Here is a 57,278-nt window from a genome sequence, read left to right on the forward strand (position 1 = left end):
CGCCGGACACCCGTGCATCGCCGGACACCAGTGCATTGCCGGACACCTGTGCATTGCCGTACACCCGTGCATCGCCGGACACCCGTGCATCGCCGGACACCCGTGCATCGCCGGACACCCATGCATCGCCGGACTGTTCAATGTTTCCCTCTTTTTCGATGAACCCTCCTAGTTCTCCTTCATTAGCATACTTGAAGGACTTGACGCATTTAATGCGGAATAACTTTACTCCGAATGTGTTGACTACAAACTCGTCTGTCAGAATGAATTTCTTTTCCATTATTATATGTTTATATGGGCTATTTCTTAATAGAAAAGCCGACCTATCCTCACGGACGGGACGGCTTACACGTAACATGCTTGTCCACGTTCTTAGTTAAACAATTAAATAACTAACCTATAAATCTTGAAACAAAAGCTCCCCCGCAACCTGCAACGGTTTCAAGCCCGAATCATGGACGGGCGGGGGATTGTATATATAAGGTGAGTGCCGCTCAGCTAAGAGGTGTTCACAGCGGGCATACCGCCACTCATGACCTGATACAAGTGTTTGTTTTTCTACGTGCGATTCGCTGCGTGCCTCTTGGCGGCTTCCCTTGACGCAACTCTTTTCGCACACGACCTTTAAGCTACTCCGTCGTTCCGTTTCGCATCGGGGAAAAGGTTAACCCCATTTATATAGCCCTTATTGCTTCGGGCTTCCCAGCATGTCAAAGGTCTCTTATTGGTGGTCACCGCATCAGGAATCGAACCTGAATATGAAGTTTAGGAAACTTCCGCTCTGTCCGTTGAGCTATGCGGCGTAATGCGGATTGTCACACGACATGCGTGCACTCGCGGCTCTCCACGTACCTGTCTATGCTGTCCACATCGTACAGGAAGGTCTTGTCCGTAAGCCTGAACGCCCGTATCAGGTTGTTGTCCTTGAGGTTCCTTATGAACTTCTCCCCGCATCCCAGGTAGTTCATCGCCTCCTGTATGTTCAGGTATTTCTTCCTTATAGGCTCCACTTTCAATGTCTGTCTTGTGCGTCCCATCGTTATCTGTAGTTTTTCTTGTAATACTTGGCTATGTCGTATTCGGAAGCCCCTTCACCGAGCGTGTCCTTAATCTCATCGTATGCGCTCTGCGGCATGTGCAGGATTACGGCGTCCGTGTAGTCTACGCGTCCGGCTATCCCATAGAGGAGAACCACCGCTATGATGGCTATCGCCGTCAATGCTTTCCTTTGTCTCTTTGTCAGTTTCATATCATTCAGTTTTTAATTGTTTCCATTCGTTCCAATCAGTCTCCGCAATAGCGTCCGTTCCCGTAGCCAACCGCTTCCGACATCCGTGCGATGTAGTCGCTGTAGCTTACGCCTTCCTTTCTTGCTTCGGCTTCCCGTTCCATCCGTTCCGCCTTGGCGTATGCTTCGGACATGATTTGTCCGGCTTTGATTCTTGCAAGGGCTACCACGTTTTCTGCTGCCGCCTTTTCGCGGCGTTCGCGTTCAGCCTGCTCGCGTTCCTGCCTTTCGGCTTCCAGCTTCGCTCTTTCCTCGGGCTTCTTGCGTTCTTGTAGAGCTTGTGCGCGTTCGTCATTATCTTGCTCAAATCGTACCGTTTCATAATCTCTTCGTTTTTTAATCGTTTGACCTTCTGTTGTTGTTTGACGATGCAAATGTAAAACTATATTTTTACTTATCAAAAGAAAAGTATCTTTTTATTTTTACTTTAACCTTTATTAGTACATATATAAATTTACTTTCCTCTATTTTACCTATCTTTGCAAAAAAGAAAAAAGAATATGAAACTCAGAATAAAGGAAGTAATCAAGGAGCAGGGTCTTACGGTTCAGGAAGTGGCTACTCGTATAGGGAAATCCAAGCAATCTTTGCACGGCATCATTGAAAAGGGAAATCCGACCATAGGAACTCTTTCAGATATTGCCAAAGCCATTAATGTGCCTATTTATAGATTATACGAAGATGACAACGATTTGTCAGATTCTCCAGTCATAATTTGTCCTAATTGTCAGACCCAAATTCCAATAGAAACATCTATTAAAATTAAATCTTATAATCATGATTAATTATGATGATTTGTAGAAACCGACAGAACCTAAATAGCTATGAAATTAAGATTGAAAGAAATACTTTCCGAACAAGGGAAAACAGCCGTATGGCTTTCAAAGGAGATAGGTGTTACAGACGTTAACACAAGGAATATTGTAAACGGTGTAATTAAGCCTAAACTTGACACCCTTGAAAAGATAGCATCAGCCCTTGAAGTCCCGATGTGGCAGCTTTTCGCGTCGCCGGAAGAGGTGAAAAACTCAAGCCTGACCGTCAAGTGCCCCAAGTGCCAGCATGAGTTCGAGGTCGAATTAAAAACCAAGCAGTAAACCTATGGAAAAAGATACAATAAACAGATACCTTATTAATTTCAGGAGGCTTTTCAGTCCTTTCCTGAAAAAGGATGTGTCTATGAATATATCCGCATATCCTTATGCCAATGGTGCAATAATGGTAATTGAACTTGATTATAATTCCTCGAATAATACAATCTTCGTGGAAGATTCAAAGACAATGGCGGAAGCCATGGAAAAGACAAACCTTTTCGATTCTCCTGGACAGGCTTCTCCAATCAGCACGACAAAGATTATCATCCAGCGCAACAAGTTGGTTGTCATTAAGGGGGACGAAGAATCACTTTGGAATGACAAATCCGCCAAGAACGATGTAGACAATATCCTTTCATCATTAACCGAAAGAAAAAATGGCTGACGATAAGATAAAGATTAAAGACATTGAGGGGGCACAAAAGGAAGTAATAGACTTCTTCAAGAACTCAGGTCTCGATATTGGCGACTACATCAACTCTGCACGCAAGATAAAGATACCGTTGTGGTCGATAGCGACCGTATCAGTATTGTTCTTTATTGTGATATGCGTGGTTGCTGTCATGGGGGATTCCTGCCCCAAAATAAAAACCATTCTGATACTGCTTTCCGTTGCCCTCGCATTCCTGAACATCTGCCTTGTGTATATGTGCTGGAAAAACAATACCCTCACCGGAATAATAGCTCTGGCTGAGGTTATATTGTTTTCCTTATCCTTGTACATCTATACTCCAAAGGAGATTATCAAGAAGATAGAGGATAAGGTCAACAAGATTTGAAATCACAAATTGTGATGACATCACATTCGAAGCAAAGTCACAATCAAAACCCAATAGCTTGTTTTCTTAACCAAAAACACTATATTTGCATTATGTGGAAAGAAAAACTTGGAGGATACCTTATAGATGTATCCAAGTATGTACTAACCGGTGTTGTAATCGCCTCGTTCTTCAAGGATTTTCAAGACAGCAAACCGACCGTTTACGGAGTTGGAGTACTGTTTTCCGTATTGGTCTTGATTGCGGGGCTTATATTGTCTAACAAAAAGAAGGAGGACTGAACTATGGGAGCTTATATGGTTTTCGCCGTGGTTGGAATACCTTGCGCAGTATTCCTATTGTGGTGCCTCACGCCGAGCGGAAAACGCTGGCTTAAAGCTAACCACATGATTTAAAAAACCATTTTCAACTTATTAAACCTTCCTATTCGGTAGGTTTAATAATGTAATCTTCGCCCAATTTCGCAACAACAATATGTCAAAGGCTAATACGAAATTGCCTGAAGGATAAGTCTGAGATTATCCAAGTATTAACTTAATAATCAAATCTTATGGCGAAGATTACCGTTAGGGTCAGAACTACTGTAAGGACTACCGTTCGTACCACCGTTCGTGTCCGCAGAGGTTAACGACCCGCCGGAGTTGCAATCATGCTTCTCCGGCTTTTCATTGTTTCTCTCATCATATCACTGCTGACAGCAGCAGGAGTTCCGCAATGCTTATGGAAACTGCTGCGTAAAGTGATTTCCTCAGCTTTCTGTTCTTGACTTCGAGACGTTCAATCGTTTCGAGATATGATTTTTCTTTCATAAGGTCTCGCAACCACATATCGATTATTTTCCTGTCATTTTCGTGGTCGGTAAGCCTTATACCGCTTTCGCCGTTCTCGTTAAATTCTTCTATCATACCTATATAATATTACATTATTATCAAACAACAACAAAATGCCAAAGGACGCTTTTAATTACGCTCCCGAAGGCTAATTCGATTCAGCCGCTCACGCTTGGCTCCGGGATTTTTCTTAACTTTGTGTCGTAACCAAAAAATTAAGAAATTCTGATGTTAACTAAAGAACAAGCTGATGAAGCACAAATGGATTTGAGTTTGACGACCAACCGTTTGATATGATTTCCGTCAGTGATTTAGCGGAAGTTATTCAGTCAAACAGTACCACGGTTCCCACCCTTCCCGTTCTTGCCGGATTCTGTAAGGTTTGCGGCTACACAATCAGTTTCAATATCCATAAACTGATTCATCGTCCTTAATTCCCCAAAGCGGGAATTCCCTTCTTTTGTCCCGGTGGATTCAGTTTCTCCATCGGGATTATTTTCTTCATTCTTGTTCTTGTATATCTTTTCACCCCATTCCCTTATAGTTCTATGCACGAATCTTGCATGTTCATCATCTGGCAAAAAATCCAATAATATTGTAGGGTCTTCCTTTCCGGAAGATATATTGACAATCATATTCGCCATAAAAGCGTATCCCTGCCTGTATCGAATAAGCTCATTGCTTAATTCACATATTGATTTCACATCCGTTTTTGTGAATCTGCTTTTATCCCTTCGTTTCATGCCTTTTTTTTCTAAAAATCTGTCCCATTCCTCTTCGCTTGGCTCATCTTTGCCGATCACGGCATATGGCTCTCTTGTTATTGAGCTTGTGTATCTTAACTTTGTCATAAGTAGTTAGGCAATTCCTTTCCTTCCAACATGCACTCTTTTATAGTTTTTAAATTATCATAATTCGATTTCACGACTTCTGATATTAAGTCTAATGACTGTTTAAGCTTAATTCGATGCGTTCCACCATAGAGGTTTATTGCTTCTTCAAGCATTGATTCGACTGCCCTTAATCTTGAAAATGCAAAACAAGCATCTTCGTATTTTTGCATACTTTTTCTTACATTGTCGTTTGCTATAAGCAATAGTCTATTTATTTCTTCCATATCATATCCTCCTTATTTTACTATTGAATCATTTTCAATTGCTTGCTTTATGTCTTGAATCATTTTCTCTATTTCTATTTGTTTATATGAGATATAATCCAAATCAGAATCAATTGAAGCGATATTCATTAAAATAATAAGTGGTGACAGAAAAATTACCGCCATGAATGCAAACCCTGTGCAGCCAATATTTTTTTTATCTTCATTTTCCATATCTCCCCCTTAATCCAGCCTTTCAACCAACCATTCATCAACCATGCCCTTTTCTGAAATCCTTAGTATGATGCCTTCCTTTTCCAAGGCTCTCTTGGCAGCCTGACCGGAGCACATCTTGAAGTCCTTGTTTTTGACCACCATTGAATCTCCTTTTTTCAACCTTCTCAAAGTTTCTGTTAGGTTTTTTTTGCATACAAATTCTTGCATATCTAACTACAATTAAATATATTTACTCTTTGAATTAAAATCTATTATAACCTAATAGGGTTTATTTCTATTAGATGATGCAAATATAGATATATTATTTATAGAATAATGCGAAATAGCCTAAAAGTTTAGGCAGTATTGCATATTTAGAATCATTCTAAATATAAGATATATGAAAACTACTATAACTCAAAGAATTAAAGAACTTATAGACTTTAAAGAAATGTCTATAAATTCTTTTAGCAAAAAGATTAATATTGTGCAAACGACATTGAATAGGCAAATCAATGGCGATACATCTTCTATTCCAGTAGGCACTATTGAGGCAATATTGCATTATTTCCCAGAAATAAGTGCCGAATGGTTGTTACGTGGCGAGGGCGAAATGATTAAAGGGAAAAATTATATGCCCAAGTCATTCGATGCGAAAATTGAGATAGATAATGAAGGATGTCTGAAAATCAAAATCAAATAAAAATGGAGATTGCTCTTTACTTATTTAATAAGATAAAGGATTTTATGACAAATAAGGGAATTGAAGATTCATCCAAATTAATTGTTTTATTTTCGGCATTCTTTATTGGATTTTTATTAAATGATTGCATTGGGATTACCAGATACATAACTAATGATTTAGAATTTGACCAAATTGAAAGAATTGTTAATTTAAAAAAGGAATATGAAGAATCTGATGAGATGCATAAATTTTTAGAATATAAAGAGAACTCAATAACACGACATACTCCATTGGCGACATCATTTATTAGGAATGTTTATAAAATTTATGTTGCCTTGGAAATAGATACATTCCCAAGCGCATTATATGTAATTGCGATAATCACTCCATTCCTATTAATTGCGGTGTTCTTCATTATTTCAATTATTGTTATTCTATTTTATGACAAATCAGATATATTGACAAAACTTGCAAGTTGCGTTATTGGTTGTATAGTCATTGTGGCAGATTTCTTTTTATGGAGAGGTTTTAAAAATATGTGTGACTCTGTAAATATGAATATTTATTTTAAATCTATAATTATATTAATTCTTGAAATATCAATATTTATAGCAGTAAATCGACATTTTAAGCGTAATCGCAAGAAGTTAAATGAAAACCGAACACAACAATAACCAACAACCTTAACGAAAAGAATATGGAACGAGAAGCGGAAGAAATAGCGGAAGGCATATTGAAAAGCGCAATAAATAACGGAGGTGAAATCTTGTTCGGAAATTACTTTAAAGAAATACCCGGTTGCATTAAAAGCGTAAACCTTATCCTTTCGATGTACGGTACTATACACAGTAAGATGATGAACGACACTTGGACGTATTTTAAAATCTCACAAGCTGGGATAGAGTTTATAGAAAGCGGAGGTTTCGCAGGCAAAAAAGAGCGCGAAGACTACAAACGTGAAATGGAAAGCCTCAATAGGGAATTAGCCAGACTTAACATGGAAAGCCTGGAATACAAGAAGAAGATAAGGCATCAAGAAAGTATTATCAGGATGCACAAATATATACAAACCTTGTCTTGGTTCGTATCAATAGTTTTGGCTGTCCTACTGTTTTTCCTCAAAAAGTAGCAGCTCGCTATTATTGTCGCATCCAATTACAGCATTGTTTGATGACATGATGTTGAACAGGCTGGCGCATATATGGCGTGCAATTTCCTCGGGAGACATACTTCTTCCTATGGAATCTGAAACGGCAATCTGAATCACTGACCGTGGATTCGGCATGTTTCGTCCGGAAACATTGTTGAAAGGTATTGTTGGTTCTTTCATATAGAATTACTTTATTTGCAAATATAATTAATTTTAAAACAAAGATTTAAGTCATGAGAAAAGTTTTTTTGATTTTGGCGGCTCTGGTTCCGCTGTTGTGCCTTAATTCGTGCTCGGATGATGAGTCTGAATATTATATAAGCTCTTCATCGAATGTTATTGAGGCAGGATATGAAGAAGGCATTTATTATATAGACATACAGTCTAATTGTGAATGGGTTGCAACATCAGATGAGGGATGGATTGAATTGTCATCTCAGTCCGGCAAAGGTAATATGAGGCTTTCATTAAATATAAATGAAAACAAAGAATACGAAGAAAGAAATGCGGATATTACTATTAGCAGCATTGACCATTCAGCTTCTTTCTCTGTTCAGGTCAAGCAATCCGAAAGGAGCGGCATAGCCCAAGGTGATACATCAAAGTCAATAGGCATACCAGCACAAGGAGGTGATTTTGAAATTGACATATTGGCAAATACTGAAAGTCGTATAACAAAAAAACCGGATTGGATTAGCTTGTCAGATTCCCGGTCAATGACTGGATATGTATGGAGATTCCATGCCGAAGAAAATTCTACTGGACAATCAAGAAACGGATACATAACAATCAGCGGAGGCGAAGATGAAATAAATTACAGCATCTATCAGAAATCAATAGACATACTTGCCGAAAAAATAGAATTCCAAGAAGGGGAAAGCATATTGATAAACTCTAATGACCCAGTCTCTTTAACCCCTGTTTTTTATCCTGAAAATTGCAACAAGAAAGAAATCTCATACAAATCTTCAGATGAAAGCATTCTTAAAGTGGATAATTATGGGGAAATAACTCCTATACGAAATGGAGCATGTATCGTTTCTCTTATAGACGAGCCTTCGGGGAAATCAGCTTCAATAAATGTGACGGTAAAAATAAAAGCTGAAAAAATAATACCCATAAGTGATGAAGGATATTATATGTATCAGTCAAATTTCGGGCTCAATAGTAAAACGAAATTGAACTTATACATAGAGCCTGAAAATGCTTATACGGAAGATATACGATATGTTTCCGATAATCCTTCGGTAATTTATGCGGATAATGGATATCTTATAACAAATGACAATATAGGTAAAGCGCATATAGATATTATAGACGATTACAGTGGATGCACGTCATTTTTAGACGCAGATATTAACAGGGCTTTTTTTGTCGCAGGTTATGATTGGATGTCAGAAATGGTATACGGTTATGTATTTGTTTTAAAAGGATGGATAAAAGGAGGTCCTAATGACACTTACGAAGTTTTGAAGGCCAATGTTGTCGATGAGAATGGCATCCTTATATCATCCTCTGAGATTATATCTCCACCTTCCTATGAAGTAAGTTTTACAACGGGAGAATTAAATTTCACGGAATTGTTTGGTCTTACATCCATAAATGGGAATAATTTGCCAAAACTTCGATTCCTGGTTACATACAAATGGAATGATAGCAAGGAATTATATTACGAATATGTGGATATTGATTTCTCATCAGCGGTAAAGTAAGAATTGCCATGAGAACGGTGCTGGTTACGACCACCACCAAGATAACGGGGAAAGGGCAGGTTTACTTCGTGAATAAATTCCTTGGCGAGGCGGCAGGAGTACAACAATATAAAAGCCGGAGGCTACTTCTCCGGCTTCAGTTACATATTCCCGTTCACAAAGTCAATAACCTTCCTGTTCGCCGCGTCCACCTTCTTTCGGTCAAACTTAATGTATATCGATGTCACCTCAGAACCGATGCTGTGCCCCAACGCCTCCGATATGGTTTCCTTGGGTATTTCAAGCCCGGCGGCAAGCGTCGCCCACGTGTGGCGGCTCCAGTACGATGAGAGTTCGGGGAACAGCGGCTCGCGCACCTTCTTCCCTCCCCTTCCCGTACGCTCCATGCCGCCTATCTGCTTCAAGGCTATCCCCATGCGGTGCAGGAAGTTCCTGTAATCGGAGAATGTGTCCATGATGTCAAGAAGGTACTTTTTCCCCTTGTACCGGTTTATGATTTCCCATGCCTCCGGCTCGACCAGCACGGAATACAGCTTCCCGGTCTTCGCCCTCTTGTATTCCAGCCTCCCGTTCACGACATCGCTGCCCCTGGCGTTGAACAGGTCGGCGGCGTTAATCCCTATGAGGTAGAACATGAGCATGAACATGTCCCTGTACTTCTCCTGCCATTCCTCACAGGGGTAATCACGCAGGGCGCGCAACTGCTCCACGGTCAGTGACCTCTTCCTTGTCTCCTCCTTCCCGATGCTGAACTTCCGGAAAGGGTACATGGCGGTATACCCTTCGTCTATGGCATAATTGAACACGGTGCGGATGTTCCTCAGGTGGATCGCGTATGCGTTCACCTTCATCCCCTGCCCCGCCATCCATTTCTCGAAGCGCACGAGCCATGACCTGTCCATCGAACTGAACGTGCATCCAGGGTCGAAGGAAAGTATCTTGTTCCTCGTTGTCGTATATACGGTAATTGTGCCCTTGTTCGTCTTTGTCCCGACAAATTCGTCAAGGCATCCGATGAACGTACGCTCCTCCTCTTTCTTCCCTTCCATTTCAGAAGTTACGGCATCCTTCAGTTCCTTGTCGCTCATCTTCAGCAGCAGGCCTTCCTCGTCCAGCGAGAAGATCTTTTTCTCGATCCTGTTCATAAGGTCGCGCAGAGCCACGTTCTTCGCCTGCCAGTTGCTTTCCTTCCTGTTGTACGAGCCGGAGCCCCATGTCCCGGGAGCCGCCTCGAACCCTGTTGATATAAGGAATTTCCCACGGTGCTGCACGCGGATTTTCAATGGGTACTTACCGTTTGCCTTCATCCTCCTCGTGTCAAGGTAGTAATTCGCTGTTGCCATATCTATCGGTTTGCGGTGCAAGATTTGCACCAGATTTGCACCGCAAATGTACTAATATTGCCGTAAAATGCCGCAAAATGCCGCATTAAATAAACAAAACTGCATAAAAAAAGCAGCTACTTTACATCGTAACTGCTTGATTTTCAGTGGGAGCGGTAAGCGGGACTCGAACCCGTGACCCTCAGCTTGGGAAGCTGATGCTCTACCAACTGAGCTACTACCGCATTACCTTTATTTCGGGTGCAAAAATAGAATTTTATTGTGAAATAGCCAAACGAAATCACATCAAATATTTATTTTTTGATCAAAAGGCAGAGTTTTTTAATCAAAATATGCAATATACGCAATTACCCCCAATAACAGGCACTTTCCAAATGAAGATATCTTACTTTGCCGTTCCAATTATCTTCGTAAGCTGTCGCAATTAACTGGAATGGCTTATGAAGTATATCATCTTTTTGAAAGCATATTAATTAAACGGAGCGGACATTCACATTTAGAGCCTGTCGTTTAAATTTTCCAATAAAGTAAGAAGCTGTTTTGAATTTATCGTGCGATGATTTGGGATGAGTTTTTGAGGCATTTTCGCTTCTGTGATGAGGAAGATAGCGGGCTATCTGACGAAGAACAGGAGCGAAAAGAACCAAAAAATCGCCCAAAGCACACACGAAAACGGATACATCAAGCCAAGAAAAACTTTTTGGAGAAATTCAAAACAGCTTCTAATATTCTATCAGGTTCTTTTGCGTTTGTTTCCGGTCTGTTTCCCCGATTTTATTCGTCAGATAGCCCGCTATCCTCCTTATAAAATCAGAAAAACATCCTCGAAAACAATTCGCAAAATTAACCTGAGCAAAATTTAAACGACAGGCTCTTACCTCCAATATACAAAAAATGCTCTAATCATCCGACATTTCACCACATATAAACCATCCAAACAAAATAATACCTTGCCCTATCAATATCACCAAAACAGCAATGGAGATATAGCTAGTTCAAGGTATTATTCCAATAAAATGGCAAACCAGTTCTTCCTTCAACCTGTTTCCCTACAAGAGGAAGATTATTCCTGCATACTTACACGATAGATAACAAAAGTCTGTGCACCTACTTCAGACTGCAAAGTCTTACCATCAACAGTAACTTTACTTTCTTTCGGAGTAATCAGATTGGGATTATCCAACGAATTTTCTTCATCCGGATTATCCGAGTGGAACAGGATACAATCGGCTTGCGTAGCAAGTTTTTTCTTTTTCAAGCCATCAAATTCTACCGTTACAGATTGAGCCTTATCGGATACGTTGACAATCTTAACGATATAGCTTTTTGTAGGTTCATCCCACACAGCGCTGGCAAACAAACCATTTTGATCTGGCTGACCGCTTACAGCCTTGCCATCCATCAACAAAGGCACAACCTGTGTACCTTTATTGTGTCCATAAAGGTATTGCACATACCAGCTGCATGAACGTACACTACGCAAATTGTCAAACCAAATCAAGTCCGGACGCCATTGCCAGCCTTTCACATGCGCCAATAAAGGAGCATAAGTAGCCATATACACTACATCAGCATTACGTTCCACTCCTGTCAGGAAAGCAGCTTCAAGCAATGATGCATAAAAATGATTCCATTTCTTTCCTTTTCCGTGGCAAGCATATTCTCCTGCAAACACCTTCGGTCCTTTACGGTCATAATTATCATAACGATTGCCCGACTTCAAGAACCAATCTTCGGGGCGATAAAAATGTTCGTCGACCAAATCCACTTTCAACTTTTTCATCTCAGGCCACAAATAATCAAAGTCCTTACCCTCCGAATTCGGACCAGATGAACCGATAATCTGAATATCGGGATAAGCTTTGCGGATAGCATCGACAAAATATTTCAGACGTTCGGGATACTCCGGTCCCCACTGTTCGTTTCCTACTCCAATAAATTTCATATTAAAAGGAGCGGGATGTCCCATTTCGGCACGAAGTTTACCCCACTTTGTTGTTTCATCACCATTGGCAAACTCAATAAGGTCAAGTGCGTCCTGAATATAGCTTTGCAGGCTGTCCACTGGGACATGCGCTTTAGGATCATCGTTTTGATACTGGCATGCCAGACCTACATTAACAATCGGAAGAGGCTCAGCGCCCATATCTTCAGCCAACAAGAAAAGTTCGTAAAATCCCATACCATATGTCTGGTGATAATCAGGATAATAACGATGAGGGAAAGTATATTCCCATCGGTTCGAGTTCAACGGACGGTTCTCTACAGGACCTACTGAGTTTTTCCATTGATAACGGTCATTGATATGTGTACCTTCTACGATACATCCACCAGGGAAACGGAATACACCTGGTTTGGTATCAACCAAGGCCTGTACAAGATCTTTACGCAAACCATTTTCACGCCCTTTCCATGTATCGACGGGGAAAAGTGAAATATGCTCCAAGTCAACATTGCCTGCAGAAGCCAGGAAGATACGCAGCTGTGCCGCATCAATGGTTTGTGGAGCAGTAAGCACCAATTCATATTTTTTCCAATCAGCCGAGTTCAAGGCTACGTCTCCCGAAGTCAACACCTGAGTTTCCCCCATCGAATACGGATCAATGAGTTCCACCCGGATCTTCTGCCCGTTTCCTCTGGCCCACACAGTAAAGCGGTATTGAGCATTTTCTTTCAATCCAATGCCGAAAAAGCCTTCATTGACTACCCCTGTACGCTTATGCGGATGTCCCGGATCTGCAAGACGAATGTAATGTGGATTACGGTCAAAAGGTCCATCCTCCAAGACCGTAACATTACCGAATGTTTTCCAGCCTTGCAGACGATTGGGAAATTCAAATGAACGGTTCATGACCAATTCGGCATACAATCCTCCATCTGCACCATAATTAATATCCTCAAAAAAATGTCCATACATGGTGGGTTGGATTTCGGCACCTGGCTTGTTTGCCTTTACCACCATGTGGTTGACTTCCTGTGCCGCCAGCCCCGTACAGCAACAAGTCGCCAAGGCCAAACTGAAAATTGTTGATTTATTCATAAATTATCATTTGATTTCGAGTGTAACAATAGACATAGCAGGCAATTTTACCAACAAACCGCCCTTTTGCAACTTAACATCCTTGAAATCCTTCACAGTAACGGCATCCGGATTTTCAAACGTATTATACGTATCAATCTTATCTGCAGCCAGGATACGTCCCGTAACCTGTTTCCCCTCGAAACCTTCCAGGTTAACGGTTACCTCAGCCGATTCTTCAAGGTCGATATTAGACAACGACAAGTGAATACGTCCTTCCTTGTCACGCGAAGCACTTGTACTAATCATAGGTACCACACGATTATCACGCACATTCTTATAGGTACATTGCAGGTCTGATGGCAAGAACGTAGCATCTTGATGTACATTATACATTTCGAATACATGATAAGTCGGCGTCAGGACCATTTTGTCCTCTTTCGTCAAAATCATCGATTGCAGCACATTAGCGATCTGGGCTATGTTGGTCATCTTCACACGGTCGGTATATTTATGGAAGATATCCAATGTAAGTGAAGCTACAAACGCATCACGCATCGTGTTCTGCTGATACAGATGGCCGGGAATTGTACCGGGTTCTTCATCCCACCAAGTACCCCATTCATCGACGATAAGAGCAATTTGTTTCTTCGGATCATATTTATCCATAATAGCCATGTGACGCTTCAACACATCCTCAATTTCACGGCATTTACCCATCGTCCAATAGTAATCATCGGTTGTAAACTTAGTAGCAGAACCTTTACTTCCAGTCCATCCAGGTACTGTATAATAATGCAAAGATACACCATCCATACGATGACCGACATTCTGCATCAACACTTCTGTCCAATTATAATCGTAATCGCTGGCACCGCTGGCAATCTTAAACAATTTATTTCCATTGTAGTTACGACAATATGTAGAATAACGACGATACAAATCGGCATAATATTCCGGACGCATACTGCCTCCACAACCCCAACTTTCATTACCTACACCAAAGTATTTTACTTTCCAAGGTTTTTCACGTCCATTCTGCAAACGCAACTTTGCCATGGGGCTTCCCTGCTCAGATGTCATATATTCCACCCACTTTGCCATTTCTTCTACTGTTCCGCTTCCCACATTGCCGCTGATATAAGGCTCGCAACCCAAAAGCTCGCACAAGTTAAGAAATTCGTGAGTACCAAAACTATTATCTTCTACAGTCCCTCCCCAGTTATTGTTCACCATTTTCGGGCGGTTTTCTTTGGGTCCAATGCCATCCATCCAATGATATTCATCGGCAAAGCATCCGCCTGGCCAACGCAATACAGGTACTTTCAATTTTTTCAATGCTTCAAGTACATCATTACGGTATCCGTTTGTATTAGGAATAGGAGAATCCTCGCCTACCCACAAGCCCCCATAAATACAGGTACCCAAATGCTCGGCGAATTGTCCGTATATTTCTTTCGGAATGATTTGTTCAGCCTTTTCTGTGTGAACGGTTACAGTCGCGTGTTGTTGTGCGGATACAGCAAGGCTGACGCCCAGCATCAAGCCACTAAGAATCAGTTTGTTTTTCATTTTTTCTTCTTTAATTAATCATTAATCGGCTCATTCACTAACCTTATATTTTACAGCTGCTTCTTCGATAGGTAAACCAGCTTTATAAGTTTCAATGTATGCATTGAATCCTGCTACATCTTTCAGGTCCGGTTTAATTTCCACACCTGTGTTCCCAGCAAATACTTGTTCATCAAGGAAATCGGCAAGCGACAATTTTTGTGGATTGTTCACCAAATAAGACCCTAACAAAGCAATACCCCAGGCACCGCCTTCACCGGCCGTTTCCATAACAGATATAGGCGAATTGAGTGCTGCCGCCAAAATGCGCTGTCCTACCCCTTTTGTCTTGAACAATCCTCCGTGACCTGTAATACGGTCTACTTTGATTTTCTCTTCGTTGAACAAAATATCATTACCTATTTTCAGTACAGCCACAGATGCATACAGGTTGGCACGCATAAAGTTGGCAAGGTTGAATTTATCATTGGCAGAACGTACAACCAAAGGTCTTCCTTCAGCAAGTCTGGTTACCGGTTCACCCGAAATGTAATTGTAAGAAATCAGTCCACCACAATCAGCATCTCCTTCAAGAGCATGATTATACAGTTTTCCGAAAACCTCATTCATATCTACGGGTACCCCCAGTAGTTCTTGATATTCTTTAAACAAATTAACCCAGGCATTAAGGTCGGAAGTACAATTATTACAATGTACCATGGCAACCAGGCTGCCGTCAGGCGTAGTCACCATATCAATCATTTCATACGGTTTCGACAAGTCTTTCTCCAGTACAATCATAGAAAACGAAGAAGTACCTGCCGATACATTACCTGTACGCTGCTTCACAGCATTGGTAGCCACCATACCTGTTCCTGCATCTCCTTCGGGAGGACACAAAGGTATGCCTGCTTTCAAACGGCCGGACCCATCAAGTTTTTTAGCACCCTCAGGTGTCAGGAAACCTGCATTCTCACCGGCTTGCAACACCTTAGGCAAAATATCGGTCAATTTCCAAGAAAAGCCTTTCGGTGCAACCATTTTATCGAATTTCTCCACCATCTCTGCCGAATAATTCTTTGTAGCAGGGTCAATGGGAAGCACACCCGAAGCATCGCCGATGCCCAATACCTTTTTCCCACTCAACTGCCAGTGCACATATCCAGCCAAAGTTGTCAGATAAGCAATATCTTTTACATGTGATTCACCGTTCAGAATAGCCTGATACAAATGAGAGATGCTCCAGCGCAACGGAATATTGTAAACAAATGCTTCCGAAAGAGCTGCTGCAGCTATGCCTGTATTGGTATTGCGCCACGTACGGAACGGAACGAGAATCTCCTCTTTATCATTGAAAGCCATATAACCGTGCATCATGGCACTAACGCCAATAGCCGCCAAAGTTTCTATATCCGTATCGTACTGTTTCTTTACATCAGCACATAGATCGGCATAACAATCCCGAAGTCCGTTCCAAATGGCATCAATGCTATAAGTCCACAGTCCATCTACCAATTGGTTTTCCCAAACATGACTTCCCTGAGCTATAGGTTTGTTTTCGGGGTCGATCAATACTGCTTTAATACGAGTCGAACCCAATTCGATACCCAAAATAGCCTTTCCTGATTCGATAATTGATTTTGTGTCTGTATTCATGATATGATTATATGATTATAATAAATAATAAAAATAAAACACAGAGACACAAAGGCACAGAGAATCTATTTACGAATAAAACCTCAGTGCTCCGTGTCTCTGTGTTCCGATCAACTATTAGCAAAGAGCTTTATTCAGCATATAATAAACTTCGTTCATACGGAGTTCTTTCTTGAAGTCGCTAATGGTGGTATCTTTGTTGATATGTACCATTTCGATGCCTGCGATTTCAGCATAATCTTCCCAATATTCTGCAGTCAAATCGTACGAGAAGCAAGAATGGTGAGTTCCACCAGCCAAAATCCATGCACCTGCACCTACTTCAAAATTAGGCTGCGGAATCCACAATGCAGAAGCTACCGGCAATTTAGGCAGCGGTTTCGGTTCAATACATTCTACATCGTTTACAATCAAACGGAAACGATTACCCATATCCACCACTGTTGCTGTACATCCAGTACCCGTCTTTGAAGTGAATACCAAACGGGCAGTCTGGCTCTTACGGACACCGATACCCAGGAAATGTACTTCCAGACGTGGCTTTTGAGCTGCAATCAACGGACAAACTTCCAACATGTGTGCCTGCAGGATAGCACTTCTTTCACCATTGAAGTTCAACGTATAGTCTTCCAAGAACGAACATCCGTTGGGCAGACCTTGATTCATCACCCATACCGTACGGTACAAGGCTGCTGATTTCCAGTCACCTTCAGCACCGAAGCCATAACCTTCTGCCATCAGACGTTGAGATGCAAGTCCCGGAATCTGGTCGAAATGACTTCCGTCTGTCTGACCCAAATCATCAAAGTTAGTAGTGAAGCCTTTCGCACCTTTTGCCTTCAAAATAGCACGCAAGGCAAGTTCCGCTTTAGCCGAATTCCATACCTTTCCATAGGCTTCGGTTCGTTGATCTTCCAGTTCTTTATCATGGTCATACAGCTGGAAATACTCATCCACCAATGCTTTTACATCCTCGTCTTTCACCTGGCTGTGATATTCCATCAGTTCACTTACCGGACAATAGTCTACATGGTATCCCATCCGAACTTCAGCTTCTACCTTATCGCCATCCGTTACGGCTACATTATTCATCTGGTCGCCAAAACGAATAATCAACATGTCCTGTGCATCTGCCCAAGCTGCACATACACGCATCCAAACGGAAATCTTACGTTGGGTTTCCGCATCTTTCCAATAACCAACTACTACTTTACGACGGATACGCATACGGCTGCAAATATGTCCGAACTCGCGGTCACCGTGTGCCGACTGGTTCAGATTCATAAAGTCCATATCCATGGTATCCCAAGGAATTTCTTCATTAAACTGAGTATGCAGGTGAAGCAACGGTTTCTTCAATTGTTGCAAGCCATGTATCCACATCTTTGCAGGCGAGAATGTATGCATCCACGTGATAACACCGATACACTTCTCATCGTTATTGGCTGCTTTCATTACTGCTTCCACTTCTTTTGAAGAGTTAGCCGTACCTTTATATACTACTTTAACCGGAAGATTTCCACTGTTATTCAATCCAGCTACCATTTCATTACTGTGTGCGTCTACTGCGATAACAGCATCGCCTCCGTACAGAAGCTGAGCTCCTGTTACGAACCATACTTCAAATTGATCAAATGTGCTCATAGTTCTATGTATTTTAAAAAGTTAGTATGTTATTTCTTCTGTCCGTAGTAAGCATTCGGACCATGCTTGCGGCTGAAATGTTTCTCTACCAGCAGGGGGTTCATCGTCAGATGCGGATTGACGACATATGCAATGCTTGCCATTTTTGCCACCTGCTCCATCACTACAGCATTATGAACTGCATCGTGAGCATCCTTACCCCACGCAAAAGGTCCGTGATTTTTCACTAATACACCCGGAGTATGAACCGGATTCATTCCTTCGAAACGTTTTACAATCACGTTTCCGGTTTCCAATTCATAATCGCCTTTCACCTCTTCTTCGGTCATATCCGCCGTGCAAGGGATGGCTTCGTGAAAATAATCGGCATGTGTAGTCCCTATATTCGGAATGTCGCATCCGGCCTGTGCCCATGCAGTAGCATACGTAGAATGCGTATGCACCACCCCACCTATTTCCTTGAATGCCTTATAAAGAACCAGATGAGTCGGCGTATCGCTGGAAGGACGTAAATCACCTTCCACTACATTGCCATCCAAATCTACCACCACCATATCCGATGCTTTCATTACATCGTAAGCTACGCCACTGGGCTTAATCACTACCAGCCCTTTTTCGCGGTCGATAGCAGATACATTACCCCATGTAAAAATCACCAATCCATGTTTCACCAAATCAAGGTTTGCCTGAAACACTTTTTCTTTCAAATCTTCTAACATAAGTCTTATAGTTTGAATTTCGGGTCCCGCTGATAAGCCTTATCATTGAACTTGTACAGATAAGCCCCTCTTTTAGAACCTGTTTTATCTATTTTATCTGTTTTCTCGATATAACCCATATCCGCAATTCGCTTCCGGAAATTGCGTTTATCCATTGGTTCGCCATAAATAGCTTCATACAAGCTTTGCAATTGCGTAAGTGTAAAAAGCTCTGGAAGCAAATTGAAACCAATGGGAGCGGTAGAAGCCTTTTCCTTCATGGCCGTCCGGGCTTTTTCTACCATTTGGTTATGGTCGAAAATCAAATCAGGTATCTCATCAATATTTACCCAATACGCATTATGCCGTTGCACCAGCTCCCGGTCGTATTTATTCGTATTGATGAGTGCATAATAAGCAAGCGAGATAACCCGTTCACCCGGGTCTCTGTTTATCTCGCCAAAAGCTCCGATGTGTTCCATATAAACATCCTTCAATCCGGTCAGTTCGTACAGCACACGCTTTGCCGCATCATCCGCGCTTTCATTTTCCTGGACAAAACCGCCCATTAAAGACCACTGACCCTTTGCCGGCTCAAAATTACGCTGAAGCAACAACAAGCTCAATTGTTCTTTCTCAAAACCGAATATGATGCAATCAATACCGACGAAAAATTTCGGATTATTCTTGTAATATGTAGACACATCGTTCATAAAATCATTTTTCTATACCGAACTGGAATATACAATGGCTCTGATAAGTTTCACCCGGTTCCAGGATAACCGAAGGCCATTGCGGCTTATTAGGACTATCCGGATAATGTTGAGTCTCCAAACATACAGAAGCCCGTTGCGGATAAGCAATGCCTTTCTTACCTTTCACGGTTCCATCCAAGAAATTTCCTGTGTAAACCTGGATACCAGGCTCGTCGGTGTATACGGTCAGACTGATACCCGAAGTCGGGCTGGTCAGCTTGGCTGCTACCTGGCTGATATCGCCTTTAGTCTTCAGTACCCAGTTATGGTCGAATCCATTACCGAACTTCACTTGTTCGTTTTCAAAATCGGTTACAGACGGAGCGATAGGCTTCGGCGTATTGAAATCGAATGGAGTATCCTTTACAGCCATCATCTCGCCATTGGTCATATACGTGCTGTCGACAGGAGTAATGCTGTCTGCCGCAACATACAGAATCTGGTCGGTTCCAGGCTTGGAGGGGTCGCCATTCAGGTTAAAGTATGAATGGTTGGTCATATTGATTACCGTGGTCTTGTCGGTAGTAGCATCATACTTGATATCGATGGCATTATTGGCTGTCAATGCGTAAGTCACATGTGCAGTCACATTACCCGGGAAATTATTATCGCCATCTGCCGAGTTCATCGTCAAGACCAAAGTACTGTCGTTGGTCTGATTTGCTTCATACACCTGATATTGCCAACCGGTAGGTCCACCGTGCAGACAATGTCCGAAATTGTTTGTCGGCAATTGAATCAAAGTGCCGTCCACTTTCATCTGCCCCTTATTAATACGATTAGCATAACGCCCGATGGCTGCTCCGAAATCGCTCGGGATATTCTGGTAATCGGCAATGCTGTCGAAGCCCAGCACCACATCTGTCATCGTGCCATTTTTGTCCGGCACCATCAGCGAGACAATACGTCCACCAAAGTTTGTAATGCAGACTTCCATTCCGTTATGATTTGTCAACGTATAAAGTTTAACCGCTTTTGTCCCGTCTACAGTCGTTTCAAAATTGGCAGGATCCAATCCCGAAAGGGTCAATGCAGGTTTCTGTTCCTGCGTAGTGCAAGATGCCATCAAGGCAAGTGCCGCACTCATTCCTAAAAATGAATTCCGAATGTTTTTCATCGCTTATTATTTTTTATTTAAAACATCATTCATCTACTCTTTACCAAAAATACCAGTAGAAAGCTGCACAGCAGGCAACAACACCCAATGTGGCGATGACATCCCATTTATTCCAGCTCTCACGGATAGCCTTCTTGTAATCTTTGGTGAAGGTAATCGCTTCCACCTGTTCTTTGGACGGAGCGGGTGTAAAACAAGACACAACAACCATCAGAATGATAATGAATACAAGCAACCATACTTCAAACACCAGCCAGTTGGTCTGCCAGAACCAAGACGTGTATTCCCAGAAAGCTCCTTCCATCACCTTGGTGCCCGATTCGGTAACTACATTGGTGAACAAGCGCACCATACCAATCAAAAAGCCACCGATAAGTCCCCATTCGCCGGCTTTGGGAGTAATCTTCTTTGAGAAGATACCCAGCGAGAACACCGCCACCATTGCCGGAGCAATCAGTGACTGAATGTCTTGCAAGTAAGAGTACAGGTTACCCATGTTCATCATAATCGGCATCCAAGCCAATCCCAGAAGCACAACAACTACCGTTGCAAGACGGCCTACAAACACATAATGGCTCTCGCTCATGCCTTTCTTCATCGGCTTATAAAAGTCTTCGGTAAACAATGTCGCACAGCTATTGAAGAATGCTGCCAACGATGCAACGAGGGCACATACAAAACCAATGGTCACAATACCTTTGACCCCTGCCGGCAAGATATTTTTCACCATCATGGCAAATGCACCGTCAGTATCATGTGTGTTAGTGATATCCATCTCAATACCGCTTCCCGCCTTCATCGAGAGTGCGTATGCCACCATACCCGGAATCAAGAACATGAAGATAGGCAACAACTTGAAATAACCGGCTGCAATCGTACCGCGACGGGCACGTGCCATTACTACTGAATTGTCTTCGCCCTTAGTCTGCCCCAACACACGTTGTACAATGTGCTGGTCGGTACACCAATACCAGAAACCAATGATAGACGCACCGAGGAACACTACATAACCCGGGAATTTGGGATACATCGGATCTGCCGGATCTGTGTGAAACATGTGCGTAGTACCAAAGCCGTCGTGGGCAGCATTACATACAGCCATCATCTGCGACCAGCCTTCGGCAATGCTTCCATCTCCCAACAGATGCAGTCCTAAAAACAAGACAAGGAAAGAACCAATGATGAGGATAGGAGTCTGGATAGCCGACAAGGTCATCACACCTTTCATTCCACCGAAAACAGTAAATACTGCTGTAATAGCAATCAGCCCGATAGCACCGTACCAGAACGGGATATTCAATAAGTATTCGAAGAAAATACCTCCGGTGAATGCGGTTACAGAAACTTTTGTCAGCACGTATGCAATCAAAGTAATGATGGAAAGCCACGAACCGGTACGCTTCGTATAACGGAACTTCAGGAAGTCAGGCATCGTAATAATCTTGCCCAACTTATTGTTCAATAATTGATAGAAGGGGACGAACAGCCATCCGAGGATAAGAATCATCCAACCCTGCATCTCCCAGTGTGCCATACCAACGCCGTCCTTGGCTCCTGTACCTGCCAGTCCGACCAGGTGTTCCGACCCGATATTGGCGGCAAAGATAGCCGCACCGATAATGTACCACGGCTCTCCTTTTCCGAAGAGGTAATCTTCACTGTTAGCCCCTTGTTGTTGCTTTTTGTCTTTTTGGATTGCACGGTACACCGCCCACGCAATCAGAATGACCCCGATGACGAGAACCGCCCAGTCGAGCCAAACAAATTCACTTGAATTCCAATTCATAATCACGTTTGTTTTTTTAATTTATGTTTCATGTTAATTAGATGTCCAAAAGGTCACGCAAGTTACAAGAACCGGCCATTATCAGTAAAGTGTATCATTTACACTAATTCGACTGCAATATTACAAATTCCTTACGAGTTATGTTCATAAATTTGTGTGTTACACAACATATTTGGACAAATTTCTGCCAAAACCTGTTCTATTGTCCACTTCCCGGCAACCGATACCTATTCTGTACACCTTATTATATATCCAACACCCGTTGGCGGAAGTAATTTTGCACATATATGATTCCACCGATAAAGGCATTCAGACATGACAGGTGCTGCCTCAAAAAGACCGGACTGCATTTCTTATCCTCGTAGGCTTGCAATTGCGATATTCCGGTTTTTACCTCTGCTTTTGACTCATATTTAGTTGTTGTTATTATCTTCTTCCCCCAGTGCAGATAACTTCGTCTGGTGTAAGATTAATAATCTTCCGCTTGTAAGATTAATAATCTTGCAGCCTGAAGATTAATAATCTTACAGCGAATGGACCTATATGCGTTTGCCGGCGCACCTATATCCGCGGGTTTCCGCAACCGGCTGCATCCTGCAAAGATAGTCCGCGCTATCCTCCTCGTTACAGAAGCGGAAATACCTTAAAAATTCAATCCAAATCAGCACACGATAAATTCAAAACTGTTTCTAAGGATTTGTCCTGTATCTCACTTTTTTGTATTATCTTTGCATGGACACTTTTCATCAACCTTTAAAAAAAGAACAAGACTCATAATGATTACTGCAGAAAACATTCTACTCATCGGCTCTATCCTGATATTCATCAGTATTCTCATCAGCAAGACCGGATATAAGTTCGGCATCCCCACCCTCTTGCTCTTCCTCCTGGTAGGAATGCTTTTCGGAAGCGACGGACTGGGCATCCAGTTCAACAGCGCGAAAGATGCCCAGTTCGTAGGAATGATAGCGCTGAGCATCATCTTGTTCACGGGAGGGATGGACACACGGTTCCGCGAAATCAAGCCCATACTGCCTCAAGGGATACTTCTGTCTACTGCAGGCGTGCTGGTCACTACCCTCTTGACGGGGCTGTTCATTTATTTTTTATCCGACCATACAAAAGCAGACATTCAGCTGACCCTACTCGCCTCTTTATTACTTGCCGCCACAATGTCATCCACCGACTCGGCTTCGGTATTCAACCTGCTCCGCTCACAACGGATGAACCTGAAAGAAAACTTGCGCCCGATGCTGGAACTGGAAAGCGGAAGCAACGACCCCATGGCATATATGCTTACCATCGTGCTGATACAAGTCATTGGAAGCGGAACAGATTTGCATGCCGGAATCATCGCACGCGACCTGCTTGTACAATTCTTTTTCGGTGGAATAATCGGCTATGCAGCAGGCAAGTTCGCCGTATGGCTCATCAACAAAATCGAGTTACCTAATACCTCTCTTTACCCCATCCTCCTGCTGAGTATTGTATTTATTACCTTTACTACCACCGACCTGGTACACGGAAACGGTTATCTGGCGGTCTACATAGCCGGAGTCATCGTAGGCAATGCCAAACTGGCATCACGGAAAGAGACACAAACTTTTATGGACGGGCTGACATGGCTTTTCCAAATCATCATGTTCCTCGCCCTCGGACTGCTGGTAAACCCACATGAGATGATAGGTATCGCAGGCATCGGCTTGCTTATCGGTGCATTCATGATTGTAGTGGCACGTCCAGTAAGCGTGTTCCTCTGCCTGCTTCCTTTCCGGAACATTTCCCTACGTGCACGGCTCTTCGTATCATGGGTAGGGCTGCGTGGAGCTGTTCCCATCATTTTCGCTACCTACCCCGTCATAGCTGAAATCCCAGGGTCAAACCAATTGTTCAACATTGTATTTTTCATCACCCTTCTCTCGCTTGTCATTCAAGGGATGAGCATCTCACAGATGGCACGCTGGCTCAAGCTCGACATGCCCCAAGCCAAAGAAGGAAACGCATTCGGCGTAGAGCTTCCCGATGAAATAGATACCCGACTGGACGACCTGACCCTCACCGCCGAAATGCTGGAAGAAGGAAACAGATTGGCAGACATGAACCTGCCTCAAGGCACACTGGTGATGCTGGTAAAACGCGGAAACGAATTCATCATTCCCAACGGACAAATAGAACTTCATGAAGGTGACAAACTCCTGCTCATTTCTGAAAATAAACAGAAAAAGCGACAAAATCTGTAAATCAGGAAACAAACCGAAGAGATTTTTTCCTTACCTTTGAGAAAATTACAAGAACAGACAATACGCATCACCCGGCGACCACACAGCCCACAGGAAAAACCTCTGTATGTCTTTGTGCCCAAGGTAAAACTTGTCTGCAAGACCGACACACCATTCAAAATCATAACATTATGGAAAACTATCTCTTCTGGATTGCTCCAGCCGCCTCGTTCCTGGCACTTGCCTTGGCGGCTTTCTTCTATAAACAGATGAAAGGAGAAAGCGAAGGAACACCCGAGATGCAGAAAATCGCCGAACATGTACGCCGTGGGGCGATGTCGTACCTCAAGCAACAATATAAAGTGGTGACACTCGTGTTTATCGGACTTGCTCTCCTGTTTGCCATCATGGCATACGGCTTCAACCTCCAGAACCACTGGGTACCCGTCGCATTCCTGACAGGAGGGTTCTTCTCCGGCTTGTCCGGCTACCTCGGAATGAAAACCGCCACATACGCCTCAGCACGTACTGCCAACGCCGCCCGTACCTCACTCGACAAAGGCCTGCGCATCGCTTTCCGAAGCGGAGCAGTCATGGGACTGGTGGTAGTAGGACTGGGCTTGTTCGACATCTCCTTCTGGTATCTCTTACTGGAACGATGCATCCCCGACAATGCACTGAACCCTACCTCAAAGCTCTGCGTCATAACCACTACAATGCTCACCTTCGGAATGGGAGCTTCCACACAGGCTCTCTTCGCCCGCGTAGGCGGAGGCATCTACACGAAAGCCGCCGATGTAGGAGCCGACCTGGTAGGCAAAGTTGAAGCCGGAATACCTGAAGACGACCCGCGTAACCCGGCAACCATCGCCGATAATGTAGGCGATAACGTAGGCGACGTTGCAGGTATGGGAGCCGACCTCTACGAATCGTATTGTGGCTCCATCCTTGCCACCGCCGCACTGGGTGCCGCTGCTTTTATCGGCACAGGAGACACCGAAATGCAGTTCAAGGCAGTCATCGCACCGATGCTGATAGCTGCCATCGGCATCATCCTATCCATTATCGGCATTTTTGCAGTACGCACACGCGAAAACGCTACGATGAAAGAGCTGCTGAAAGCACTTTCTACCGGAACCAACCTCAGCTCGTTTTTCATCATCATCGGCACGTTTCTCATCCTTTGGCTTTTAGGATTGGACAACTGGGTAAACATATCACTGGCTGTCATCGTAGGCCTGCTGGTAGGAATCATCATCGGGCAGTCTACCGAATATTACACTTCACAATCATACAAACCCACACGCAAGCTCTCCGAAAGTGGTAAGACAGGACCTGCTACCGTTATTATCTCCGGCATCGGACTGGGAATGATTTCCACTACCATCCCAGTCATAGCCGTAGTAGCAGGCATCATCCTTTCCTACTGGCTAGCTTCAGGATTCGACTTCACCAACATTGGGATGGGACTTTACGGCATCGGAATCGCATCGGTAGGCATGCTTTCCACCTTAGGAATTACCCTTGCCACAGATGCTTACGGCCCCATTGCCGACAATGCCGGAGGAAACGCCGAAATGAGCAAGCTGGGCGAAGAGGTGCGCCGGCGTACCGATGCGCTCGACTCGCTGGGCAATACTACCGCAGCTACCGGAAAAGGATTTGCCATCGGCTCGGCAGCCCTTACAGGACTCTCCCTGCTGGCTTCATACATCGAAGAAGTACGTATCGGACTGGAACGTATCGGAACCGCCATCCTTGAACTTCCCAACGGCATCCAGATAGCCATCCACGAGGCAGGACTGGACGACTTCATGATTTATTACGATGTTACACTAATGAATCCTAAAGTGCTTTCAGGGATGTTCATTGGCAGTATGATGTCTTTCCTTTTCTGCGGTCTTACGATGAATGCTGTAGGGCGTGCAGCCTCGCGCATGGTAGAAGAAGTGCGCCGCCAGTTCCGTGAAATAAAAGGCATCCTGAGTGGAAATGCCGAGCCTGACTACGCCCGGTGTGTACAGATTTCCACACAAGGCGCCCAACGCGAAATGGTATTCCCCTCTCTGCTTGCCATCATCGCTCCTATAGTTACGGGGTTGCTCTTCGGTGTACCGGGTGTCATCGGTCTGCTGATTGGCGGACTTTCATCAGGCTTCGTGCTAGCCATCTTTATGGCAAATGCCGGAGGTGCCTGGGACAATGCCAAGAAATATGTGGAAGAAGGAAACTTTGGCGGAAAAGGAAGCGAAGTGCACCGTGCCACTGTAGTAGGCGATACCGTAGGCGACCCGTTCAAAGACACATCCGGTCCCAGCCTGAACATTCTTGTAAAACTGATGAGTATGGTTGCTATCGTAATGGCAGGGCTTACTGTGGCATGGAGCCTGTTCTGACAACGGCAATAAACACGAATATTAACATGTAGGGGCGTATGCGGTACGCCCCTACATGGGATGTTTCGGATATTCAATTAATTTTTCATTCAGGCTCTTTGAAACTGTTTCTGACTATAATTGGCAACATAAGAAGCTGTTTTGAATTTCTCCAAAAAGTTTTTCTTGGCTTGATGTATCCGTTTTCGTGTGTGCTTTGGGCGATTTTTTGGTCCTTTCCGCTCCTGTTCTTCGTCAGATAGCCCGCTATCTTCCTCATAGTAAAGACGCAAGATTTTGCGTCTCTACAAAAACCCATCCCAAATCATCGCACGATAAATTCAAAACAGCTTCTAAGAAATTCCTAAAAAATTTTTGCCTAAAACAAAAAAATCCAAGCAGACAGAAGCATATTTTTGTTAATTCACCCAATTTATATTAAATCAAGAGCTATTATATCAGGAAAAATTCTTATCTTTGTTCCCAAATTCGGTATAAATAATGAGACAACTTAAGATTACCAAAAGTATCACTAACCGAGAGAGCGCCTCTTTGGACAAATACCTTCAGGAAATCGGACGCGAAGACCTGATTACGGTAGAGGAAGAAGTGGAACTCGCTCAGCGTATTCGCAAAGGCGATCGTGCAGCGTTAGAGAAACTTACACGTGCAAACCTGCGATTTGTAGTATCAGTGGCCAAACAGTATCAAAACCAAGGATTGAGCCTTCCAGACTTGATAAACGAAGGAAATCTGGGCTTGATTAAGGCTGCCGAGAAGTTTGACGAGACCCGTGGTTTCAAATTCATCAGTTACGCCGTATGGTGGATTCGTCAATCTATTCTCCAAGCACTGGCCGAGCAATCCCGTATCGTGCGCTTGCCATTGAACCAGGTAGGTTCGCTGAACAAAATCAGCAAGGCTTTCTCTAAATTCGAACAAGAAAACGAACGCCGTCCGTCACCGGAAGAGCTGGCAGACGAACTGGAAATCCCGGTAGACAAGATTTCGGACACGCTGAAAGTTTCAGGACGCCACATCTCTGTAGACGCTCCTTTCGTGGAAGGAGAAGACAACAGCCTACTGGACGTGCTGGTAAACGACGACTCCCCTATGGCGGACCGCTCCTTGGTGAATGAATCACTTTCGAGGGAAATCGACAGAGCGCTTTCTACGTTGACCGAAAGAGAGAAGGAAATTATCCAGATGTTTTTCGGTATAGGAACGCAAGAAATGACGTTGGAAGAAATTGGTGACAAATTTGGACTGACACGCGAACGTGTGCGCCAGATTAAGGAAAAAGCCATCAGAAGATTAAGACAAAACTCGCGTAGCAAACTGCTCAAATCTTATTTAGGATAAACGAACATCGGTTTCCGAATTTACAAAAAGCTGTAAGGTCTACGGACACTTACAGCTTTTTCACTATTATGCCCTGCAAACTATATTATATAATAAGGTAAAGGAATGCCACGTTCAGCCAACACCTTCCTTCCGAAAACGAACTTAAATATGTTAATTTCACTCCAGACGGTTTCATATATGCCTACAATTGCTTACTTTTGCTTTGTAAAACTTATAAATTTATGAAACAGATTAAACTGCTTTGCTTTTTGCTCATCGCATCCATCGTGATACCCGTTCTTGCCAAATCGCCGAAAAACAAGAACAAATACGGCGTCTACATCGCTGGAGTATCGGCTTCGTTCAGTGACTCACTGGTTTATTTCACAGATATCCAATATGTAGACAGTGCTATGGTAGGCGGTGACGGATTGCTGGTAGGACGTGCACAATACAGCATCCAGCTAAAAGAATACCTGGAACAACAGGAAAACGGGAAAAACCGTACGTGCTTCGTTTACTACAACAAAAAAAAGAAAAACCTGCAAAAGGAAATCAACAAGCTGAAAGAAAAATACCAGAAGGGAAATACGCTGGTGCTTCTTGACGTAGACCCTGAATTCAAATTTGAAAAAGCAGAGATTTATTGATTATGAGAAAATTATTCCTATACATTGTTTCACTTTTCATCCTGACGGGCTGTTCGGACGAAATACCCGAACATGAACAGCCGGTACAGGCCAAGCGTGCCATACTTGCCTATTTGATTGCCAACAACAATCTGGACGAAGATATTATGAACAATGTACAATGGATGTACGAAAGCCTTGCTGAAAGTGGAGACTCATGCACGCTGCTCATTTACTACAAACCGACTTCCAGCAACCAATACATTAACGAAGCGCAAATTCTTGCCTATTTCTCTGATGGACACGGGCAAATCAACGGCCAACCAGCTTTGGAAGGCAATGACATCACTCAAGGCAACGTCATCGCACAAGCCAACCGCTATACTGCCGTAACGGGAACTTCAACCGATCCGGAAGTGATGCGTGCCAACTTGCAAATGATGGCAGACATTGTTCCCTCGCTCAGCTATGGACTTATCTTCGGTTCACATGCTACCAGCTGGATGCCTGCTGCAGGCACAGACATTGCTACCAAATCATTCGGACAAGACGGGAATGTCTATAACTCTATCAACATCCCCGAGCTTGCCGATGTTTTGGAACAGACTTTTCCCGGAAACCTTGACTTCGTGCTTTTCGATGCCTGCATGATGCAGACCGCCGAGGTTTGTTACGAACTGAGGCACGCCACACGCTATTGCATCGCTTCGGTATTGGAAACACCAGTAGTAGGTTTCCCTTACCACGAGATATTGAATAACTTGTATCAAGACGAAATCGACTTCGACAAACTTTGCGAAAATGTCATCAATTTCAATAAAAGCAGAGGGCTATGGGGAACTTATGCCGTAGTAGACTGCAAACAGATGGACGTTTTTGCCACAGCCGTGAGGGAGCAACTCTCCCAACACACATCCGCCCTCGAAGATCTTTCGCTTCACTCCATCCAGCAATATGGAATAAACGACTACCAATACTTCTCGTTCGATGTAGCAGATGTCATCCGCCAGCTGAATGGAGGGACACTTCCGGAGTCTTTCCAGCAAGTATTGGACCAGACCGTACTTGCCAAAAGCTGTATCACGAATCACTCCACTTTCAGAGTAGACGAAGACCGCTATTGCGGAATGGGCATGTACATTCCCGATGCCGTGCCAGGAAATACCCGATGGAACGACTATTACCGTTCCGCCATTTCGTGGTACCAGACAGTATGGAGTGAATAAGGTTTACGACGCATAAGTGCAAAGGCGCAGAAACAATCAGGATTCTGATTCTTTCCGCGCCTTTTCCTTTTCAGAAAATATACTGCAACCGAAGCTGGGCAAGAAAGAAGTCTTTCTTATAAAAAGCGTTGCAATGCTCCCCTACCCATACATAGCTGCCGTTCAGCTTCACTCCTAAATATTGGTTGATGTACCAGTTTACACCTAAAGACAAGTCAGTCTCCTCACCTCCATAAATTCCTGCACGGTTATCGTTCATGTCCGTATAATTCAAGCGGGCAACCAGTTCGACAGCTTGTGGAGTAGCCGGACGGCTCGGTATGCCATACATCGCATCGTATTCGAAGCCGCGTCCTTTCAACAAGAAACCGCCTTGAATGTATCCCCCGTGCGGACGGTATGCCTTCCCGCCATCCGTGCGGTTCAAACGGTCGAAATAATATTCGGCTTGAACCATCCAGCGTGGAGCGGTGTATAATGCCTCAACTACCCCTTTCACCTCTGTTCCCATATTCGGCACTTCAGCTTCAAGCAACGAAGCAGGAAACATCGATGTAATGCCCTCACTATCTACCGTGCCCACAGGCGGCTCTTCGGTATTGACCTGTTTCGTGCGGAAAGAAAAGGCACCGCCTACGTGAATCAACCGATGGTCTTCCCCTTGCTTGCGCCATACGGCACGGGAAGTCGATACAAAGGCATTCTTCTGACTGCTCCCTATCTTATTGATATCATTATGCGTATAGACACCCGTAGCAAGATACCACGAATCGGTATAGAAATGATACGTTGCACCCAACTTCCGGCTATCGGTAAAAGCCAAGACCGATGCAGCCGACTGATGGAAGCGCAAATCGGCTGTGCTTATCAACATATCCATCGAAAAAGGCTCGTACGCATTGCCCAGCGAAAGCACACTGTTCTTAAAGTGGTAATTCAGCAACAAATCCTTTATCGCTACTTTACCTCCTCCCAATCCGATATCGGCTTTTGCCTCCCACTGCCCGTAAGTCGCTTTGAACCCGACCCGGAAATCTTCCAGCCGATAATAGCCTTGCACGTCTTCTTTGCCATAACCCGACACGGCGGCATCGAGCAGGGCACGCGAACGGAACTTTACTTTCAGCTGCTCTTGCGCCTGCGTTGTCACTCCTCCCAACAGGAGAATGAAACTCAACAATCCAGCTACGATTTTCTTCATACCTGCACAGCCATTAGTTGAGGAAGCGCTTCTTCTACCGGAACTGCCCAACCGTAATCCGCCACATTAAATATCGGCGCAGTCTTGTCCGGATTAATGGCGATAATCCGTTTCGCACCGGCAATGCCTGCCGTGTGCTGGATTTGCCCGCTGATGCCGATAGCGATATACAGGTCCGGAGCAATGGTCTGGCCGGTCTGCCCTACTTGCAAATGCGCGTCAATCAAGCCAGCTTCTACCGCAGCACGTGACCCGGCCACAGCTGCTCCCCATTGTTTAGCCCACTGACAGATACGCTCTACCGTTTCCTTCTTCTTCACGCCACGTCCTATTCCGACCACAATCCGGCTGTTCCCCAGCGAATCCCCGCCGGCTGTTTCCAATTCCTCGTCCAATAAGCGGATACGGCCGTCGCACTTAAAGTCCGATAAATCATGCCGGATGCATTCCCCTTTCAAGGCAGGGTCCGCTTCACGCGCTTTCATCACTCCCGGACGTACCGAAGCCATTTGCGGACGGTGCGCCGGAGTAGCAATCGTAGCCATTAAGTTTCCGCCAAAAGCCGGACGTATCTGCTGAAGCAGGCCTGTTTCGGCATCAATGTCCAACTCCGTGCAATCGGCAGTCAAACCCGTTTGGAGCAGAGCCGCGATACGGGCAGACAATCCACGCCCGCGAGGCGTTGCGCCTACCAGCAAGATATCCGGACGGCATTCGCGGATAACCCGGACGGCGGCACGAGCATAATTTTCTTCGATGAACGAAGCCAACGACGGATGCCCGGCAAGATGTATCCGCTGTGCTCCATACGCCGCCAACGAAGACACCGCCGCATCCGATTCACTCCCGATTAAAAGAGCCTCTACATCCTGATGCAGCTTTTCTGCCAGAACGGCAGCCTTCCCTAACAATTCTTTTGTAACCGCAGAAAGGGTTCCGTCCGCTTCTGTTTCGGCAAGCACCCAAATGCCCTTAGACGTTCCGCCGGAAATTTGCGTCTGCGTCTCCGGTTCATTCAACGCCAAAGCCTCCGAAGGGCAGGCTTGCACACAACTTCCGCACAAACGGCATTTATACGGGTCGATTTCCGGATATTCCGCCATGCGGATGGCGCCGTAAGCACAAGCGTCCGCACACATTCCACAACCGATACATTGGTCTTTGCGCACTTGAAGCGCAAAAGAGGCAGTATGTTCATTCATAAGATTCATTCGTTATAAGTGATAAGATTCGTTTAATAAGTAGATGTTGAGAATTAATTTATATAATGTAGCCATCTCAGAAACGCAGATTAACGCAGATTTTCACGGATTCTTTTGATTTACTATTTTTGATTTACGAAGTACGATTTAGTGCTCAAACAGTAGATAGTAAATTGTCAAATCGTAAATAAAAATAATCTGCGCTAATCCGCGAAAATCTGTGTTTCTGATCATATCATTTTGCACACTTATTTAATTGCTTCAGCAAATGCGGCTGCATCCGCACACCAGTTGATTTCTTTTTTCCGGACAGGCACCGCGGTCGATACCACCCGCGTAGGAGAAGCATACAGCCCTACGGAAGACGCATCTATACCCAGGTCCTTCTCGTCCCAACGAAGGATTTCCTGCCGTTGCGCCCGGCGCCAGCCCGACAAAGTCATGCAATCCAGTTCGCCGTTTTCACGGCTTACCATCACGGCGCAAGGCAACTCGATTTCCATCCGCTGCAAATACGCCCCCGCTTTCCGGCTGACGCTTATCGTATGTTCGGTCAGCTGCCCGACGGCCGACAGGCAGGTAACTTGAGGAATATCCAGCTGCCCTGCCACTTCCGGCCCCACTTGCGCCGTATCGCCGTCGATGGCCATTTTGCCGAAGAACAACAAGTCATACGCTCCTATCTTGCGCACAGCCGCAGCCAGAACCAGGCTCGTACACCACGTATCGCTTCCGGCAAAAGCTGGAGAAGAAAGCAATATCGCCCGGTCGGCGCCCCGCTGCAACGCTTCGCGCAATACGGTTTCTGCCGAGGCAGGCCCCATGCTGACCGCAACCACTTCGGCTGCGGTATCTCGTTTTAAGTCGAGCGCCATTTGCAAGGCATACAAGTCATCCGGATTCGTCCGACTCAATGCCGAAGAACGCTTCAATGTCTTTGTCACCGGGTTAAGTTCCACTTTAGTCGACTGAGGAACCTGTTTCAAAAATACAATATACCGTTTCATTATTGACTATTTTACTGTTTACCATTTACTATTTTTCCGTTGTGTCCAGTTTAGGCGTGCGAAAGCTTCCCGCAATGTACAACATGAAATCCTAAAGCTGGAAACCTTCCCCACGGTGTGGGCAACAAATCCCAAACTTATCCGCCTTTCTTGTTCGAACGGGCATCAGCGCAACGCTGCTGAAACTCGGGCGAGAACGGGTCTACCTCGCCGAAGCGTTCGGGAGCGAACAACGCCGGATTGACAAAAGGAGTCTCGCCCGTAATCAGTTCCGCAGCCAGCCGCCCCATGCCTCCGCCTGCCGCAACGCCGCCTCCGCAGCATCCGGTAACGGTGAACAGTCCTGCGTATGCCTGCACCGGACCGATGATGAACATGGCATCGGGCACATAGCAAGACGGGCCTGCCATGTAATGCGCAATGGGCAAATCATCAATATCGTGCAAGTAAGGCTTCAGCAGCGGCGCACATTCGTCGAGCACCGTCCATTCGGCTTCTTTGCGGAAATCGAAATCTTCCAGTTGTCCGGTCAGAGTAGCCGGGTCGAACGACTGGCAACGGCTTTCGCGCAAGCCGATAATCAAGGCACCCACATCCGAGCGGGTGAAGGCACGGGCATCGGGAATCACGGTAAACGGATGCCCTGCCGGAAAACGCTCCTTGTCAATCTTCGTTATCCAGAAATGGCTGCGAACCGGCGTAAACGGAAGCCCTACATGGAGGGGACGCATCAACAGATTGGCCCACGAACCTGCCGCATTGACCACAACCGGGGCTTCGATGCATTCACCGTCAGCCAGCCGGACACCGCAGACGCGGCCGCCTTCAACCATAATCTCTTTCACCTTACAATTCGGGCGAAGCGTCACGCCCAAACGGGCAGCCGCCTTGGCATAACCCGAACAAAGCAGCGCTGAATCGATAAAGGCATCGGTGGGCATATAAAGCGCCACATCCACCGCTTCCGCATCTATCCACGGAAGCAACGCCTTCACCCTGTCTTTCGGAATGCGCTCGTTGGGGATGCCGAAACGAGTAGCGGCCTCTTCCAAAGCTTCCAGCCCTTTCAGCGAGGCTTCGGACGAAGCGACGGTAATGCTTCCGCATTGCTGGAGTTCCAGCGACTCGCCCAGCAGCGTTTCTATCTCATTTATGCAATCATACGTTTCCTGCACCAATTCCATCAGGGCAGGTTTGGTCCGGGCACGTGTCAGCAGGCAAGCCGCACGCGATGATGCTTGCGAAGCGATTTCGTTGCCGTCAAGCAGCAAGATTCTTCCGGCTTTCCGTTTTGCCAACTGATAAGCAGTAGCGCATCCCAATAATCCGCCACCGATGATGATGACATCGTAAGTCTTTTCCATATACCTTATTTATATATTTACATACTATATTGCGCGTTCACACACATTTCATCAGCCTTCTTCGCTTCGAGCGTAGCGTTGTACTTACGGTAAATGAGGATTCCCGCAACGGTAAACAGAACCGTACACAAGGCGCCCACGCCGCAAGCGATGTGGTTGAACGTAGCAAACCAGTCTATCTCGATATCGAGCAGCTCTTTGGTAGACAACAACGTCACCGTGCCCAGATAGCCGATAAAGTCAATCATCGCTATGAAGAAACCTACATTCCCCTTGATTCGGAAACAAGCGATAAACCGGTCGAAGAAAACCGTCTGGAAAGTCAGGTAAGCGATATACAGCGACAAGCTTTCAATGAAAAGCCACATCACGGGCGAGAGGTCGAGCGTATCGTAATGATAAGACACATACGTCATGGTGAGGCATCCGGCAATCACCAGGGTCATCAGCCAAAGCAGCGCACGGATATTGCTGCGGAAGAAGATGAACAGGGCGAAAATGCCTAAAATAATCAGCGTCACAATCGTATCTATCCGGGCAAACATCCACGACGACTGGTTGCTCATGTCCAAGATGTACACCAGGAAGTCTTCTTTGATGTCACGCAAAACGAGCAGCATGAAGTTGCCGATAAACAACAAGGTCAATATCGGCGCATATTTCAAGAAGAGCGCCTTGCGTCCCTTGCTGTCCAGCGTCACACGCTCGTTGCGCAGGGCGATGTCTTCTGCCGTGGGCTGCGGAAGCCGCTTCAGCATGTATCCCATCAGCACCAGCAAAGGCAAGGCAAAACCGCCGATGACCGCAGGCATCCAGAACTGGCTGATGTGCATTTCGTTCATGGCAAACAACCCAAAGCTTTTCGCCACGCCCGAACTGAACACCATGCTTACGCCCAACAGGCTTGCCAGAATGTCGGTCACTTTCCGCCCTTCGATAAAACTGAATATCACGCCCCACATGCAGCCCAGCGAAAGGCCATTGACAAACATCGCGATGACATTCCAAGGAGTATCCAGCAATCCGAACCCTACCAATGCCGCCTCGGCAAGCACTGCCGAACCTACAAAGAAACGGAAGCGGTTCTCCTTCTTCAGTTCCGAAATAATCTTAATGCCGAAAAACTTGGCAATCACATAACCCAAAATCTGAATGGTAGTCACCGCCACTTTGTAATCGCTTCCAAAGAACTCCAATCCTTCAAACGAAGCCGCCGTATAAGGCTTGCGCAAGGCATACACCAACGAATAAGAAAGCAATGCCGCACCTCCTGCCCACAAGATGAGCAGCACTTCCGATAAATTCCTGTTTTTAATCAATTGTTTCATATCTTTCAACGTTTTAGTCTGATTTCGAGTGCAAAGCTACCCCGCCCTTGATTCTGAAAGAATTAATTTATGATGTATTATAAACCTCTTTTACAGGACATTTATAAATTCATCTTTATATCAAGATAATGTCACCGAAATGAAACAATTGAAATATTGCTGTAACATCTAAATCGTACATTTGCAAAAAATCGACAAAACGACTATGGACAGATTACTCTCCCTTTACGAACGAATGAAAAAGCTCCGCGAATCGGGGGTAAGGATGAAGGACATATCCGAAGAGACCGACATCGCTTCGAGCGTACTGTCATCGCTCTACTCTTCCGTACTTCCGATGTATGTCAATCTTGTTTCTGGCGGAGAAGAGCAGGAAGCGGCGTTAGACAAAGCCCTGCAACAAGTAAACAACGTATCGAAACGCAAACTGCTGGGATGCCTGGACACCTTATATGATAAGGTAAACCATATCGAGCCCCGGCAGGCAAGCAACAAGAACAATGCCCGCCCGTTTCTGGATGACATCGAAAAAGAAGCCTTGCGCTACCTGCCCAATGCAGGAATCTATACAGGACTGTATTTGGCATACAGTTCGTCTTCTTTCTCCGACGGGCTGAAAGTGGAACCGTATATGATAGCTTCTATCACCGACGGCGATGCGTTGCCCAAAGTTTACTCGCAAAACATGAACGGTGATTATTATGCAGGCGTGGGCGTGTTTTCTCCGTTCCAAATAGGGTACTTGATGTTTAATGAACAAAAGCACTTGCAATTGGCACTGAAAGTAGTCTTCTTGCAATTGCCGCTTATCGAATACCCCGGTTGGATGAAAGGCATCTACCTGACGCACGATTATAGCCGCAACCCCATCGCCCGACGGGTAGTCTTCGTGCGCCAAGGGAATGAAATCCCTTTAGAAGAATTTGCCGAAATGCGTACGGAAGTCATTCCAAAAGACAAACTGAATGAAGAACAGCAAGCGTATTATGATTATACTTGCCAACAAGGAGACGTGATAAGAAGCATGATGCTGGTATCTCCCGAAAAAAACGTAAACGATTTGATGAGGGAAAAAGAACTGCTAAAGCTATTATAACAAATTCACCACCGATTACATGGAGTAAGAATGATTTAAGAAGCTGTTTTGAATTTCTCCAAAAAGTTTTTCTTGGCTTGATGTATCCGTTTTCGTGTGTGCTTTGGGCGATTTTTTGGTCCTTTTCGCTCCTGTTCTTCGTCAAATAGCCCGCTATCTTCCTCATCACAGAAGCGGAAATGCCTCAAAAACTCATCCCAAATCAGCGCACGATAAATTCAAAACAGCTTCTAAATCCGTGTAATCTGTGGTGAAAAACAAATCAGAACTCGCTGGTGAAATGGAACTTGATATGCTTGAAGTCATTCTGAGCCATTTGTAGCACATATCCGCTGTCGGCAAGGAAGACATCACGCCCTTCGCGGTCTTTTGCCATATACTGGAACTTCCGTTTCTTGAATGCTTCCAGTTCGTCCATATCATCGCTTTCTATCCAGCAAGCCTTGTACAGGCTGACCGGCTCCCAACGGCACTTTGCGTTGTATTCGTTCTCCAGACGATACTGGATTACCTCGAACTGCAACTGCCCTACCGTGCCTATCAGCTTACGTCCGTTAAACTGATTGATGAACAATTGCGCCACACCTTCGTCCATCAATTGGTCAATACCCTTATTTAATTGCTTGGTCTTCATCGGGTCTGCATTTTCGATGTACTTAAACATTTCAGGCGAAAAACTGGGCAATCCCTTAAAATGCAACTGTTCGCCTTCGGTCAGCGTGTCGCCAATCTTGAACGTACCGTTATCCGGCAAACCGATAATATCGCCTGCCCACGCTTCATCTACTGTGGTCTTGCGCTGAGCCATAAACTGAGTGGGTGAAGAAAAACGCATTGTCTTGCCTTGCCGCACATGCAAATACGGCGTATTTCGTGTAAACTTACCCGAACATACCTTACAGAAAGCCACGCACGAACGATGGTTAGGGTCAATGTTTGCCGTAATCTTAAAAATGAATCCGGTAAATTTAGGCTCGTCGGGCATTACCACACGTTCCTCTGCCTGTACCGGCCGGGGACTGGGAGCAATTTCCACGAAGCAGTCCAACAATTCCTGTACGCCAAAATTATTTAATGCAGAACCGAAAAATACAGGTGCCAGTTCACCTTTCAAGTATTCATTGACATCAAATTCAGGATATACGCCTTCTATCAATTCCAAATCGTTGCGGAGCTTTTCAGCCAAAGGAGCGCCGATGTGGTTATCAAGCTCTTCGGTATGGATATCCACTTCCACCTTCTCCGTCACCACTTGCTTGGAAGGCTGGAACAGGTTCAGCTTCTTCTCATAAATGTTATACACACCCTTGAAACGCGGTCCGCTTTCGATAGGCCAGGTCAAGGGACGCACATTGATAACGAGTTCTTCTTCCAGCTCGTCCAGCAGGTCGAACGGGTCTTTAGCCTCACGGTCCATCTTGTTGACGAAAATAATCACCGGCGTGTTGCGCATACGGCACACTTCCATCAGCTTGCGTGTCTGCGTTTCCACACCTTTCGCCCCGTCCACCACGATGATTACGCTATCCACCGCCGTAAGCGTACGGTATGTATCCTCCGCAAAGTCCTGGTGACCAGGTGTATCAAGGATATTTACTTTGTAATCCCGATAATCAAACTCCATCACCGATGTAGTGACCGAAATACCACGCTGCTTCTCAATATCCATCCAGTCGGAGGTAGCGGTTTTCTTAATCTTGTTCGATTTTACAGCACCTGCCACCTGGATCTGCCCTCCGAAAAGCAACAGTTTTTCCGTCAACGAAGTCTTACCGGCATCCGGATGTGCAATAATCGCAAATGTTCTTCTTCTTTCTATTTCCTGATTTGCCATATTTCTTATTTTTCTACGATATCAGTCTAAATCCAATTCCCCTTTTTTCTCCTTTATATAATAACCGGCAAGCATAGCCAGCAAATCACTGATTGCTTTCACCGCCTTCTGCGTATCTTCACTCACCTCTTTCTTTTGCAGTTTCAGCATCCATACGCCATACATGGCATCGAAGCACGTCTCCAGTTCAGGCACGTCCCTGTCCGCCCCCTTTGCCCGAAGCTCTACGATAAAAGGCAGAGCCTTGTAATAAGCTGCGCTATAGTAAGGGAATTTAGGCGAGCGGAGCAAACGCAGATGCAGGTCGGTCAGCCATACGATGATGTTCTTATTGATTTGCAAATGCCCCTTCTGCATCACGCCTTCATCGTGCATCATATTAATCAAGTCTTCATACCATTGCGTCAACTCTTGCCTTTGCGGGTCGGTCAGAGAAGGATACGTGTCGACGACATTCCGCCGTATCTGTCCGATATCGCAACCGTTGGCACGAATCAAGTCTTCCACCTGCCACATATAGAGCAAGTATTCTGCAATATTCTGTTGTTTAAGTTGTCGGGAAATATACATATTCTAATCGTATCTGTCAAGAGAAAGATTTTCCGGTAGCAGCCAGCACGAATCCCACCATCGCCGCTACAATCACCGCCACACCAATGATACGGTTCAGCATCCAGATGCCCCTCACATTAAACCGCGTGCGCACCTTGTTCACAAAATAAGTGATGCTGAACCACCAGCTTACCGCTCCCATAATAATGGCAAGATAGCCCACTAGCTGGAAGCCGATAGGGCTACCCGGCATCACGAATGAGAACCGGGCAAAGAGTCCGATGAACAGGAAGATAATCAATGGATTGGAAAAGGTGACAAAAAAGGCGGTCACAAAATTGTGCAGGTAAGTTCCTCTTTTACCCGACGAAGGCCGAAGCGCTTTCACCGGATTACTCCGGAACGTATAAATGCCGAAAGCCAGCAACATGATACTGCCCACCACTTGCAGAAAAATCTGATGCTTCAGAATAAGCTCGTCCATAAAGCTCATGCCGTATCCCGTAAGCAACGCATAGCAAATATCGCTCAGTGCCGCCCCCAGTCCTGTCACAAAGCCAAACCAGCGTCCTTTATTCAATGTACGCTGAATACAAAGAACGCCCACAGGCCCCAGCGGAGCGGAAACCACCACTCCCACTATAAACCCTTTTATCAACAAATCCAGTATCGTAACCTGTTCTATCCAATTCATAGTGCAAAGATGCTACTTTTTTGCGAGATTACCTACGATTTCGGCTGTAATTCTTTTACAACATGAAAGCCAAAGCCAAAATCCAATCTTTCCTACCCCCGTCCAGCGACCTCCCATACAACGAATATGCGCATCCATAAGGATAATATATGCAATCTTCCACACATACGTTTTCATCGGGCCACGCATATACTTCCAACGGCACATGCACTTATTTTCACCCACGCATAAAAACTCTTTCCCCACTACTCTTTCGAAAATATTTCCAGTCCACGTAGGAAATAATAAAAAATAAAGACTATCTTTGCCGGAAAGACAAATCATAACCATGACAGAAAGACTGAAAGAGATTAAAAGCAAGATTGACGATGGAGAGATTGACGCAGCCATCCAAGAACTGAACGAGCTCCTGGCCCAGCATCCGGACAATGCAGACTATGCCTACTACCTGCTGGGGAATGCGTTCCGCAAGCAAGGCGACTGGCAAGGAGCCCTGAACAATTATCAGGAAGCCATTGCCCTCAATCCCGACAGTCCGGCATCCGAAGCCCGGCGCATGGTGATGGATATCCTGGAATTTTATAACAAAGACATGTTTAATCAATAAGAATAAGGTAATTTTACTATGGCTAAGATGAAAGGTGTGGTAATCGTGAATACAGAACGCTGCAAAGGGTGCAACCTATGCGTGGTTGCCTGTCCGTTGCATGTATTGTCGCTTACCAAAAAAGTAAATCAAAAAGGATATAATTACGTACAACAGACCCTGGAAGACACCTGCAACGGTTGTTCTTCGTGCGCCATCGTATGTCCGGACGCTTGTCTGACAGTATACAGGGCAAAAGAAGCGTAAGTTTTTAAAAACAGGTAACCAGGTGACCAGGTACGAGTTGACTAGGTTTTAAATACCGTAGTAAAACAATTCCAGACCTAGTCAACTAGTACCTAAGACCTAGTCAACTATAAAAATTTAAAAAGATATGGCAGAAGAAGTAGTTTTAATGAAAGGAAACGAAGCCATCGCCCGTGCGGCCATCCGGTTCGGCGTGGACGGTTACTTCGGCTATCCTATCACTCCCCAATCGGAAGTATTGGAAACTCTCGCCGAACTAAAGCCATGGGAGACAACCGGTATGGTCGTCTTGCAGGCAGAAAGCGAAGTGGCAGCTATTAATATGGTATATGGAGGTGCCGGAAGCGGCAAGATGGTAATGACTTCCTCCTCCAGCCCGGGCGTCAGCCTGAAACAGGAAGGAATCTCTTACATTGCAGGTGCCGAACTTCCGTGCCTGATAGTAAACGTAATGCGAGGAGGACCCGGACTGGGTACCATCCAGCCCAGCCAGGCAGATTATTTCCAGACCACCAAAGGAGGCGGACACGGCGACTATCATGTCATCGCACTGGCTCCGGCATCGGTACAGGAAATGGCCGATTTCGTAGGGTTGGCATTCGAACTGGCTTTTAAATACCGGAACCCGGCCATGATTCTTGCCGACGGTGTCATCGGACAAATGATGGAGAAAGTCGTACTTCCCGAACCTCGTCCGCGCCGCACCGAAGAAGAAATCATTGCCCAATGTCCATGGGCTACCACAGGACGTAAAGGACGCAAGCCCAATATCATCACTTCGCTGGAACTTGACCCTGCGGTAATGGAACAGCGCAACCTGCACCTGCAAGCCAAATACGCAGAAATAACGGCACATGAAACCCGTTACGAAGAAATAGATTGCGAAGATGCCGAATACCTGATTGTAGCTTTCGGCTCATGTGCCCGTATCGCCCAGAAATCAATGGAGCACGCCCGCGAGGAAGGCATCAAAGTTGGCTTGTTCCGCCCCATCACCTTGTGGCCGTTCCCTGGAGAAGCCCTAAAGGAAAGAGCACGGCAAATGAAAGGCATCCTCGTCGTCGAACTGAACAGCGGACAGATGATTGAAGACGTCAAGCTGTCTGTGGAATGCCGCATTCCGGTCGAACACTTCGGGCGCCTGGGAGGAATCGTTCCCGACCCGGATGAAGTCATCGAATCATTGAAAGAAAAACTCATCAACAACAAGTAACCGATTATGAACAAGATAAACCAGATCAGAACCGTACTGAACATTGTTTTTATGATAGGTGCAGTGGCTACTATCATCCTGTTCTTTACAGATGTCAACCAGACCGTATTTTTCTACGTATGTGCGACATCCATCATTATAAAAATGATAGAGTACGCGCTCCGATTCTCTCAACGTAATCGACAAGGAGGAAAACTATGACAAAAGAAGATATCGTAAAACCCGAAAACCTGGTTTACCAGAAACCTCGTTTATTGAACGACAACCCGATGCACTACTGCCCGGGATGCAGCCATGGAGTCGTACACAAGCTGATAGCTGAAGTCATCGACGAAATGGGCATGACTGAAAAAGCCATCGGCATCAGCCCTGTAGGATGTGCCGTCTTTATGTATAATTACCTGGACATCGACTGTCAGGAAGCCGCACACGGACGTGCACCCGCATTGGCAGGAGCCATCAAGCGCTTGTGGCCCGACCGCCTGGTATTCACATATCAAGGCGATGGCGACCTGGCATGTATCGGAACTGCCGAAAGCATTCACGCCCTGAACCGTGGTGATAACATCGCCATCATTTTTATCAACAATGCCATTTACGGTATGACAGGTGGACAAATGGCGCCTACCACTCTCGTCGGCATGAAAACCGCCACTTGCCCCTACGGACGTAATCCGGAAATCCACGGTTATCCGCTGAAGATGACCGAAATAGCAGCCACCCTGCAAGGCACTTGCTATGTCACCCGCCAGTCTGTGCACACCGTTGCAGCTATCCGCAAGGCGAAGAAAGCTATCCGCAAAGCTTTCGAAAACTCGATGCAGGGCAAAGGTTCCAGCCTGGTAGAAATCGTGTCGACCTGCAGCTCGGGCTGGAAAATGACTCCCGAAGCAGCCAACAAATGGATGGAAGAACACATGTTTCCTTTCTACCCGCTGGGCGACTTGAAAGATACGACGATTTGAGTTTTTAAGTTCTTGAGTTTTTAAGCTCTGCAATACTGACAGCATTTTATTTGCAAACTTAAGAACTATAGAACTAAAAAACTCAAGAACTTAAAGACTTAAAAACTAAAAAACTTAAAAACTCAAAACAATATGACAGAAGAAATCATTATAGCTGGATTCGGAGGCCAAGGCGTATTGTCGATGGGAAAAATCCTTGCCTACTCCGGTCTGATGGAAGGCAAAGAAGTGACCTGGATGCCTGCCTATGGCCCCGAACAACGCGGAGGAACCGCCAACGTCACGGTCATCGTGAGCGACGAACGCATATCTTCTCCGATTCTGAGCAAATACGATACCGCCATCATCTTAAACCAACCTTCTCTGGCAAAGTTCGAAAGTAAAGTGAAACCTGGCGGCGTACTGATTTACGACGGCTATGGCATAATCAATCCGCCTACCCGCAAAGATATCCACGTCTATCGCATCAACGCCATGGACGAAGCCAACGAACGGAAGATGGCAAAGACTTTCAACATGATTGTATTAGGCGGACTGCTGAAAATCCGTCCCATTGTATCCATCGCAAGTGTGGTAAAAGCCTTGTACAAGACACTTCCCGAACGTCATCACAGCCTGATTCCAATGAATGAAGAAGCTATCCACATCGGCATGGACATCATCAAGGAAATGAAGTAACCCAGATTAAGGAATTGTTTTGAATATCCGCAGATATCCTATGTAGGGGCATATCGCATACGTCCGAATGCATCAACTAATCCACGTGAATGTTTTGGGCGTATGCGATACGCCCCTACATGGCAATCGGGTGGAATGCGGATATTCAATAAAACTTTTTGGAGAAATTCAAAATAGCTTCTTAGATGCATTTGCCCCGTTTAACAATGACGAATATCTGCAAATCTGCCCCTAAGTTATCCCTTGTTTCGTTTTTCTTTTATATCTTTGTCCCCATTATGAGGAAGATACTTTTTATAGCAATCATAGCACTGATATGCGGCAAACTGTCCGCACAGAACACGTTATCCAACCAATTCGGAAGTTCGGCATCAGGTACAGACCGAGATATGTACGACCGGAACGGGAATCCGATAGACACAACCGCCGTTAACGATGCCAGCACCATTCCCATCGGGCTGACATCGTGGAAAATTGATGCCCGTTTCGGAAACCGTACCGAAGTGCCTGTCGATACTTTGCAGCATGGCTTCCAAAACACGAACGATACAGGAGGTCCTTACGGACATTATACCTATTTGGGGAACTTGGGAGCTCCCCGTATTGCTCATGTATTTTTCGACCGTAAAGATGCCAGCCAGTTCTTCTTTTTCGACCCTTACGATTACACTGTGTTACAACCGCAAGACGTAACATACACAAACACCAAGTCGCCCTTTGTCAACTTGACTTATTATAAACAAGGTAGCAGCCGCGACGGAGAAGAACGTTTCAAAGCCTATTTTGCCGTGAATGCCAACAAACGGCTGGGATTCGGGTTCAACATCGACTATGTGTACGGACGAGGGAAATACGCCCACCAGTCAACAGCTTTATTCAACGGAAACCTATTTGCCTACTATCTGGGTGACAAATACAATATGCATTTCAGCTTCATCAACGACAACTTGAAGGTAGCCGAAAACGGCGGTATCACCGATGATCGTTACGTCAGTGCGCCGCTGGATATGGCTGAAGGAGGACGTACATACGCCAATAGCGAAATCCCGACCAACCTGAGTGCCATATGGAACCACAACACAGGATACCATGCTTTCCTGACTCATCGGTATAACTTAGGATTCTACCGTGACAATCCGGACGAAAACGATACAACCAACACACAGGTATTCGTACCTGTCACCAGTTTCATGCACACGGTGAAAGTAGACGTGGCAAGACGCCAATATATCTCACAAGATGAAACAGAGAACACGGAATACTTTCTAAATAATTTCTTGCCCGACATAGAACGTGACAAGACAGACTATCTGGCAGTAAAGAACACGCTCGGCATATCACTGCGCGAGGGATTCAACAAATGGGCAAAAGCCGGCCTTACCGCTTTCGTCACCCACGAATTCCGCCGCTTTACGATGACCGACACCATCGCCGGAACTCCCGGACAACGTATTCCTACAGATTATACGGAAAATGTCATTTCTGTGGGAGGACAACTCATCAAAGAACAAGGCAAAATGTTCCATTATAACGTAACGGGTGAATTTGCACTGATAGGTGAAGATGCCGGAGCATTTTCGGTGGAAGGACGCGGAAACATGAACTTCCGCCTGTTCAATGATACCGTCCGTTTACAGGCAAATGCCTATATCAAGAACCAAAACCCGACATTCTACTATCGTCATTTCCACTCGAAACATTATTGGTGGGACAATAACGACCTTTCGAAAATGATGCGTACCCGCATTGAAGGACAACTCAGCATTGACCGTTGGCGTACGCAACTGAAAGCTGGTGTAGAAAACATCACCAACTATACTTATCTCGATAACCTTTCGGTAAGTGACGGACAAGGCAGTAGCGGAGACGGAACAGGCAGCAGCAACGAAAGTGGAACCACAACTCATTACCTGAACAATCTAGGAGTAGCCCAACACTCGGGGAGCATCCAGGTATTCAGCGCATCGCTCCGGCAAGATTTCAAACTGGGTATTTTTCACCTGGATAACGAAGTGACTTACCAGACTTCAAGCAACCAAGACATCCTTCCATTGCCGAAACTGGTCTTGTACCATAACCTCTACCTCAGCTTCGGGCTGGCAAAGAAGGTTTTGAAAGTAGAAATGGGTGCCGACGTGCGCTATTTCACCGAATATTATGCCCCCGACTATGCGCCGGCAATCGGTCAATTCTATCTGCAAAACAAAGACACGCGCTACAAATTAGGGAACTATCCTTTAGTGAACGGTTACATCAACCTGCACCTGAAACGCACGCGTATCTTCCTGATGATGTACAACCTGATTCAAGGACAAGGAACCCACAGTTATTTCCTGGCTCCCCACTACCCACTGAATCCGCGTCTGTTCAAAATCGGCATATCGTGGAACTTCTTTGACTAAAAAACCCGTACATTATGCAGAAAGGCAAACCCTTCATCCGATACAGCATTGTGGCAATAGTTATTGTTGCAGGATTTATTGTATTCGGCACACAGAAAGAAAATAGTCCTGCCTATTCCCCTCGCGACTATGCCGAAATTGTTCAATCGGGCGTGTTGCGTGCAGTGACCGAATACAACGCTATCAGCTACCACATAAACAGAGACACGCTGCAAGGATTCGATTATGAACTACTGAATGCTTTTGCCTCTGACAAACACCTGAAACTGGAAATAACTCCAGAAATGAGCTTTGAGAAACGACTTGCAGGTGTCACTAAAGGAAAATACGATCTTCTGGCGACAGGAACCGTTATCACATCCCAATCGAAAGACACATTGCTCTTTACCCGTCCGTTGACGTTAAGCAAACAAGTGCTGGTACAGCGAAAACCCGAAAACGAACAAGACAGCACTTATATCCGCAGCCAGCTCGACCTGGCACACAAACAATTGCATGTCATCAAAGGTTCTCCGGCATTGCTCCGGCTCCACAACCTTATCAGTGAAATAGCCGATACCATCTACATCCAGGAAGTGGAACAATACGGACCTGAACAGCTTCTTGCCATGGTGGCAGGAAAAGACATCGACTATGCCGTATGCGATGAAAGCATCGCCCGCTCTTTGCAGGAACGCTTCCCGAACCTTGACATCAATACAGCTATCAGTTTCACGCAATTTTATGCCTGGGGCGTAAACAAGCATTCGCCTGCCTTGCTGGATACCCTCAACCATTGGCTTGAACGGTACAGCAAAACCGCCTCTTACAAGAAACTGTACAACAAATACTTTTAATGACATCTCATCACAGAAGAAGATACACAGATACTTTAGAGCCTGTTTAAATTCTCTCCATGTGATATACAAATATAGACCAATTAATAAGTTAACTGAAAAACAAAACTTGAAAACTATGCAATTAGACAAGGTAAACTGGGGATTCATCGGTTGTGGCGAAGTGACCGAAAAAAAGAGTGGTCCCGCTTTCAATATGATAGACGGTTCACGTGTTGTTGCCGTCATGAGCCGCGATGAAGAAAAAGTAAAATCGTATGCACACCGACACAACATTCCTCGCTGGTATACTGATGCGCAAGAACTGATAGGTGACGAGGATGTAAACGCCATTTACATCGCCACGCCTCCCTCTTCACATGCCACCTTTGCCATTATGGCCATGAAGGCAGGAAAACCTGTATACATTGAAAAACCTATGGCAGCCACCTACGAAGACTGTGCACGTATCAACCGCATCTCACAAGAAACAGGTGTACCTTGCTTTGTAGCCTATTATCGCCGCTATTTACCCTATTTCCAAAAGGTTCGTCAACTGGTAGAAGAAGGCAAGATAGGAAATGTCATCAATGTACAAATACGTTTTGCACAGCCTCCACGCGACTTGGATTATAACAGCACCAACCTGCCATGGCGTGTACAGCCCGACATTGCCGGAGGAGGTTATTTCTATGATCTGGCTCCCCACCAGCTGGATTTACTGCAGGAAATGTTCGGATGCATCCTGGAAGCAGAAGGATATAAGAGCAACCGTGGCGGACTATACCAGGCAGAAGACACCATCAGTGCTTGCTTTAAGTTCGAATCCGGATTGCCTGGTTCCGGCTCGTGGTGTTTTGTTGCCCACGAATCGGCAAAAGAAGACCGCATTGAAATTATTGGTGACAAAGGAATGATTTGCTTCTCTGTCTTTACCTACGAGCCTATCGGCTTACATACGGAACATGGACGTGAGGAAATCCTTCCACAAAATCCGTCCTATGTGCAGCTTCCGCTAATCAAAGCCGTAGTGGAGCATCTGCAAGGAAAAGCCATCTGTACATGCGACGGCATAAGCGCCACTCCCACCAACTGGGTAATGGACCGCATCCTGAACAAACTGTAAGAAAACGAATAATTGAAAAGCTCTGAAAAAAACACAGAAACACAAAGACACGAAAACAATCTGATAGATTAAACTCCGTGTCTTAGGGTTTCTGTGTTCAAAGGAAAATCAAATATACTTTTTATTTAATCATATCGAATCCGCAATACGGAACCAATGCTTTCGGAATACGGATACCTTCCGGCGTCTGGTTGTTTTCGAGCAGGGCTGCCACAATACGCGGCAAGGCAAGTGCCGAACCATTCAGCGTGTGACAAAGCTCTGTCTTCTTATTGGCAGTACGATAACGGCACTTCAAACGGTTTGCCTGATACGTATCAAAATTGGATACCGAGCTTACTTCCAGCCAACGTTTCTGAGCTTCCGAATAAACTTCGAAATCGTAACAGATAGCAGCAGTAAAGCTGATGTCACCTCCGCACAAACGCAGAATACGATAAGGTAATTCCAGTTTCTTCAGCAAACCTTCTACGTGATCGAGCATCTCCTGATGCGACTGGCGGGAATGTTCGGGGGTATCAATGCGCACCAGTTCTACTTTTGAAAACTCGTGCAAACGGTTTAGGCCACGCACATCTTTGCCATATGAACCTGCTTCACGACGGAAACATTCGGTATAAGCACAATTCTTGATGGGTAACTGCTTTTCATCAAGTATCACGTCGCGGTAAATGTTTGTGACGGGAACTTCTGCTGTCGGAATCAGGTACAAATCATCCAAGTTGCAATGATACATCTGCCCTTCTTTATCAGGCAACTGTCCCGTTCCGTAACCCGAAGCAGCATTTACCACCGTAGGAGGCATTATTTCTTCATAACCAGCGGCACGAGCTTCATCGAGAAAGAAATTGATGAGCGCACGTTGTAAGCGTGCCCCCTGTCCCCGATAGACCGGGAAGCCGGCTCCTGTTATCTTCACACCCAAATCAAAATCAATCAGGTTGTATTTTTTTGCCAACTCCCAATGAGGCAGTGCGTCTTTCGGAAGTTCGGTTTCCATGCCTCCCATTTTCACTACCAGATTATCTTCGGCACCAGCACCTTCGGGCACTTCCTCGTAAGGCACATTTGGAATGGTATACAGCAAATTCTGCATGTCTTCAGCAGCCTGATCCATTTCTGCCTGCAAAGCCTTGCTTGTTTCCTTGATTTCTGACACACGTGCCTTGGCTGTTTCGGCTTCTTCTTTCTTCCCTTCTTTCATCAACTGTCCGATGGTTTTCGATGTAGCATTTACTTCTGCCAGATTCTTATCCAATTGAGCTTGTGCATTACGACGCTTGCTGTTCAGTTCGAGCACTTGGGCAATGGTTTCTTTTGCATTTGCGAAATGCTTTTTCTCCAATCCACGGATTACCTTGTCGGTATCCTCTGTAATTTGTTTAATTGTAAGCATATCTTTAGTCTTTTAATAATCTTAGATCTTGTTTTCGTGATGCAAAGATATTCTTTTATTGAAACATAAACAATGATTCTTACAAGATACTTTGACGGATGCGCACCAGTTTTTCGAGTAAACCCTCCAGCAAATCGAGCTTCAGCATGTTTGCCCCATCACTTTTAGCCACCGAAGGGTCTTCGTGCGTCTCCATAAACAAACCATCCACACCTACCGCCACTCCGGCTTTGGCTATGGTTTCTATCAGCTGGGGCATACCTCCCGTCACGCCCGAAGCCTGATTGGGCTGCTGGAGCGAATGGGTCACATCCAGTATGACCGGATGCCCGAAAGCCTGCATTTCGGGAATCCCCCGATAATCGACAATCAAGTCGTGATAACCAAATGTGACTCCCCTTTCAGTCAGCATCACTTGCGGATTTCCAGCTTCCACTACCTTATCGGCTGCAAAACGCATCGCAGCGGGAGAAAGGAACTGTCCTTTTTTAATATTAACTATCTTGCCCGTCCGGGCAGCCGCTACCAGCAAATCGGTCTGACGACACAAAAACGCAGGTATTTGCAATATATCCACGTATTCGGCAGCCATGCCGGCTTCTTCAGCCGCATGAATATCGGTCACTACCGGCACACCAAAGGTACTTCTTACTTTTTCCAAGACCTTTAATGCTTTTTCATCGCCGATGCCAGTAAACGAATCCAGACGCGAACGGTTCGCCTTACGATAAGAACCCTTGAACACATAAGGTATATGCAAACGGTCGGTTATTTTTACCACACGCTCAGCTATGCGCAACGCCATATCCTCGCCTTCAATTACACACGGTCCCGCCAACAGAAAAAAATTATCCGAACGGACCAGGTCATCTATTGTCTGTATCATTGTATATTATCTATTGTTAAATATGTGTGCAAAATTAAGTTCTTTTCAATATACACCAACTATTATGTACAGCCACTTATTCCGGAATTATCAGTGTCAATGCTTCGGGAGCAATGGTTATTTCGATAGGGAAATGACGGTCGAACCAAACACGCCCGTCCAGACTGATTTCGGCATTTTGCGCCCGAAGGATTTTCACCTGTCGTGTACGGTAAGGCTTCACAGTCTTGTGATTCAAAAGCCTTCCCTGCTGCAACATCCACAAGCCCGACACCAACTGACGCAATTCCGGGCGATATATCAGTGATACGTCCAGCCATCCATTATAAGGCACAGCACTAGGTGTCAATCCATATCCCCGTGCACTTCCTATCGCCACAGCCATCAGACGTCCACGAATATGTTCATCGTTTACTTTCAGATGCATCCGGTACAGCTTACGCTCAAATGCCACCAAAAACAATGAAGAGAGATACGAGAACAAAGGAATCCCCCAGAACCGGCGTGTCTCATTGGTGATGATAACGATACGCGCCCCCAACCCGATATATACTGCATTCAGGAAATAACGCTTCACATGCGTCTGCCCGTCGTAATAACCAAACACACCTACATCTACCTTCCGCAACCGACGGTTGATAAGTACATCAACCGCCCCCCGATAATCATCCGAATCCAATCCCCAATACTTGGCAAAGTCATTCCCTATGCCATTGGGAATAATGCCCAAGGCAATGTCATGTCTGTCCTCGGCATCAGACAGCATAATGCCATTTACCGCATCATTCAATGCTCCGTCGCCACCTACCACAACAATGGTGCGATAACCGTTATTAGCCAAGGTGCGCGCCAAACGCTCCACCGACCCAAATCCCTCCGACTGCACATAGTCGAATTGTACGTTCCGGCTCTCCATGTAATCGCGAATTGCTTTCCACCGCTTCTGTGCTTTCCGGCTTCCGGCTTTCGGATTGTATATTACGCCCCAGCGGGTAGGTTCTACTGCCATAATCCTTTATTTATTGATTTGTATAAATGTCCACAATTTGCCAAATTTTCTACCTTACAGGTATCTCACGGATATTCGGTTTGATTCGTATCAAGCAATCTCATTATTTCCTCCACTTTCTCTTCCAGCGGACGCGTAGCATCTATCCAATGAATGGTAAACCCGCGCCGCTCCATCCCCCGGAACCACGTCATCTGCCGTTTAGCAAACTGATGGATAGCTATCTCCAACTGACGGAACATCTCATCGTAAGTCAAGGCTCCCGTTACATACAGGGTAAGGTATTTGTACTCCAGTCCATAATAGAGCAGGTCTTCCGGAGCAATGCCTTCTTCCAGCAACCGCCGTACTTCGTCCACCATTCCTTCGTCCAAACGCTGTCGCAACCGGTATGTAATCTTTTTACGACGCAAATCACGGTCGATATCCACCCCGATAATCAGGCTATGGATTTCCGGAAAATCCCGGGCATCGACAGGTTGCGTGCGGTAATACTCTTCTATTTCGATGGCACGAATGGCACGTTTCACCGTATCTACATCGGTAGAATTATGCAAAGTCTTATACGTCGAAAGGAGAACCGTCAACTCTTCCAATGATTTACCGGCAAGTCTTTCACGCAATGCCGGATTTTCAGGTACAGGAAGCAACTTGTATCCTTTTAATACAGACTCCAGATACATGCCTGTTCCACCGCACAAGACGGGAAGCTTTCCCCGCGAACGGATATCCTCGTATGCCTGCAGGAAATCGTGCTGAAACTCGAAAACGTTATATTTCGTTCCAGGTTCTGCAATATCTATCAAGTGATAAGGTATCCGGTGTCCGTCTACGACATAGTCAGCAAGGTCTTTTCCGGTCCCCAAATCCATCCTGCGATACACCTGACGGCTGTCACCGCTGATGATTTCCGTATGAAGACGATGGGCCAAAGCCGCTGCAAGCGGTGTTTTTCCCGATGCGGTAGGACCTAATATGGTAATCAAGTCATATGTCATAAATATCCAGTTCTTTACAGACCCATAAATCACTTATCACGCACATCTCAACTGTTCAGGCTTGCCGAACGTACACGGCTCAAGGTTTCCGGAGTCATCTGGAGCAGCGAAGCGATGTAGACCAATGGTGCCCGCTTCAGGATTTCCGGATGCAGCTGGAACAGTTTGTTATAACGTTCATGAGCAGACTCGAAACGCAACGTGTCGGCCTTCACCTGCGATTCTATCAACGAATTCTCTAAAATCTTCCGATACAGCACCCCGATATCCGCATATTCTATTGATAAACGGTCGATGCCTGCCTTGTCTATCTCCCACAGCACCGTCGGTTCCAAAGCTTCTATCATCAGACGGGTAGGCTCCTGACGGAAATAGCTTTCCAGACAAACCACCTCCCCTTTCTCGTATGCAATATGTTCGGTCATATCCTTCCCATACTTGAAATAGAACTGGCGCAGCATACCTTTCTCGATGTAACGCACACAAGTACATACTTCGCCTTCATTCAGCACCATTTCACCTTTCTTGTATTTCCTGCCGACCAAAATATCAGCCAATGCGTGAACACTTTCCTTAGCAAGCGCCACATTGTGATCGCCCGCCATCTGCCGCGCTATTTCAATACTCGTTGTCGTCATAGATATTTCGATTAAAAAAGTTTTTCATTTTACTTTGATCCGGTCGAATCCTTCTCCAAAGACACCAATCACCGCACTCTGCGAAACGAATGCATGAGGGTCAATATCCTTTATCAGGCGGAAAATGGTATTCGACTCCCGTTTTTTTGCCAAGACAAACATCAGTTTTACACCATTGTTCGTATAGCAGCCTACACCATCGATAAATGTCACCCCCCGATGCAGGTCTTTATTGATGCGGTGTCCGATTTCTTCGTATTTATTGGATATGATGAAAAACTGGACCGACTGGCGTGCACTGTTCACCACCTGGTCAATGACAAAACTGGTGATAAACAAGACTACGTAACCATAAACCACCCGCTCCCAATCATGCAACACCAGATAACTGGAAGAAATGATAATGACATCACACATCAGAATCACCCTCCCCAGCGAGATGTCGCGATATTTGTTCACAATGGCCGCAATGATGTCTGTGCCGCCTGTACTTCCGTTTGCAGAAAATGCCAGACCGATTCCACCGCCACAAAACGAAGCTCCCAGCACGCAAGCCATAAACGGCTCATCATGTATCAGTCCTCCCTGAACCAGCTTCTGGATAACAGCCAGAAAGACCGTAAGTACAATTACCGCCCAAATGGTCTTTATGCAAAACTTCAACCCGAGAATCTTCAATGCCAGCAACAGCAAAAATCCGTTGATAGCCAAATACGTATATTGTACGGGGAAACCTGTTGCCCAGTAAATAATAGAAGCAATACCCGGCACAGCTCCCGAAGGCAAGTTGTTGGGCAATAAAAACACCGTCCACCCTATCCCGTACATCATCATGCCCAAGGCTATCAGCAAATAATCTTTCGCCTCCCGCCATACGGGATTGGCTTTCAAAGTTCCAATCAAATTCATGTCCGTTTCTAATTAGCTTTTATTTTCGGAATACAAAAGTATAAAAAACTCCGGAATAATCGTACAAAACCCACAGAATAAGTAAAGAAAACCCAAGAAAGCCTGCCAGTGCCGCCATGCCTGTACAAAACTATATGCGGTATAGATTTATGCATTTTCTCACCACAGAGGCACAGAGGCACACAGAATCTCTTAATTTTTCATAAATTCTGCATCTTGCCAATTAACTTGTAGGGGCAGGGGTTGCCTGCCCGAATACACAATTCCATACCACGCAAAATATAAGAAGCTGTTTTGAATTTCTCCAAAAAGTTTTTCTTGGCTTGATGTATCCGTTTTCGTGTGTGCTTTGGGCGATTTTTTGGTCCTTTTCGCTCCTGTTCTTCGTCAGATAACCCGTATCTTCCTCATCACAGAAGCGAAAATGCCTCAAAAACTCATCCCAAATCATCGCACGATAAATTCCAAACAGCTTCTAAATTCGCATTTTCTCCCCCAAACATTTGCTTTCGCATTTGGATTGTATTATCTTTACAGACGTTTCAGTTCTATATTCCATGGGCTGGAACGTATATTCCACGCCTTGGAATGTATATTCCAGCCCATGGAATGTACGTTCCGCGCCGTGGAACATAAAATATATATTACCGGAAACAGATTATAAACCTTAATATATCATAATATCATGGATGCTCTTTATGATTTCTTGCCTGTGCCTTCTGCCAATGTGGAAGACACCACACCACGCCTTTACCCTAAAATCGTGTCGAGAGGGACGGTTACGTTCGAGAAGCTGACCGAACAAATCGCCAACCATTCGGGACTGACCAAGGGGACCATCCTTGCCGTGATGGACGAAATAGAATACTGGACCGCACAATACTTGTCGGACGGATACCGGGTGCAGATAGGGAACATCGGCACGGCTTCGGTCTCGCTCAAAGCCAATACGGAGGTGTACGACCCCTCGGACGTGCATGCCCAGTCTATCCGGTTCGCCAAAGTAAGGCTCACGGCTTCGAAGAAATTCACCAAGCAATGCCAGGGAAACGTGCTCCGCGCGCCTTCCGGAAAGAAAATCTTACGGAATCCCAAGGTGCATTCGGAAGAAGAAAGGCTGCAGCTCCTCCAGTCGTATCTGGAAAGCCACGCCTATATCACCCTGAAAGCATACGGCGAACTGGCAGGACTGCCCAAGACCACCGCCTGGCGCGACCTGAACAAGTGGACGGAAGCACACCTTATCGGCATCGAAGGACGCGCGCCGCACCGGGTGTATGTGAAGCTTCCGTAAGACCTGCGCTGCCCCTACCGTCCCGTGCACCATAGAAGCATCACGCATTTTATTCTTTACATTTTTCTATTTAGAAAAAGAATCACTATTTTTGCAACCGATAAGTGTAAAAACAAGAAAGCGTTATGACTGAAATGAATGCAACGGAAAGTTCAGAAAAGAAAAGCCTGAACTTCATCGAACAAATTGTGGAGAAAGACTTGAAAGAAGGCAAGAACGGGGGAAGAGTACAGACCCGTTTCCCGCCCGAACCGAACGGATACTTACACATCGGACATGCCAAAGCCATCTGCATGGACTTCGGCATCGCCAAGAAATACGGAGGCGTGTGCAACCTGCGCTTCGACGACACCAACCCCACGAAGGAAGACGTGGAATACGTAGAGTCTATCAAGGAAGACATCCAATGGCTGGGCTTCCAGTGGGGCAATGAATATTATGCTTCCGATTACTTCCAGCAATTGTGGGACTTCGCCATCCGCCTCATCAAGGAAGGAAAGGCGTATGTGGACGAACAGACCTCGGAAGAGATAGCGGCTCAAAAAGGTACGCCGACCCAGCCGGGAACGGAAAGCCCGTACCGCAACCGCCCCGTGGAAGAAAGCCTCGACCTGTTCCAGAAGATGAACGCCGGCGAGATAGAGGAAGGCAAGATGGTGCTCCGTGCCAAGATTGACATGGCAAGCCCGAACATGCACTTCCGCGACCCGATTATCTACCGTGTAGTGAAGACCCCGCACCACCGCACAGGTGATACATGGAAGGCATACCCGATGTATGACTTCGCCCACGGGCAAAGCGATTATTTCGAAGGGGTGACCCACTCGCTCTGCACGCTGGAGTTTGTGCCCCACCGCCCCTTGTACGACTTGTTTGTAGACTGGGTGAAAGAAGGCAAGGACCTGGACGACAACCGCCCGCGCCAGTACGAGTTCAACAAGCTGAACCTGAGTTACATCCTGCTGAGCAAGCGCAACCTCTTGATTCTGGTGAAAGAAGGGCTGGTAAACGGATGGGACGACCCCCGTATGCCGACCCTGTGCGGATTCCGCCGGAGAGGATATTCGCCCGAATCCATCCATAAGTTTGTGGACAAAATCGGATATACCACCTACGACGCGCTGAACGATTTCGCCCTGCTGGAAAGCGCGGTACGCGAAGACCTCAACGCCCGTGCCACCCGTGTGTCGGCGGTGCTGAATCCGGTGAAGCTCATCCTGACCAACTATCCCGAAGGACAGGTGGAGGAAATGGAAGCCATCAACAATCCCGAAGACCCGAACTCGCCTACCCATACCATCGAGTTCAGCCGCGAACTCTGGATAGAGCGCGAAGACTTTATGGAGAACGCGCCGAAGAAATACTTCCGCATGACGCCGGGACAGGAAGTGCGCCTGAAGAACGCGTACATCGTGAAATGTACCGGATGCAAGAAAGACGAGAACGGAAATGTCACCGAAGTATATGCCGAATACGACCCGCATACCAAGAGCGGCATGCCCGAAGCCAACCGCAAGGTGAAAGGCACCCTGCACTGGGTGAGCTGCAACCATTGCCTGAAGGCGGAAGTGCGCCTGTACGACCGCTTATGGAAGGTGGAGAACCC

Annotated in this window: 63 protein-coding genes and 2 tRNA genes (1 of these 65 running past the window's edge); 27 read left to right on the forward strand and 38 right to left on the reverse strand. The window is 45.6% G+C overall.

Translation table 11 applies throughout. The annotated features are described in order from the left end of the window. The 5 genes from B5F25_RS09750 to B5F25_RS09770 all read right to left on the reverse strand — a co-directional run. A partial coding sequence (locus tag B5F25_RS09750) for a hypothetical protein (protein WP_206423541.1) occupies positions 1-280 on the reverse strand: 280 nt, incomplete at its 3' end. 448 nt (positions 281-728) lie between these two features. Next, positions 729-803, reverse strand: a tRNA-Arg gene (locus B5F25_RS09755). Positions 804-815: 12 nt separating this feature from the next. Continuing rightward, a complete protein-coding gene (locus B5F25_RS09760; protein WP_087249295.1) occupies positions 816-1,037 on the reverse strand; it encodes a helix-turn-helix domain-containing protein in 222 nt (73 codons plus the stop codon). 2 nt (positions 1,038-1,039) lie between these two features. Next, positions 1,040-1,249: a hypothetical protein gene (locus B5F25_RS09765; protein WP_087249296.1), complete on the reverse strand. Its 210-nt coding sequence runs from the start codon at positions 1,247-1,249 to the stop codon at positions 1,040-1,042. A 35-nt stretch (positions 1,250-1,284) separates the two neighbouring features. Beyond that, positions 1,285-1,662, reverse strand: coding sequence for a hypothetical protein (locus B5F25_RS09770; protein ID WP_241148392.1), 378 nt, complete (start codon positions 1,660-1,662; stop codon positions 1,285-1,287). A gap of 126 nt (positions 1,663-1,788) precedes the next feature. Here B5F25_RS09770 and B5F25_RS09775 point away from each other — a divergent pair, with 126 nt between their 5' ends. The 5 genes from B5F25_RS09775 (at position 1,789) to B5F25_RS09795 (ending at position 3,442) form a co-directional block, all read left to right on the forward strand. Continuing rightward, positions 1,789-2,073, forward strand: coding sequence for a helix-turn-helix transcriptional regulator (locus B5F25_RS09775; protein WP_087249298.1), 285 nt, complete (start codon positions 1,789-1,791; stop codon positions 2,071-2,073). Positions 2,074-2,112: 39 nt separating this feature from the next. Next, positions 2,113-2,385: a helix-turn-helix transcriptional regulator gene (locus B5F25_RS21170; RefSeq protein ID WP_140406909.1), complete on the forward strand. Its 273-nt coding sequence runs from the start codon at positions 2,113-2,115 to the stop codon at positions 2,383-2,385. Between the two features lie 4 nt (positions 2,386-2,389). After that, positions 2,390-2,767, forward strand: coding sequence for a hypothetical protein (locus B5F25_RS09785; protein ID WP_087249300.1), 378 nt, complete (start codon positions 2,390-2,392; stop codon positions 2,765-2,767). Then, the gene (locus tag B5F25_RS09790; RefSeq protein WP_087249301.1) at positions 2,760-3,161 is read left to right on the forward strand and encodes a hypothetical protein; all 402 of its coding nucleotides are present in this window, start codon (positions 2,760-2,762) and stop codon (positions 3,159-3,161) included. The genes B5F25_RS09785 and B5F25_RS09790 overlap by 8 nt, the downstream gene beginning before the upstream one ends. 92 nt (positions 3,162-3,253) lie before the next feature. Further along, positions 3,254-3,442: a DUF6722 family protein gene (locus tag B5F25_RS09795; protein WP_087249303.1), complete on the forward strand. Its 189-nt coding sequence runs from the start codon at positions 3,254-3,256 to the stop codon at positions 3,440-3,442. Positions 3,443-3,841: 399 nt separating this feature from the next. Here B5F25_RS09795 and B5F25_RS09800 read toward each other — a convergent pair whose 3' ends face one another. The 5 genes from B5F25_RS09800 to B5F25_RS22640 form a co-directional block, all read right to left on the reverse strand. Next, complete coding sequence (locus tag B5F25_RS09800) at positions 3,842-4,066, reverse strand: hypothetical protein (RefSeq protein ID WP_087249305.1); 225 nt, start codon at positions 4,064-4,066, stop codon at positions 3,842-3,844. Positions 4,067-4,320: 254 nt separating this feature from the next. Next, complete coding sequence (locus B5F25_RS09805; RefSeq protein WP_087249307.1) at positions 4,321-4,842, reverse strand: hypothetical protein; 522 nt, start codon at positions 4,840-4,842, stop codon at positions 4,321-4,323. Beyond that, complete coding sequence (locus B5F25_RS09810) at positions 4,839-5,108, reverse strand: hypothetical protein (RefSeq protein ID WP_140406910.1); 270 nt, start codon at positions 5,106-5,108, stop codon at positions 4,839-4,841. Before B5F25_RS09810 ends, B5F25_RS09805 begins: the two co-directional genes overlap by 4 nt. A 12-nt stretch (positions 5,109-5,120) precedes the next feature. After that, the gene (locus B5F25_RS09815) at positions 5,121-5,321 is read right to left on the reverse strand and encodes a hypothetical protein (protein ID WP_087249311.1); all 201 of its coding nucleotides are present in this window, start codon (positions 5,319-5,321) and stop codon (positions 5,121-5,123) included. A gap of 9 nt (positions 5,322-5,330) precedes the next feature. After that, positions 5,331-5,465, reverse strand: a complete 135-nt coding sequence (locus tag B5F25_RS22640; protein WP_262483268.1) for a hypothetical protein — start codon at positions 5,463-5,465, stop codon at positions 5,331-5,333. Positions 5,466-5,703: 238 nt separating this feature from the next. Here B5F25_RS22640 and B5F25_RS09820 point away from each other — a divergent pair, with 238 nt between their 5' ends. Genes B5F25_RS09820 through B5F25_RS09830 form a run of 3 tightly spaced genes read left to right on the forward strand, consistent with a single transcriptional unit; the run spans position 5,704 to position 7,117 of the window. Next, positions 5,704-6,006, forward strand: coding sequence for a helix-turn-helix domain-containing protein (locus B5F25_RS09820; protein WP_087249313.1), 303 nt, complete (start codon positions 5,704-5,706; stop codon positions 6,004-6,006). 2 nt (positions 6,007-6,008) lie between these two features. After that, positions 6,009-6,662 (forward strand): hypothetical protein, encoded by a 654-nt coding sequence (locus tag B5F25_RS09825; RefSeq protein ID WP_087249315.1) that lies wholly within the window; start codon positions 6,009-6,011, stop codon positions 6,660-6,662. A gap of 23 nt (positions 6,663-6,685) precedes the next feature. Then, positions 6,686-7,117 (forward strand): hypothetical protein, encoded by a 432-nt coding sequence (locus tag B5F25_RS09830; RefSeq protein WP_087249317.1) that lies wholly within the window; start codon positions 6,686-6,688, stop codon positions 7,115-7,117. On the opposite strand, the gene B5F25_RS21175 is transcribed toward B5F25_RS09830, so the two are convergent. Beyond that, entirely contained in the window at positions 7,094-7,318 is a 225-nt protein-coding gene (locus tag B5F25_RS21175; RefSeq protein ID WP_140406911.1) for a hypothetical protein, read from the reverse strand. The two genes, B5F25_RS09830 and B5F25_RS21175, sit on opposite strands and share 24 nt — an antisense overlap. 53 nt (positions 7,319-7,371) lie before the next feature. Here B5F25_RS21175 and B5F25_RS09835 point away from each other — a divergent pair, with 53 nt between their 5' ends. Then, a complete protein-coding gene (locus B5F25_RS09835; protein ID WP_087249319.1) occupies positions 7,372-8,850 on the forward strand; it encodes a BACON domain-containing protein in 1,479 nt (492 codons plus the stop codon). Between the two features lie 140 nt (positions 8,851-8,990). On the opposite strand, the gene B5F25_RS09840 is transcribed toward B5F25_RS09835, so the two are convergent. After that, positions 8,991-10,193 (reverse strand): site-specific integrase, encoded by a 1,203-nt coding sequence (locus B5F25_RS09840; protein ID WP_087249321.1) that lies wholly within the window; start codon positions 10,191-10,193, stop codon positions 8,991-8,993. Between the two features lie 151 nt (positions 10,194-10,344). After that, positions 10,345-10,417 (reverse strand) — tRNA-Gly (locus B5F25_RS09845). Between the two features lie 332 nt (positions 10,418-10,749). Between B5F25_RS09845 and B5F25_RS09850 the strand changes: the two genes are divergently transcribed. Continuing rightward, complete coding sequence (locus tag B5F25_RS09850; protein ID WP_162614390.1) at positions 10,750-11,001, forward strand: hypothetical protein; 252 nt, start codon at positions 10,750-10,752, stop codon at positions 10,999-11,001. 255 nt (positions 11,002-11,256) lie between these two features. On the opposite strand, the gene B5F25_RS09855 is transcribed toward B5F25_RS09850, so the two are convergent. The 8 genes from B5F25_RS09855 to B5F25_RS09890 form a co-directional block, all read right to left on the reverse strand. Beyond that, a complete protein-coding gene (locus B5F25_RS09855) occupies positions 11,257-13,233 on the reverse strand; it encodes an alpha-L-arabinofuranosidase C-terminal domain-containing protein (protein WP_087249324.1) in 1,977 nt (658 codons plus the stop codon). A gap of 6 nt (positions 13,234-13,239) precedes the next feature. Then, a complete protein-coding gene (locus B5F25_RS09860) occupies positions 13,240-14,784 on the reverse strand; it encodes an alpha-N-arabinofuranosidase (protein ID WP_087210875.1) in 1,545 nt (514 codons plus the stop codon). Positions 14,785-14,814: 30 nt separating this feature from the next. Then, complete coding sequence (locus B5F25_RS09865; protein WP_022041240.1) at positions 14,815-16,419, reverse strand: FGGY-family carbohydrate kinase; 1,605 nt, start codon at positions 16,417-16,419, stop codon at positions 14,815-14,817. A gap of 117 nt (positions 16,420-16,536) precedes the next feature. Next, positions 16,537-18,063, reverse strand: coding sequence for an L-arabinose isomerase (araA, locus tag B5F25_RS09870; RefSeq protein WP_022041239.1), 1,527 nt, complete (start codon positions 18,061-18,063; stop codon positions 16,537-16,539). Between the two features lie 29 nt (positions 18,064-18,092). Next, a complete protein-coding gene (locus B5F25_RS09875) occupies positions 18,093-18,782 on the reverse strand; it encodes an L-ribulose-5-phosphate 4-epimerase (protein WP_087249326.1) in 690 nt (229 codons plus the stop codon). A 5-nt stretch (positions 18,783-18,787) separates the two neighbouring features. Then, positions 18,788-19,465: an NUDIX domain-containing protein gene (locus B5F25_RS09880; protein ID WP_087249352.1), complete on the reverse strand. Its 678-nt coding sequence runs from the start codon at positions 19,463-19,465 to the stop codon at positions 18,788-18,790. A 13-nt stretch (positions 19,466-19,478) separates the two neighbouring features. Next, a complete protein-coding gene (locus B5F25_RS09885; RefSeq protein WP_022041236.1) occupies positions 19,479-20,633 on the reverse strand; it encodes an aldose epimerase family protein in 1,155 nt (384 codons plus the stop codon). 40 nt (positions 20,634-20,673) lie between these two features. Then, positions 20,674-22,419, reverse strand: a complete 1,746-nt coding sequence (locus tag B5F25_RS09890) for a sodium:solute symporter (RefSeq protein WP_022041235.1) — start codon at positions 22,417-22,419, stop codon at positions 20,674-20,676. Between the two features lie 773 nt (positions 22,420-23,192). On the opposite strand from B5F25_RS09890, the gene B5F25_RS09895 reads away from it, so the two are divergent. Further along, the gene (locus B5F25_RS09895; protein ID WP_162614393.1) at positions 23,193-24,659 is read left to right on the forward strand and encodes a potassium/proton antiporter; all 1,467 of its coding nucleotides are present in this window, start codon (positions 23,193-23,195) and stop codon (positions 24,657-24,659) included. A gap of 170 nt (positions 24,660-24,829) precedes the next feature. Next, positions 24,830-27,034 carry a sodium-translocating pyrophosphatase gene (locus B5F25_RS09900; protein ID WP_022041232.1) on the forward strand — a complete coding sequence of 735 codons (2,205 nt, stop codon included), beginning with the start codon at positions 24,830-24,832 and terminating at the stop codon, positions 27,032-27,034. Positions 27,035-27,123: 89 nt separating this feature from the next. Here B5F25_RS09900 and B5F25_RS21685 read toward each other — a convergent pair whose 3' ends face one another. After that, positions 27,124-27,306 (reverse strand): hypothetical protein, encoded by a 183-nt coding sequence (locus B5F25_RS21685; RefSeq protein WP_162614391.1) that lies wholly within the window; start codon positions 27,304-27,306, stop codon positions 27,124-27,126. 208 nt (positions 27,307-27,514) lie between these two features. On the opposite strand from B5F25_RS21685, the gene B5F25_RS09905 reads away from it, so the two are divergent. The 3 genes from B5F25_RS09905 (at position 27,515) to B5F25_RS09915 (ending at position 30,212) form a co-directional block, all read left to right on the forward strand. Continuing rightward, on the forward strand, positions 27,515-28,375 hold the full coding sequence (locus B5F25_RS09905; protein WP_022041231.1) for an RNA polymerase sigma factor RpoD/SigA: 861 nt from the start codon (positions 27,515-27,517) through the stop codon (positions 28,373-28,375). 224 nt (positions 28,376-28,599) lie between these two features. Then, complete coding sequence (locus B5F25_RS09910) at positions 28,600-29,007, forward strand: hypothetical protein (RefSeq protein WP_022041230.1); 408 nt, start codon at positions 28,600-28,602, stop codon at positions 29,005-29,007. A gap of 2 nt (positions 29,008-29,009) precedes the next feature. Continuing rightward, complete coding sequence (locus B5F25_RS09915) at positions 29,010-30,212, forward strand: clostripain-related cysteine peptidase (protein ID WP_087249330.1); 1,203 nt, start codon at positions 29,010-29,012, stop codon at positions 30,210-30,212. A 70-nt stretch (positions 30,213-30,282) separates the two neighbouring features. Here the strand turns inward: B5F25_RS09915 and B5F25_RS09920 are convergent, their stop codons facing one another. The 5 genes from B5F25_RS09920 to B5F25_RS09940 form a co-directional block, all read right to left on the reverse strand. Beyond that, on the reverse strand, positions 30,283-31,413 hold the full coding sequence (locus tag B5F25_RS09920) for a porin (RefSeq protein WP_087249332.1): 1,131 nt from the start codon (positions 31,411-31,413) through the stop codon (positions 30,283-30,285). Beyond that, positions 31,410-32,615: an electron transfer flavoprotein subunit alpha gene (locus tag B5F25_RS09925; protein WP_087249354.1), complete on the reverse strand. Its 1,206-nt coding sequence runs from the start codon at positions 32,613-32,615 to the stop codon at positions 31,410-31,412. The genes B5F25_RS09920 and B5F25_RS09925 overlap by 4 nt, the downstream gene beginning before the upstream one ends. A gap of 248 nt (positions 32,616-32,863) precedes the next feature. After that, a complete protein-coding gene (locus tag B5F25_RS09930; protein ID WP_022041226.1) occupies positions 32,864-33,622 on the reverse strand; it encodes an electron transfer flavoprotein subunit beta/FixA family protein in 759 nt (252 codons plus the stop codon). 137 nt (positions 33,623-33,759) lie between these two features. After that, complete coding sequence (locus B5F25_RS09935) at positions 33,760-34,986, reverse strand: FAD-dependent oxidoreductase (protein ID WP_087249334.1); 1,227 nt, start codon at positions 34,984-34,986, stop codon at positions 33,760-33,762. 17 nt (positions 34,987-35,003) lie between these two features. Next, positions 35,004-36,314 carry a DUF5690 family protein gene (locus tag B5F25_RS09940; protein WP_087249336.1) on the reverse strand — a complete coding sequence of 437 codons (1,311 nt, stop codon included), beginning with the start codon at positions 36,312-36,314 and terminating at the stop codon, positions 35,004-35,006. A gap of 205 nt (positions 36,315-36,519) precedes the next feature. Between B5F25_RS09940 and B5F25_RS09945 the strand changes: the two genes are divergently transcribed. Then, positions 36,520-37,410, forward strand: a complete 891-nt coding sequence (locus B5F25_RS09945) for a hypothetical protein (RefSeq protein ID WP_087249338.1) — start codon at positions 36,520-36,522, stop codon at positions 37,408-37,410. Between the two features lie 35 nt (positions 37,411-37,445). Here B5F25_RS09945 and B5F25_RS21690 read toward each other — a convergent pair whose 3' ends face one another. The 4 genes from B5F25_RS21690 to B5F25_RS09960 all read right to left on the reverse strand — a co-directional run bounded on the left by B5F25_RS21690 (position 37,446) and on the right by B5F25_RS09960 (position 40,490). Next, complete coding sequence (locus B5F25_RS21690; RefSeq protein WP_162614392.1) at positions 37,446-37,598, reverse strand: hypothetical protein; 153 nt, start codon at positions 37,596-37,598, stop codon at positions 37,446-37,448. A gap of 74 nt (positions 37,599-37,672) precedes the next feature. After that, positions 37,673-39,244: a peptide chain release factor 3 gene (locus B5F25_RS09950; RefSeq protein WP_022041222.1), complete on the reverse strand. Its 1,572-nt coding sequence runs from the start codon at positions 39,242-39,244 to the stop codon at positions 37,673-37,675. 21 nt (positions 39,245-39,265) lie between these two features. Beyond that, complete coding sequence (locus B5F25_RS09955; protein WP_022041221.1) at positions 39,266-39,814, reverse strand: DUF4924 family protein; 549 nt, start codon at positions 39,812-39,814, stop codon at positions 39,266-39,268. A gap of 16 nt (positions 39,815-39,830) precedes the next feature. Continuing rightward, positions 39,831-40,490 (reverse strand): LysE family transporter, encoded by a 660-nt coding sequence (locus B5F25_RS09960; RefSeq protein ID WP_087211866.1) that lies wholly within the window; start codon positions 40,488-40,490, stop codon positions 39,831-39,833. A 328-nt stretch (positions 40,491-40,818) separates the two neighbouring features. Between B5F25_RS09960 and B5F25_RS09970 the strand changes: the two genes are divergently transcribed. From B5F25_RS09970 to B5F25_RS10010, 9 genes are all read left to right on the forward strand, one after another. Further along, on the forward strand, positions 40,819-41,097 hold the full coding sequence (locus B5F25_RS09970; protein ID WP_087211873.1) for a tetratricopeptide repeat protein: 279 nt from the start codon (positions 40,819-40,821) through the stop codon (positions 41,095-41,097). Between the two features lie 18 nt (positions 41,098-41,115). Beyond that, entirely contained in the window at positions 41,116-41,343 is a 228-nt protein-coding gene (locus tag B5F25_RS09975; RefSeq protein ID WP_022041218.1) for a 4Fe-4S binding protein, read from the forward strand. A gap of 127 nt (positions 41,344-41,470) precedes the next feature. Next, complete coding sequence (locus B5F25_RS09980) at positions 41,471-42,556, forward strand: 3-methyl-2-oxobutanoate dehydrogenase subunit VorB (protein WP_022041217.1); 1,086 nt, start codon at positions 41,471-41,473, stop codon at positions 42,554-42,556. 6 nt (positions 42,557-42,562) lie between these two features. Beyond that, the gene (locus tag B5F25_RS09985) at positions 42,563-42,757 is read left to right on the forward strand and encodes a hypothetical protein (RefSeq protein WP_022041216.1); all 195 of its coding nucleotides are present in this window, start codon (positions 42,563-42,565) and stop codon (positions 42,755-42,757) included. Beyond that, positions 42,754-43,521: a thiamine pyrophosphate-dependent enzyme gene (locus tag B5F25_RS09990; RefSeq protein WP_022041215.1), complete on the forward strand. Its 768-nt coding sequence runs from the start codon at positions 42,754-42,756 to the stop codon at positions 43,519-43,521. Before B5F25_RS09985 ends, B5F25_RS09990 begins: the two co-directional genes overlap by 4 nt. 132 nt (positions 43,522-43,653) lie before the next feature. Then, positions 43,654-44,199, forward strand: coding sequence for a 2-oxoacid:acceptor oxidoreductase family protein (locus tag B5F25_RS09995; RefSeq protein WP_022041214.1), 546 nt, complete (start codon positions 43,654-43,656; stop codon positions 44,197-44,199). 278 nt (positions 44,200-44,477) lie between these two features. Continuing rightward, a complete protein-coding gene (locus B5F25_RS10000) occupies positions 44,478-46,601 on the forward strand; it encodes a putative porin (protein ID WP_087211888.1) in 2,124 nt (707 codons plus the stop codon). Between the two features lie 14 nt (positions 46,602-46,615). Continuing rightward, positions 46,616-47,437: a transporter substrate-binding domain-containing protein gene (locus B5F25_RS10005; RefSeq protein ID WP_022041212.1), complete on the forward strand. Its 822-nt coding sequence runs from the start codon at positions 46,616-46,618 to the stop codon at positions 47,435-47,437. Between the two features lie 118 nt (positions 47,438-47,555). Continuing rightward, a complete protein-coding gene (locus tag B5F25_RS10010; RefSeq protein WP_022041211.1) occupies positions 47,556-48,542 on the forward strand; it encodes a Gfo/Idh/MocA family oxidoreductase in 987 nt (328 codons plus the stop codon). Positions 48,543-48,663: 121 nt separating this feature from the next. Here B5F25_RS10010 and serS read toward each other — a convergent pair whose 3' ends face one another. From serS to B5F25_RS10045, 7 genes are all read right to left on the reverse strand, one after another. Further along, a complete protein-coding gene (gene serS, locus B5F25_RS10015; protein WP_022041210.1) occupies positions 48,664-49,938 on the reverse strand; it encodes a serine--tRNA ligase in 1,275 nt (424 codons plus the stop codon). A gap of 79 nt (positions 49,939-50,017) precedes the next feature. Beyond that, entirely contained in the window at positions 50,018-50,824 is an 807-nt protein-coding gene (gene kdsA / locus B5F25_RS10020) for a 3-deoxy-8-phosphooctulonate synthase (RefSeq protein ID WP_087249340.1), read from the reverse strand. Between the two features lie 76 nt (positions 50,825-50,900). Beyond that, on the reverse strand, positions 50,901-51,833 hold the full coding sequence (locus B5F25_RS10025) for a YegS/Rv2252/BmrU family lipid kinase (RefSeq protein ID WP_022041208.1): 933 nt from the start codon (positions 51,831-51,833) through the stop codon (positions 50,901-50,903). 65 nt (positions 51,834-51,898) lie between these two features. Beyond that, positions 51,899-52,831: a tRNA (adenosine(37)-N6)-dimethylallyltransferase MiaA gene (miaA, locus tag B5F25_RS10030; RefSeq protein WP_022041207.1), complete on the reverse strand. Its 933-nt coding sequence runs from the start codon at positions 52,829-52,831 to the stop codon at positions 51,899-51,901. Positions 52,832-52,878: 47 nt separating this feature from the next. Beyond that, positions 52,879-53,469: a Crp/Fnr family transcriptional regulator gene (locus B5F25_RS10035; RefSeq protein WP_087249343.1), complete on the reverse strand. Its 591-nt coding sequence runs from the start codon at positions 53,467-53,469 to the stop codon at positions 52,879-52,881. A gap of 24 nt (positions 53,470-53,493) precedes the next feature. Further along, entirely contained in the window at positions 53,494-54,378 is an 885-nt protein-coding gene (locus B5F25_RS10040; protein WP_087249344.1) for a YitT family protein, read from the reverse strand. A 223-nt stretch (positions 54,379-54,601) separates the two neighbouring features. After that, positions 54,602-54,829, reverse strand: a complete 228-nt coding sequence (locus B5F25_RS10045) for a hypothetical protein (protein WP_087249346.1) — start codon at positions 54,827-54,829, stop codon at positions 54,602-54,604. A gap of 234 nt (positions 54,830-55,063) precedes the next feature. On the opposite strand from B5F25_RS10045, the gene B5F25_RS10050 reads away from it, so the two are divergent. Both B5F25_RS10050 and B5F25_RS10055 read left to right on the forward strand, forming a co-directional pair. Beyond that, positions 55,064-55,672, forward strand: a complete 609-nt coding sequence (locus B5F25_RS10050; RefSeq protein ID WP_087249348.1) for an HU family DNA-binding protein — start codon at positions 55,064-55,066, stop codon at positions 55,670-55,672. Between the two features lie 125 nt (positions 55,673-55,797). Further along, positions 55,798-57,278, forward strand: the 5' portion of a protein-coding gene (locus B5F25_RS10055; protein ID WP_087249350.1) for a glutamine--tRNA ligase/YqeY domain fusion protein. The gene runs 262 nt beyond the window's last position; 1,481 of the gene's 1,743 nt are visible here — the first part of the coding sequence; it begins with the start codon at positions 55,798-55,800; its stop codon lies beyond the right edge, outside the window.

Origin of the sequence: Bacteroides sp. An19, from assembly GCF_002160215.1 — a bacterium.
In the GTDB taxonomy this organism is placed as follows: domain Bacteria; phylum Bacteroidota; class Bacteroidia; order Bacteroidales; family Bacteroidaceae; genus Phocaeicola; species Phocaeicola intestinalis.

Bases quoted from the DNA above. Each gene is read 5' to 3' on its own strand.
- B5F25_RS09920 (WP_087249332.1), bottom strand. From the start codon at position 31,413: ATGAAGAAAATCGTAGCTGGATTGTTGAGTTTCATTCTCCTGTTGGGA.
- B5F25_RS09775 (WP_087249298.1), top strand. From the start codon at position 1,789: ATGAAACTCAGAATAAAGGAAGTAATCAAGGAGCAGGGTCTTACGGTT.
- B5F25_RS09960 (WP_087211866.1), bottom strand. From the start codon at position 40,490: ATGAATTGGATAGAACAGGTTACGATACTGGATTTGTTGATAAAAGGG.
- B5F25_RS09875 (WP_087249326.1), bottom strand. From the start codon at position 18,782: ATGTTAGAAGATTTGAAAGAAAAAGTGTTTCAGGCAAACCTTGATTTG.
- B5F25_RS09945 (WP_087249338.1), top strand. From the start codon at position 36,520: ATGGACAGATTACTCTCCCTTTACGAACGAATGAAAAAGCTCCGCGAA.
- kdsA (WP_087249340.1), bottom strand. From the start codon at position 50,824: ATGATACAGACAATAGATGACCTGGTCCGTTCGGATAATTTTTTTCTG.
- B5F25_RS09940 (WP_087249336.1), bottom strand. From the start codon at position 36,314: ATGAAACAATTGATTAAAAACAGGAATTTATCGGAAGTGCTGCTCATC.
- serS (WP_022041210.1), bottom strand. From the start codon at position 49,938: ATGCTTACAATTAAACAAATTACAGAGGATACCGACAAGGTAATCCGT.
- B5F25_RS09975 (WP_022041218.1), top strand. From the start codon at position 41,116: ATGGCTAAGATGAAAGGTGTGGTAATCGTGAATACAGAACGCTGCAAA.
- B5F25_RS09980 (WP_022041217.1), top strand. From the start codon at position 41,471: ATGGCAGAAGAAGTAGTTTTAATGAAAGGAAACGAAGCCATCGCCCGT.
- B5F25_RS22640 (WP_262483268.1), bottom strand. From the start codon at position 5,465: ATGGTGGTCAAAAACAAGGACTTCAAGATGTGCTCCGGTCAGGCTGCC.
- B5F25_RS21175 (WP_140406911.1), bottom strand. From the start codon at position 7,318: ATGAAAGAACCAACAATACCTTTCAACAATGTTTCCGGACGAAACATG.
- B5F25_RS10035 (WP_087249343.1), bottom strand. From the start codon at position 53,469: ATGACGACAACGAGTATTGAAATAGCGCGGCAGATGGCGGGCGATCAC.
- B5F25_RS09760 (WP_087249295.1), bottom strand. From the start codon at position 1,037: ATGGGACGCACAAGACAGACATTGAAAGTGGAGCCTATAAGGAAGAAA.
- B5F25_RS09855 (WP_087249324.1), bottom strand. From the start codon at position 13,233: ATGAATAAATCAACAATTTTCAGTTTGGCCTTGGCGACTTGTTGCTGT.
- B5F25_RS10000 (WP_087211888.1), top strand. From the start codon at position 44,478: ATGAGGAAGATACTTTTTATAGCAATCATAGCACTGATATGCGGCAAA.
- B5F25_RS09765 (WP_087249296.1), bottom strand. From the start codon at position 1,249: ATGAAACTGACAAAGAGACAAAGGAAAGCATTGACGGCGATAGCCATC.
- araA (WP_022041239.1), bottom strand. From the start codon at position 18,063: ATGAGCACATTTGATCAATTTGAAGTATGGTTCGTAACAGGAGCTCAG.
- B5F25_RS09950 (WP_022041222.1), bottom strand. From the start codon at position 39,244: ATGGCAAATCAGGAAATAGAAAGAAGAAGAACATTTGCGATTATTGCA.
- B5F25_RS09840 (WP_087249321.1), bottom strand. From the start codon at position 10,193: ATGGCAACAGCGAATTACTACCTTGACACGAGGAGGATGAAGGCAAAC.
- B5F25_RS09790 (WP_087249301.1), top strand. From the start codon at position 2,760: ATGGCTGACGATAAGATAAAGATTAAAGACATTGAGGGGGCACAAAAG.
- B5F25_RS09820 (WP_087249313.1), top strand. From the start codon at position 5,704: ATGAAAACTACTATAACTCAAAGAATTAAAGAACTTATAGACTTTAAA.
- B5F25_RS09890 (WP_022041235.1), bottom strand. From the start codon at position 22,419: ATGAATTGGAATTCAAGTGAATTTGTTTGGCTCGACTGGGCGGTTCTC.
- B5F25_RS21170 (WP_140406909.1), top strand. From the start codon at position 2,113: ATGAAATTAAGATTGAAAGAAATACTTTCCGAACAAGGGAAAACAGCC.
- B5F25_RS09910 (WP_022041230.1), top strand. From the start codon at position 28,600: ATGAAACAGATTAAACTGCTTTGCTTTTTGCTCATCGCATCCATCGTG.
- B5F25_RS10045 (WP_087249346.1), bottom strand. From the start codon at position 54,829: ATGATTTGGGATGAGTTTTTGAGGCATTTTCGCTTCTGTGATGAGGAA.
- B5F25_RS09935 (WP_087249334.1), bottom strand. From the start codon at position 34,986: ATGGAAAAGACTTACGATGTCATCATCATCGGTGGCGGATTATTGGGA.
- B5F25_RS09955 (WP_022041221.1), bottom strand. From the start codon at position 39,814: ATGTATATTTCCCGACAACTTAAACAACAGAATATTGCAGAATACTTG.
- B5F25_RS09825 (WP_087249315.1), top strand. From the start codon at position 6,009: ATGGAGATTGCTCTTTACTTATTTAATAAGATAAAGGATTTTATGACA.
- B5F25_RS09900 (WP_022041232.1), top strand. From the start codon at position 24,830: ATGGAAAACTATCTCTTCTGGATTGCTCCAGCCGCCTCGTTCCTGGCA.
- B5F25_RS10040 (WP_087249344.1), bottom strand. From the start codon at position 54,378: ATGAATTTGATTGGAACTTTGAAAGCCAATCCCGTATGGCGGGAGGCG.
- B5F25_RS09850 (WP_162614390.1), top strand. From the start codon at position 10,750: ATGATTTGGGATGAGTTTTTGAGGCATTTTCGCTTCTGTGATGAGGAA.
- B5F25_RS09925 (WP_087249354.1), bottom strand. From the start codon at position 32,615: ATGAATGAACATACTGCCTCTTTTGCGCTTCAAGTGCGCAAAGACCAA.
- B5F25_RS09815 (WP_087249311.1), bottom strand. From the start codon at position 5,321: ATGGAAAATGAAGATAAAAAAAATATTGGCTGCACAGGGTTTGCATTC.
- B5F25_RS10050 (WP_087249348.1), top strand. From the start codon at position 55,064: ATGGATGCTCTTTATGATTTCTTGCCTGTGCCTTCTGCCAATGTGGAA.
- B5F25_RS09985 (WP_022041216.1), top strand. From the start codon at position 42,563: ATGAACAAGATAAACCAGATCAGAACCGTACTGAACATTGTTTTTATG.
- B5F25_RS09930 (WP_022041226.1), bottom strand. From the start codon at position 33,622: ATGAAACGGTATATTGTATTTTTGAAACAGGTTCCTCAGTCGACTAAA.
- B5F25_RS09905 (WP_022041231.1), top strand. From the start codon at position 27,515: ATGAGACAACTTAAGATTACCAAAAGTATCACTAACCGAGAGAGCGCC.
- B5F25_RS09865 (WP_022041240.1), bottom strand. From the start codon at position 16,419: ATGAATACAGACACAAAATCAATTATCGAATCAGGAAAGGCTATTTTG.
- B5F25_RS10025 (WP_022041208.1), bottom strand. From the start codon at position 51,833: ATGGCAGTAGAACCTACCCGCTGGGGCGTAATATACAATCCGAAAGCC.
- B5F25_RS09990 (WP_022041215.1), top strand. From the start codon at position 42,754: ATGACAAAAGAAGATATCGTAAAACCCGAAAACCTGGTTTACCAGAAA.
- B5F25_RS09830 (WP_087249317.1), top strand. From the start codon at position 6,686: ATGGAACGAGAAGCGGAAGAAATAGCGGAAGGCATATTGAAAAGCGCA.
- B5F25_RS09800 (WP_087249305.1), bottom strand. From the start codon at position 4,066: ATGATAGAAGAATTTAACGAGAACGGCGAAAGCGGTATAAGGCTTACC.
- B5F25_RS09970 (WP_087211873.1), top strand. From the start codon at position 40,819: ATGACAGAAAGACTGAAAGAGATTAAAAGCAAGATTGACGATGGAGAG.
- B5F25_RS09805 (WP_087249307.1), bottom strand. From the start codon at position 4,842: ATGACAAAGTTAAGATACACAAGCTCAATAACAAGAGAGCCATATGCC.
- B5F25_RS09810 (WP_140406910.1), bottom strand. From the start codon at position 5,108: ATGGAAGAAATAAATAGACTATTGCTTATAGCAAACGACAATGTAAGA.
- B5F25_RS10005 (WP_022041212.1), top strand. From the start codon at position 46,616: ATGCAGAAAGGCAAACCCTTCATCCGATACAGCATTGTGGCAATAGTT.
- B5F25_RS10010 (WP_022041211.1), top strand. From the start codon at position 47,556: ATGCAATTAGACAAGGTAAACTGGGGATTCATCGGTTGTGGCGAAGTG.
- miaA (WP_022041207.1), bottom strand. From the start codon at position 52,831: ATGACATATGACTTGATTACCATATTAGGTCCTACCGCATCGGGAAAA.
- B5F25_RS09785 (WP_087249300.1), top strand. From the start codon at position 2,390: ATGGAAAAAGATACAATAAACAGATACCTTATTAATTTCAGGAGGCTT.
- B5F25_RS09995 (WP_022041214.1), top strand. From the start codon at position 43,654: ATGACAGAAGAAATCATTATAGCTGGATTCGGAGGCCAAGGCGTATTG.
- B5F25_RS09795 (WP_087249303.1), top strand. From the start codon at position 3,254: ATGTGGAAAGAAAAACTTGGAGGATACCTTATAGATGTATCCAAGTAT.
- B5F25_RS09835 (WP_087249319.1), top strand. From the start codon at position 7,372: ATGAGAAAAGTTTTTTTGATTTTGGCGGCTCTGGTTCCGCTGTTGTGC.
- B5F25_RS09860 (WP_087210875.1), bottom strand. From the start codon at position 14,784: ATGAAAAACAAACTGATTCTTAGTGGCTTGATGCTGGGCGTCAGCCTT.
- B5F25_RS09885 (WP_022041236.1), bottom strand. From the start codon at position 20,633: ATGAAAAACATTCGGAATTCATTTTTAGGAATGAGTGCGGCACTTGCC.
- B5F25_RS09915 (WP_087249330.1), top strand. From the start codon at position 29,010: ATGAGAAAATTATTCCTATACATTGTTTCACTTTTCATCCTGACGGGC.